At 40.5% G+C, this 43,995-nt stretch carries 37 protein-coding genes; 24 read left to right on the top strand and 13 right to left on the bottom strand.

Annotation, left to right across the window (positions count from 1 at the left end):
• The 3 genes from H6G74_RS26770 to H6G74_RS26760 all read right to left on the bottom strand — a co-directional run.
• A partial coding sequence (locus tag H6G74_RS26770; RefSeq protein ID WP_242051358.1) for a DNA cytosine methyltransferase occupies window positions 1–1,334 on the bottom strand: 1,334 nt, incomplete at its 3' end.
• A 70-nt stretch (window positions 1,335–1,404) separates the two neighbouring features.
• Complete coding sequence (locus H6G74_RS26765) at window positions 1,405–1,992, bottom strand: hypothetical protein (RefSeq protein ID WP_190970531.1); 588 nt, start codon at window positions 1,990–1,992, stop codon at window positions 1,405–1,407.
• 133 nt (window positions 1,993–2,125) lie between these two features.
• Window positions 2,126–3,676 (bottom strand): hypothetical protein, encoded by a 1,551-nt coding sequence (locus H6G74_RS26760; RefSeq protein ID WP_190970530.1) that lies wholly within the window; start codon window positions 3,674–3,676, stop codon window positions 2,126–2,128.
• Between the two features lie 149 nt (window positions 3,677–3,825).
• Here H6G74_RS26760 and H6G74_RS26755 point away from each other — a divergent pair, with 149 nt between their 5' ends.
• Both H6G74_RS26755 and H6G74_RS26750 read left to right on the top strand, forming a co-directional pair.
• Window positions 3,826–4,047 (top strand): helix-turn-helix transcriptional regulator, encoded by a 222-nt coding sequence (locus tag H6G74_RS26755; RefSeq protein WP_224311777.1) that lies wholly within the window; start codon window positions 3,826–3,828, stop codon window positions 4,045–4,047.
• On the top strand, window positions 4,025–4,225 hold the full coding sequence (locus tag H6G74_RS26750) for a hypothetical protein (protein WP_190970529.1): 201 nt from the start codon (window positions 4,025–4,027) through the stop codon (window positions 4,223–4,225). The genes H6G74_RS26755 and H6G74_RS26750 overlap by 23 nt, the downstream gene beginning before the upstream one ends.
• A 211-nt stretch (window positions 4,226–4,436) precedes the next feature.
• Here the strand turns inward: H6G74_RS26750 and H6G74_RS26745 are convergent, their stop codons facing one another.
• Window positions 4,437–7,262 carry a DEAD/DEAH box helicase gene (locus H6G74_RS26745; RefSeq protein ID WP_190970528.1) on the bottom strand — a complete coding sequence of 942 codons (2,826 nt, stop codon included), beginning with the start codon at window positions 7,260–7,262 and terminating at the stop codon, window positions 4,437–4,439.
• Window positions 7,263–7,548: 286 nt separating this feature from the next.
• Here H6G74_RS26745 and H6G74_RS26740 point away from each other — a divergent pair, with 286 nt between their 5' ends.
• Complete coding sequence (locus H6G74_RS26740; protein ID WP_190970527.1) at window positions 7,549–8,151, top strand: BrxA family protein; 603 nt, start codon at window positions 7,549–7,551, stop codon at window positions 8,149–8,151.
• Here H6G74_RS26740 and brxL read toward each other — a convergent pair.
• From brxL to H6G74_RS26710, 6 genes are all read right to left on the bottom strand, one after another.
• Window positions 8,148–10,166 (bottom strand): protease Lon-related BREX system protein BrxL, encoded by a 2,019-nt coding sequence (gene brxL / locus H6G74_RS26735; protein ID WP_190970526.1) that lies wholly within the window; start codon window positions 10,164–10,166, stop codon window positions 8,148–8,150. The genes H6G74_RS26740 and brxL overlap by 4 nt on opposite strands.
• Before the next feature lie 60 nt (window positions 10,167–10,226).
• Window positions 10,227–12,791 (bottom strand): BREX-1 system phosphatase PglZ type A, encoded by a 2,565-nt coding sequence (pglZ, locus tag H6G74_RS26730; RefSeq protein WP_190970525.1) that lies wholly within the window; start codon window positions 12,789–12,791, stop codon window positions 10,227–10,229.
• A 59-nt stretch (window positions 12,792–12,850) separates the two neighbouring features.
• A complete protein-coding gene (locus H6G74_RS26725) occupies window positions 12,851–14,725 on the bottom strand; it encodes an ATP-dependent nuclease (RefSeq protein ID WP_190970524.1) in 1,875 nt (624 codons plus the stop codon).
• 95 nt (window positions 14,726–14,820) lie between these two features.
• Window positions 14,821–18,336 carry a BREX-1 system adenine-specific DNA-methyltransferase PglX gene (gene pglX / locus H6G74_RS26720; RefSeq protein ID WP_190970523.1) on the bottom strand — a complete coding sequence of 1,172 codons (3,516 nt, stop codon included), beginning with the start codon at window positions 18,334–18,336 and terminating at the stop codon, window positions 14,821–14,823.
• A 72-nt stretch (window positions 18,337–18,408) separates the two neighbouring features.
• Complete coding sequence (gene brxC, locus H6G74_RS26715; RefSeq protein ID WP_190970522.1) at window positions 18,409–21,945, bottom strand: BREX system P-loop protein BrxC; 3,537 nt, start codon at window positions 21,943–21,945, stop codon at window positions 18,409–18,411.
• Window positions 21,942–22,535 (bottom strand): DUF1788 domain-containing protein, encoded by a 594-nt coding sequence (locus H6G74_RS26710; protein WP_190970521.1) that lies wholly within the window; start codon window positions 22,533–22,535, stop codon window positions 21,942–21,944. The genes brxC and H6G74_RS26710 overlap by 4 nt, the downstream gene beginning before the upstream one ends.
• A 921-nt stretch (window positions 22,536–23,456) precedes the next feature.
• On the opposite strand from H6G74_RS26710, the gene H6G74_RS26705 reads away from it, so the two are divergent.
• The 15 genes from H6G74_RS26705 to H6G74_RS26635 all read left to right on the top strand — a co-directional run bounded on the left by H6G74_RS26705 (window position 23,457) and on the right by H6G74_RS26635 (window position 34,160).
• Window positions 23,457–23,855: a hypothetical protein gene (locus H6G74_RS26705; protein ID WP_010994008.1), complete on the top strand. Its 399-nt coding sequence runs from the start codon at window positions 23,457–23,459 to the stop codon at window positions 23,853–23,855.
• Window positions 23,809–24,429 carry a hypothetical protein gene (locus H6G74_RS26700; protein WP_242051357.1) on the top strand — a complete coding sequence of 207 codons (621 nt, stop codon included), beginning with the start codon at window positions 23,809–23,811 and terminating at the stop codon, window positions 24,427–24,429. The genes H6G74_RS26705 and H6G74_RS26700 overlap by 47 nt, the downstream gene beginning before the upstream one ends.
• 8 nt (window positions 24,430–24,437) lie before the next feature.
• A complete protein-coding gene (locus H6G74_RS26695) occupies window positions 24,438–24,686 on the top strand; it encodes a hypothetical protein (RefSeq protein ID WP_190970520.1) in 249 nt (82 codons plus the stop codon).
• A 2-nt stretch (window positions 24,687–24,688) separates the two neighbouring features.
• Window positions 24,689–24,907 carry a hypothetical protein gene (locus H6G74_RS26690; RefSeq protein WP_011316696.1) on the top strand — a complete coding sequence of 73 codons (219 nt, stop codon included), beginning with the start codon at window positions 24,689–24,691 and terminating at the stop codon, window positions 24,905–24,907.
• A gap of 10 nt (window positions 24,908–24,917) precedes the next feature.
• Window positions 24,918–25,760, top strand: coding sequence for a phage terminase large subunit family protein (locus tag H6G74_RS26685; RefSeq protein ID WP_190970519.1), 843 nt, complete (start codon window positions 24,918–24,920; stop codon window positions 25,758–25,760).
• Window positions 25,761–25,764: 4 nt separating this feature from the next.
• Window positions 25,765–26,331: a hypothetical protein gene (locus H6G74_RS26680; protein ID WP_190970518.1), complete on the top strand. Its 567-nt coding sequence runs from the start codon at window positions 25,765–25,767 to the stop codon at window positions 26,329–26,331.
• 22 nt (window positions 26,332–26,353) lie between these two features.
• Window positions 26,354–26,842 carry a hypothetical protein gene (locus tag H6G74_RS26675; RefSeq protein ID WP_190970517.1) on the top strand — a complete coding sequence of 163 codons (489 nt, stop codon included), beginning with the start codon at window positions 26,354–26,356 and terminating at the stop codon, window positions 26,840–26,842.
• Window positions 26,842–27,183 (top strand): hypothetical protein, encoded by a 342-nt coding sequence (locus tag H6G74_RS26670; protein ID WP_096585442.1) that lies wholly within the window; start codon window positions 26,842–26,844, stop codon window positions 27,181–27,183. The genes H6G74_RS26675 and H6G74_RS26670 overlap by 1 nt, the downstream gene beginning before the upstream one ends.
• Window positions 27,184–27,187: 4 nt before the next feature.
• On the top strand, window positions 27,188–27,838 hold the full coding sequence (locus tag H6G74_RS26665; protein WP_190970516.1) for a M23 family metallopeptidase: 651 nt from the start codon (window positions 27,188–27,190) through the stop codon (window positions 27,836–27,838).
• A 26-nt stretch (window positions 27,839–27,864) separates the two neighbouring features.
• Entirely contained in the window at window positions 27,865–28,692 is an 828-nt protein-coding gene (locus H6G74_RS26660; RefSeq protein ID WP_096542713.1) for a glycoside hydrolase family 24 protein, read from the top strand.
• 9 nt (window positions 28,693–28,701) lie between these two features.
• Window positions 28,702–30,882, top strand: a complete 2,181-nt coding sequence (locus H6G74_RS26655; RefSeq protein ID WP_190970515.1) for a DNA translocase FtsK — start codon at window positions 28,702–28,704, stop codon at window positions 30,880–30,882.
• A complete protein-coding gene (locus H6G74_RS26650; protein ID WP_190970514.1) occupies window positions 30,872–31,336 on the top strand; it encodes a hypothetical protein in 465 nt (154 codons plus the stop codon). The genes H6G74_RS26655 and H6G74_RS26650 overlap by 11 nt, the downstream gene beginning before the upstream one ends.
• Before the next feature lie 21 nt (window positions 31,337–31,357).
• Window positions 31,358–31,837 carry an ATP-binding protein gene (locus H6G74_RS26645; protein WP_190970513.1) on the top strand — a complete coding sequence of 160 codons (480 nt, stop codon included), beginning with the start codon at window positions 31,358–31,360 and terminating at the stop codon, window positions 31,835–31,837.
• Between the two features lie 271 nt (window positions 31,838–32,108).
• Window positions 32,109–33,374, top strand: a complete 1,266-nt coding sequence (locus H6G74_RS26640; protein ID WP_190970512.1) for a hypothetical protein — start codon at window positions 32,109–32,111, stop codon at window positions 33,372–33,374.
• Window positions 33,375–33,653: 279 nt separating this feature from the next.
• Window positions 33,654–34,160, top strand: a complete 507-nt coding sequence (locus H6G74_RS26635; protein ID WP_190970511.1) for a hypothetical protein — start codon at window positions 33,654–33,656, stop codon at window positions 34,158–34,160.
• Between the two features lie 91 nt (window positions 34,161–34,251).
• On the opposite strand, the gene H6G74_RS26630 is transcribed toward H6G74_RS26635, so the two are convergent.
• Window positions 34,252–34,704, bottom strand: a complete 453-nt coding sequence (locus tag H6G74_RS26630) for a helix-turn-helix domain-containing protein (protein ID WP_190970510.1) — start codon at window positions 34,702–34,704, stop codon at window positions 34,252–34,254.
• A 516-nt stretch (window positions 34,705–35,220) separates the two neighbouring features.
• Here H6G74_RS26630 and H6G74_RS26625 point away from each other — a divergent pair.
• The 3 genes from H6G74_RS26625 (at window position 35,221) to H6G74_RS26615 (ending at window position 39,583) form a co-directional block, all read left to right on the top strand.
• Window positions 35,221–36,405: a hypothetical protein gene (locus H6G74_RS26625; protein ID WP_190970532.1), complete on the top strand. Its 1,185-nt coding sequence runs from the start codon at window positions 35,221–35,223 to the stop codon at window positions 36,403–36,405.
• Between the two features lie 554 nt (window positions 36,406–36,959).
• On the top strand, window positions 36,960–39,179 hold the full coding sequence (locus H6G74_RS26620; RefSeq protein ID WP_190970509.1) for a hypothetical protein: 2,220 nt from the start codon (window positions 36,960–36,962) through the stop codon (window positions 39,177–39,179).
• Window positions 39,180–39,301: 122 nt separating this feature from the next.
• Window positions 39,302–39,583, top strand: coding sequence for a hypothetical protein (locus H6G74_RS26615; RefSeq protein WP_190970508.1), 282 nt, complete (start codon window positions 39,302–39,304; stop codon window positions 39,581–39,583).
• A gap of 68 nt (window positions 39,584–39,651) precedes the next feature.
• Here H6G74_RS26615 and H6G74_RS26610 read toward each other — a convergent pair whose 3' ends face one another.
• The gene (locus H6G74_RS26610; RefSeq protein WP_190970507.1) at window positions 39,652–40,593 is read right to left on the bottom strand and encodes an Rpn family recombination-promoting nuclease/putative transposase; all 942 of its coding nucleotides are present in this window, start codon (window positions 40,591–40,593) and stop codon (window positions 39,652–39,654) included.
• A gap of 315 nt (window positions 40,594–40,908) precedes the next feature.
• On the opposite strand from H6G74_RS26610, the gene H6G74_RS26605 reads away from it, so the two are divergent.
• The 3 genes from H6G74_RS26605 to H6G74_RS26595 are packed head-to-tail and all read left to right on the top strand — an operon-like array spanning window position 40,909 to window position 43,323.
• On the top strand, window positions 40,909–41,817 hold the full coding sequence (locus H6G74_RS26605; protein ID WP_190970506.1) for a chromosome partitioning protein ParA: 909 nt from the start codon (window positions 40,909–40,911) through the stop codon (window positions 41,815–41,817).
• 23 nt (window positions 41,818–41,840) lie between these two features.
• The gene (locus H6G74_RS26600) at window positions 41,841–42,647 is read left to right on the top strand and encodes a hypothetical protein (RefSeq protein WP_190970505.1); all 807 of its coding nucleotides are present in this window, start codon (window positions 41,841–41,843) and stop codon (window positions 42,645–42,647) included.
• 55 nt (window positions 42,648–42,702) lie between these two features.
• On the top strand, window positions 42,703–43,323 hold the full coding sequence (locus H6G74_RS26595; RefSeq protein WP_190970504.1) for a DUF6753 family protein: 621 nt from the start codon (window positions 42,703–42,705) through the stop codon (window positions 43,321–43,323).
• A 4-nt stretch (window positions 43,324–43,327) separates the two neighbouring features.
• Here the strand turns inward: H6G74_RS26595 and H6G74_RS26590 are convergent, their stop codons facing one another.
• Window positions 43,328–43,870 (bottom strand): response regulator transcription factor, encoded by a 543-nt coding sequence (locus tag H6G74_RS26590; RefSeq protein ID WP_242051356.1) that lies wholly within the window; start codon window positions 43,868–43,870, stop codon window positions 43,328–43,330.
• Window positions 43,871–43,995 lie beyond the last annotated feature (125 nt).

Here is a 43,995-nt window from a genome sequence, read left to right as displayed (position 1 = left end):
CAATTTATCTGGAAGCGTTTGGAGAAATTAAACACATCAATCGTTGCTTCTATTACAGGTTGGGATTTTATTCTTGATGCTTTATTTGAATCAGATTTTTCGTGAATTGGTATGAAAGGAGGCGATCGCTCTTTGCTGATTTTTCTTAACCCGCTTAAAGACAGCATTTCATTGGCAAAAACGAATATATTCTTAAAATTCCAAGAAATTGGTAAAAATAGGCAGTTTTGCCAATTTTGGCAATTAATCTGATAACTGGTATTGCATTCTAGATGTTCCCTAACTTGCATTCCCACAGCATATGCAAGCAATGGGGGTACCGAATTTCCGATTTCTCTTTGGGCGTGGAGTATTGCCTCGCTGAAATTAAACCAATCGGGGTAGCTGTGCAAACGAGCAGCTTCTCTTACAGATATAACCCGTGGCTGTTCTGGATGAAGGGGACGTAATGCGGTGCGGTTGCCACTCCCCGCTCTTAAAGTCACGCAGAATCCATCCCATTGCAGCTTCTTTGATTTGGATTTAGCTTCCCTTGCACCTGGGGGAGTGTTGATGAATTGCTGAATTACTTCTGGTGTATGTGTTGTCGCTGCGAATCCCGTTCCAATGTTATTTACTATACCAATATTTGGGAATATTTTTTCAAGATACTTAGCATATTCTCCCTTCACCCAATCTGGATGCCATTCTTGAGTGTTTTGCTTGGGGAGTAGGGGGACTGGCGACAAGTCCGCGATCGCATCTCTAACTGTATGTTGAGGTTGATGCTCCGGCGCTATAATTTCTCCAAACTTAGATGCAATAAAAAACACCCTTTTTCTAGCTTGCGGAACCCCGTAATCTGAAGCGGTGAGGTTCCACTTTGAGAGAAAATAATGTTCTTCTAGCACTGCTTGGAGGTTAGCAGTAATGCAGCCAAACTTCTGATTCTCAATCCCTGGCACATTCTCCATGATTGCCGCAAGAGGATTGAGTTCCAACACCAGGCGAACAAACTCCCCCACCAACGAGTTTCTCTCATCCTCAACATTTTGCAGTCCAGCAACGCTAAATCCTTGGCATGGTGGGCCACCAAAAACGGTATGAATTTCCCCGTCCCAATCTACATACTTCGCCTGAATACAGGCACGTATTTCTTGCGCCGTCACCTCCCGAATGTCTTTGCACAAGACTGTGGCGTGCGGGAAATTATGTTGGTATGTTGCTAGGACGATGGGATTATTATCAATGGCGATCGCGATTTCAAATCCTGCTGCTTCAAATCCCAAATCAAATCCACCCACCCCGGAGAATAGGCTAATAGCTATTTTTTTGTTTGTAGCTGTTGAGTTCATTTTTCTGCGCTAATATAATGCGCGGTTTTATCTTTAAGACCAAGTTTCCTAATTCGACTATTTAAATAAATCAGGCTGCTTTTTCCCAATTTTTTGATGACGATTTGGAGATAGCAGCCAAAGCATAGCTCAAGGTATGCTTGTGAATTTTGGGCATTTTGTGAAACGACATATCTTGACCCCAATCTTGGACTGATTTGGTGCCAATATGTAATACTTGCGTGAGGGTTTTGACACAAGTTGCGCGAAAATTGGCGTGAGAAACGGTTTGCAGTATTTGTTTTTCAGTTAACCCTTCAAGGAGTATTTTTTCAAGAAAGGTTTGAGCGTCTACTTCCGGTGCATTGTATTCTCCTGTCAAGATGCTATTTAGCTGGTTTGGTACGATTTCGGCGGTGTGAATGTAAGCAAGTGTAAATTTACAATAGTTAGGTATTCCATCAAAATTGAGATCGCTTCCCCACTTGCGAACTGTTGGTCTTTGTACACCTAAGATGGCACATAGTACAGTGATGCATTTTTTTCGATATTGCGAATCTGTTTCTTCTTCAAGAAGTTCTCCAGAACTGAGTTCGGCAATACCGAAACAGTGGCGTAGAAATTGTCTGGGTTCTAACCTTTCTTTGGGTAAACTCTTGAGCATTTCATAGTTTTTCATAAATGATCCCTCACCTAAATGCAATTACAGCAACTCAAGGTACAGAGATACATTTTGTGTATTCTCTGCATAGCAATTATGTGAAGCTAGCTGTAATTTGTTAGGTGTAACTCTAAAATGTGATTTGTTGTTATTAATGACGTTGGGAATTAGTCAAATCAAAGACAAAAGCCGCAATAGCATTTATCCCTGTATGTAAAATTCCATTGACTGCTCGATAACCTTGACGACTCCAACCAGCCCAACCAAACTGCTCTCCTATATGCCCAAATTCAGCAATAATTGTTGATTCTTGGGTTTCGATGTTAGGTAAAGGTAATAATTGGCGTAATTGCGTTATTTCTTCCTGTTGTTTGGTATTAACAACTTGAAGTTCGGCTAGTTCTTCTTCTCGTAATAAGAGTACATTATTTAAATGCTCAACTTGCGACATTAAAGGTGTAATAGTTTTCTCCAACTCCGAGTTCACTACTTTAGCAGCTTGGCTATTGAATGTATTGCTCCATCTGTTTTTGTTAGCATCTTCGAGAGCTTTTTCTAATTGGGCTACTCGTTGTTCCAATTGTGCCTTTTCTGTTTGGAGTGACCGCACTTTCCCTAGTTCGCGTTCTGTTTCAATTAGCTTTTTAGCTACTTCTTCCTTGGTTTGGGCCATTTTTTGGGCATATGCTCTTGCTGCTTGGAGTTCCACAGTTGCTGCTTTTAGTGCTGCATCTCGAATTTCAACAAACCGCCCCAGTTCTTCTTCGGCTTTTTCTTTATTTTGTTGTGCTAAGGCTTCTGCTATTTTCTGCTCTAGTTGAGCCGCAGTGTAGAGTTCTTCAGTTCTGTAAAGCTTTGTCTGTTTGGGAGTAATTTCGGCAGTGGACACTTCTACTTGTAACTGTTCTGGTTCAAACAGGCGCTTAGTTTCTAGCCCCATAGAAACTGTATGGTCTAATAATACCCACCACAAATCTGAGTCAGTTTTATCCCATTTAGAAATAATGATGCCCCTACATCCAGTACAACCCATATTGTCCTCGACCACGATAACTCGCACTCCCGGTGCAAACTGTGCCTTAGATAATGCGATAGAATCTGATTTCCTAACAACCAGAACTGACTTAGAGTTATAAAGAGTATTTGCTTTAGGAGTAGGCAGTTCTGAGGTTGCTGCTGCTTTAATTTGTGCTGCTGTCTTTTTCCCAGTACCTACCAGCTCCTTCACTAAGTCAGTTGAGATTTGAGTTAACTGGCGTAGAGCTGCAACGCTCCAATTCTGTACTTTCTCGCGCACAAGGCGTTGCACCCTTTTCGGAAGCTTCTTAAACCAAGCGTATATTTCCATTGAGGCTTTAGCGATGTAGCGTGATGCCCCAAAGTCAGGGCTATCGAGCCATGCTGCAAAAATCTTTTTTCCATCAGTGGCCATAGCGATGCAGTCGTCATAGACATGCTGCAAAGCTCGACCACTTTCTAATAAACCATCAAAGGTTTGGCGAACAAATCCTAAGAAGTTACCCAAAGTCGTTCGGGCTTTGCTTTGTAGTTCAGGTCTTTTAAATTGGTTGTAATCGAAGCTGTAAGTTATTGCAAAAGGAGCAATGGCATCGGCTTGTTCTTTGATATATTGCTCTAATTCTAATTGGGCGATCGCTTGGTTGTCGGCTAAAACTACGACCGCTCCTTGCAGTTGTGTCATGATTATATTGACCTCGCAAGGGGTTGACGTTAGCCGTTGCGTTCTTCCTGGAAGTCGAGTGCAGCGGCTTTCTGTTACTAATTCTAATTGTGTTAACTAAAAGCGTCAACCCGTTGCGGTAAGTAAATGGTAAAGTTACTGTAATGGATATGAAGCAGTTAAGAGAGCGGTTAAATCTCAGAACCGTCGATGTAGCTAGTAAAGTTGGTGTTGGAGAATCTTCTGTACGCAATTGGGAGAAAGGGCGTACTATACCAAAACTAAGAATTGATCAGACAGCAGCATTATGTAAGCTTTATGGATGTTCAATTGAGGAATTAGACCAAGCAGTTAAGGAATCCATAGCTAATGCTTCACAATACCAAGATTGAAAATTTCGGCGTTGCTGAATTATGGGATGATTTCGCCCAATGTGGAATGAATTTTCAATGGTTTCAACCGCCAATTCATCCCGCATTTATGCAACGCCAAAATTTCCTATTGTTTTTAAATATTACAAAGGAAGAGAGAATAGCACTTAACTATTACCAAGCTATTATCAGCCGATGATTTGCTAATTTACTTGTCGAATACCAAAGCACTAACGGACAATAAGAAACAGGAAGGTGAATATGCGATAACACAGGCAGTAGCAATTATAGAATCAAAAATAGATCTGTATGAAATATTCAGGGTGAACAGTATCAAGTAGCATTTGTGGGCTTGGTCAAATCTGATACGGTATAAGATGCAATTATTCAACCCAGTAGGCGCAAATGTTCTACACTGCCTGACTGATTGCATCTAACAAAAACAAACCCAAGTCTTTATGCAGTGCTTCATTATGCTGCGGACAACCAGTTGAATGTAAACACCTTGGACAACCTGCTTCACAATCACATTCAGCTGCTAGCGCATATGCTTTAGCAGCGAAATTGGTCAAGTCAGAAAATATAGCTTCTGCTGCTCCATTACCACCTTCACAAGTGTCAAAAAAGTAGCCAATTGTTCTAGTTTCTTTTTGCGTAACTATTCCATCCACATCTAGGCTAGAGGACAAAACTACCAGGGGTACAGCTTTTACTATCTGGTGTTGGATGCTATGGACTGCTGTAAAATCAGCACTACTAGTCCATAGTGTTTGGTATTGTTCAGGAACTTCACCTCCTGTGGATGTTATAATTTCTTGTTTGTATTTGTTGACTTGTACTTGTATCGCTTTTTGTAGGGGTTCATTTATTTCTACCAGTACGCAGGGCGCTTGGTATTTTGTAACATACGGCTCCTCAAATGCTACTTCTGACTGAAGTTTTGTTACTTCAGCTGCTCCTAGAGGATGCCTACACAAGGAGCAAGTTTTCCCTTCAAGCGGTTTTTTGTAGTTACCACAACGCTGATTTTTACAAGTCATCCCATAAGTGCGTTTCATCAACCGATAACCTGTAACAGAATTAGTAATTTCTCCCCAAACAAGGGTTAAACGCAACCGAGCATCTTTGATTTTGGTGGGGATAATTTTGGACTCTGCCAATGTAGAAAGTGGTTGAATATCTAATTCTGATTCGGCTTCAGTAAATAAATCTGTATCTTTACCTAGATAAGCTAGTAATGCTTCCCCTTTCTCTTCATTAAGGCTTTCGCTGCGGTAGGCTATTAACTCGCTGCTGTCATCTTGTACCATATATACTGCTTGCGGAAATACCTCCCGATGGGCAAGCGAAAGTGACATAATTTCTAAAATTTCGCCTGTGTGCTTCTCAATTAAGGAAATCGAGGTTTGAGGGCTGCTTCTGAGATTGATGTCTTTGTGCGGATAACCTCTTCCCCAAAGTTTTCCATTATTACTCAGAAAAATTTTGTTTTGTTGTAAAAGAGAACCTGCAACTGCGTCGGCGGCTTTTCCGAAACGGCTATTGAGTTCCTTTAAAGCCAGACTACTTTCAATGCAGCCGCATTCTAAATGTTTGCCTAGAATTGTGGGATAGTCTGGGTTAAAAGCAGCAGATTCAACTTCTCCCGATAATAACTGTTCGCTATGCCGAGCGTAGAATATATCAATAGGATTTTGTCCCAAGGGTAGATAAATTACAAGTCCATGCTGCTTGCGTCCGGCTCTTCCTACTCGTTGCCAAAATGACATTAAACTACCCGGAAACCCACGTAGCAAACAGCAGTCTAGCTCAGGTAGATCAATTCCCGCTTCCAAGCTAGAGGTTGAGATAATTACTTTAATTTGTCCAGCTTGCAGTTTTTGAATAATCTCCCGGCGGCGATCGCCTGTCAAAGAACTGTAGAACACCGCCACCTTGCTTGTTAAATAACCTAATCTAAGTCGTTGTGTTTCTCTTTGAATTAAGCCTAGTAAACCTTTGACAGCAGCACGAGAGTTACAGAAGACAATACCACTGAGATTATACTGCAACCAGGAAATCACAATTTTGGAAGCTTCAACATTAGCTGCACTATTTGGAGCAAGGCATAACAGGGTACGTCCAGCATTAGCTGCACCACTACGTTCAATTAAGTATAGTCTTTGGGGTTGATGGGTTCTGCCACTAAAGCGCAATGCCATCTCTTGAGGATTGCCAATTGTGGCACTTGAACAGATAAATTGCAATTTTTGAGAATTACCGCCAACTGCATCAACTGCTAACCTTAGCCGCCGCATTAAATTGGCAAAGTGTGCGCCAAAAGCACCAATATAGGTGTGGCTTTCGTCAATTACACAGTAACGCAACTGTCTTAAAAACTGCCGCCATCCTTCTCCCTGATCTCGACGGCGCACATTATAAAGATAGTGGTGCAACAAGTCGGGACTGACTGCCAAGATGTTTGGTGGATTAGGAATAAACAAGCGCTGCCGTTCGGATGTAGGTGTATCCCCCGTCATTAATGCGAGTTTGAGACGATTGTTGGGCATTGCCTTAACAAGCGATTGCAACTTTCGCATTTGGTCAAGGGCTAATGCCTTAAGTGGAAAAATATATAATGCCGTTGTTTGCGGTTGCTTGATACAGGATTCGAGGATGGCGAGATTATAGCACAGCGTCTTTCCGCTGGCTGTGGGCGTGGTAATACTTAGGTCAAACCCAGCACGTAATTTTGTCAGAGCTTCTAGTTGATGAGAATAAATGTTGGTGATACCGTTATTTTGCAACGCCAAACGTAAAGCAGGCGGTAAATCGCTGGGTACGGGGTGAACGATCCCTTGGTTGGGATTTTTGATATCCACCGCCGTGATGCTTGCAATCAATTCTTGAGCTACAGACTGAAATGCCAGGTGGGGGATTTGGTGAATGCGTTCGGAAATTGTTGTGAGTGCGGCGTTGTTTTGTTCAAGAAATGTTGTAGAGGAAACTAAGTTGGCATTACTTGATTGAATTGATCCAATAGAAATTGCGTGTTCCCAATCTTCAAATTGAGTTGGTTTCACCTCTTCTACAAACTTAACAATCAACCGTCTGCCCAATACTGCCATTACCTCGCCAACTCCATACTCTGGCGAGTAAACCTGTTTACCATTACTTAGCCATGCGGGCAGTTCTGGAACAGTTTGGTTGGCGGCACGGATAATGGCGGCGTAATCAGTTGGTTTACTGTCAGTCACAAAACTAGATTTTTGCTACTGGTGCTTGATTACCTGTCAGTATAAACCTAATGAATTTAGTCTGAACATTGCCATGAGCCAGATTATAAGCAAGCATTAGTATAATATTTTACTATGCTTGACTTTTCAAACATCCTCTTAAACTCCGAAACCTTGACGAAAATGTAATAGGAGATTTACATAGTAGGATGCTAACGAGAATTTCTGAAAAACTATTTAAATCGGTAACTTAACTATTGAGGTTTGAAGGAGGGTCTTGCTTGCTTGCCTCTGTCTTTTTGCAATTATGACTGAAACTGCTTATGCTGCCCGTACTGACAATGCTTTTGTCCTAACTGAAACCATAACAGTTGCTGAACTGATGTACCTTGGTGCAACCCATGAAGATATTCGGCAACGGGTATTGATAGGAGATTTGTTTCAATTGCGTTCTCAAGTTTCCCGTGAGCGAGCGCTACAAACTATACTCAAGCGCCTTCATCAAGTGCCAGAGGCATACATTAAATTAATTGCCACTGGAAATCCTGATATTCGCCGACTTACTATCCTGTTTCTGATTCTGCGAGAACATCGTTTGCTACGCGAACTCATTGCCGAAGTACTGCTGGACAAGATTAAGACTTTTGATTACTTCTTAACTTCTGCTGACTTGCGAACCTTCTTTGAAGGTAAACGAGACCAGAGTTCAACGGTGGGTGCATGGTCTGACTCTACTTATAAAAAGGCTATTAGCAATACCGTATTAGTACTAGTAAATGCTGGTCTGTTGCAGCCCAAGTCACCACGAGGGAATTATCAAATTCGTGCGGTTCCCGTGCCATCACCCCTTCGCCAGCAACTCCTTGCTGATGGGTTAGGTCATTACTTGACTTTGATGTTGGATGTTTAATCGACGGCTAGGGCTTTAAATACTGCGTCTACTGGGTCAGCGTAAAACGATGTTTGAAATTTAGCAAACAACTCTGGCGGGACGCTGGCTAAATCCACGGCGCTGGCCATTGGTAGAAGTATGCGTTTTGCGCCTGCATCAAAGGCTACTTGCAGGCTACCTGCTAGGTTACTGACTGGGGTAATAGTACCTCCCAAAGTCATCTCACCAAATATGGCAAATTGAGTCTGGACGCTCCGTTTCAGGGAGGCAGAGCATAAAGAAACAAATAATGCTAATGCACTCTCTTCTGGTGTTCCAGCCCCTTGTAAATCTATTAACTGTAGCAGGAAATCCCAATTGCCTGGGTGAATACTGCTACTAACTCTTTGAGCGTTAGCTTTGAAGTAATTAGTGGCAATGTTCAAGCTATCCTTCATTTTGCCAGTATTTGCTATACCAGTACGTACTAGCTTGCCACTACCAGGTACTGTTTGCAGTTCGAGTTTGAATGTGCCGATTATGCCGCTATCTCCAATACTGACAAAGTGTAAATGTCCAGGAGTCAGCACATCTTGACTAATCAGGCTTGACCCTCCCTGTTCTGGAACTGAGACAAAATGCTCTTCTAAAGTTTCCAGGTCGATGTAGCTGAAATGTACATCGTAAAATTCCATGCCGCCAATTTTCTTTAGCTGTTCCTTGACTCGCCGTCGCACCCGTAGTGCATAAACTAGAGCTTCACGCACGTCTTCTTTGCTAAATGATCCATCTGGGAAGAGCAGCTTTAGTAGACCAGATACGGTTTTGCGAACCGCTTGCACATCTCTTTGCTTCAGGTTATTACCCAACCGAAAGAAGGAGTCGATCGCATCGGCAAAACTGCGTTTACGCATTTCCCGCAGCCATTCAGCTAAATAATCTACGATAAAACCGTATTGGTCAGTGAAGTTTTTAGGGCTGAATTTGGGGATTTCCCAGCCTGGAATATAGGCATGAAAGCGGTCGAAAAAGGCAGTGTCAATCATGGCTTCGGGGAAAGGTGCAAGCAGGTGAGAAGTTTTCACCAAGGATTCTACGCTTTGATTAATGTTGCCAACAAAAACCATAGAAGCATTGGCGGTAATCTCAGCCTTACCCCGTGCAAAGGAACCCGATGCCATGTAGTCTTTCATGATTTGCACACCGTCATTATCATGAAAGCTGATGCCTGCTACTTCATCAAAGGCAACTACGTCAAATAAACCCACTAGTCCCACACGACGGGTGGACATATTGTAGAATAGGTTGGCTACTGTAGTTTTACCACCAGAAACAAGGATTGAGTTAGGAGAAACTTCTTTGTAAACGTGGGATTTGCCTGTAGAACGGGGGCCAAGTTCGCAGCAGTTGTAGTTATTCTCGCAAAGGGGTACTATACGGGCTAGTAAATGCCATTTCACGTCTTCACTGACGGTAGTCGGTTCCAGTCCTGTTGACCGAATTAACAAGTCAATCCATTCACTACGATCAAAAGCTGGGCGACCTGCAAAAAGTTCTTCCATATCCACGTTAGGCATTTGGATGGGTTTGAGGCTACCCACAAGGAAGGGGCTGGGTTTGGTTCCTGCTTCGTACTCTAGTTGCAGGATGCACCAGATACCACTACCCAAGAGTTTTGGATTTGGTTTGACGATTTCTGGGTCGATGACTATGCCTTTAATACCCAGGTTCATTAAACTACCTTGGTAAATGTCATCTTTTTCGTTGAGGGTTACTGTTACTTGGTCAATGATAGTAAATCGCCCCAATTCCCGAATCTTGGATTTAACCTGTTCTGCCTCATCAGGACGAACATAATTCTGAGCCAGGATATTCTTGACACGAGCAACGCCCTCGTCAATGGTGATTTCGTCGTCGGTCGCGCAGTACATACCCAGCAGATACTCCAGCACATACACTGGTACATTAGCGCCTTCTTTGATACGTTTAGTTAGGTCTTTACGCACTACCTTTCCTGGGTAAATGCTGTTTAGCTTTTGGTTCAGGTCGTCCATACTAGAGGCAAGGGCAAGGGAGCAGGGAGCAAGGGGCAAGATAGTAGTTAAAATGTTGGCTTAGAAATCTCCAAAGTCGTTGGCGATTCCTAAACTAACTGACCAATTTTCGCGTAGCAATTCACTTTCGTCATCTGCATCCTTGACTATGAGAAAGGCGTTACTAGGGGGATTAGCGATCGCCACTGTTAACCTTAAGCTAATTTCTCTTTCGCTAGGATGAGGACTGGTACTGCTTAAGTTGGCTCCTCGGACATCTGTTATGGGCATAAGGGTTTGGGGATCGTATAAGGCAACTGTAACTTGACGTGATCGCCATCTGCCCTCAACTGCTTCAGTTTGTACTAATGTCAAGCTAAAACGATTGTTCGTCACTCTTCTGACTCTGGCACTGACCTGTACACCTACTTTCCGGGCTGGGCCTTCGTCACCTTTTACTGCCCTTTGGTGATGATAGGTAAGAACAGGTACGCACACTTCTTGAAGGGATGCACCACCATGAACAAACTGCGCTCCTGCCCCTTGAACGGCAAAGCGTAAACTGCCACGGGGTACAATGGCGATCGTGTCATTTTCTATATAAGGCAAGCTGAAGTGCAGCAAGGTTGGGTCATTTACCTGTTCCCGTGCCAGCAAATAGCGGCGTTTGTTTTCCAGCACTGCTTCACCACTTGGTAAGGGGCGCTTGTCTGCTTCTTGAATTGGGCGGCGTTGGTATAAAAACCCGTGGTCAGCAGTGATAATGACGTTTGTACCGTTGATAGAATTGCAGATTTTTTTGACCAGCCGTAGCAGTTCACTAATTGCTGTGCTGCAAGCTGATAATACTTGGCGTTCATTGGCGGGTTTATCGCCCGTTGCATCAATGACGTTGTGATAAATGTAAATTAGGCGATAGGGTTGCACAGCTACCCTTCCTTCCTCTGTACTCATCGCCAGTAGGTCTTTAGCATTGAGTACTGTGGTATCAACACGGCTATTTTCGGTTAATACTTTTTGCCTTGCTAGCGTACCCTTGGTACTAAGCCCATCGAGCCGGACATCATCATCGCCTGGTATTAGTTCTAATTTTGAGCCAGGAAGGATTGCTGCCATCCCCAACCGGGTAACGCTGGGTAAAACTCCTAATTGCGCCTCTAGAGTAGTTTCACCCCGGATTTCTTTCTTAATTACCTCTTCGAGTTCGCTGGCAACTTCGTAGCGCAAGGCATCGGAGATAATTACAAAAGCTTTTTCGCGATCGCTCCGTTCTAAAATTGGAAAAACGTGCCTACCAAAAAATCTGGTTTGGGATGCTATGCCTTCCAATTCCCAAGTTTTACCAAGGGCATCTGACCAAGCTTCCCCGAGTTCATCCAAAAACCATTGGGTGTATAAATTTTCTACGTCTTCAATTAAGCCTTTGAGGATGTCTCCGTGAGCATCATCACTATGTACTATAAACTGGCGGTAAGCTTTGTCAAAGGAGTACAGATTACTGGCGTAAGCTTTAAATAAGACTGGGGCTGGCTGGCGGAATCCTGCTATGTATTGCTGCTTGAATTCCAAAAGTGCGATCGCGGCTTCCAAAGCTTGATAAATTTTCTCATATTTAGGGAACCAAATTAGGGTGTGACGAGCTTTTAACCAAGTTCGCCAAGGGGTTAATTCCATTGTTGGTTGCCAAATTTGCGTCCTTAGTGTTTTAACACAGGCGCGAATTAATACTTGGTCTACAACCTCGAAACTGGCTGCTTCAAATAAAACTTCTGGTTCTAAATTCTCTAAAGCATCAAATATATGTAACTGGTCTGCTACTTCATTGCTGAGGGTTTTCCAGCCTGGGGAATCTTGCTGGTCACGCATCCACTGGTCGATGAAGGCGTAAGCCCGTTGTTTAGGCATGATAACTTGGTTTGTTAGCCCAGATGGCATCGCGCCGTGCAGTGATTGAGCAAAATGAGTTATTAGCAACTGCACGAATAATTTATTTAAGCTGGGGTTTTGCTTGGGAAAGTCAGTGTGTTCTTGGACTACTTCCCAAAAGGCTTCTGGAGAAACGAAACGCTCAATATCAGACCAGAGAGCATTATCAGATTCTAATAACCCCCCCAGCAACACCCGCCGAATGAGTGTACCTGCATCGGGTACTTTTAAGCCTGCAAGGACAGAAAGCATAGCCAGGAGTAATCCTTGCTCGTCGCTATCAGGAGAAATGCCCATTGCTTGTAGGGCTTCTTTCCGCTTACGGTTTTTAAAGAATTTTATGTGTTCTTTGATGACTGTTTCTAAGCGGCGTTGTCGCAAACCTAAATCTGCATAGATGAGGGCTGCGGGGTCAGCGGAGAAGGTTAAGCCGCTTTTTTGAATATCTAGAAGCCAGTTTTCTTGAGGTGCAGGTTCTCCAAAGGGAGCGTACAGTAAAAAAGCTTGTGTGGGTTTCTCAACTAAAAGGTGATATTTGGTGGTGAAGGGAGTATCAGCGAGTTGAAGTTTTTCTACGCCTTCGAGTTGAAGTTCATTGAAACTGCTGGCAAATTGTTGGTCAGGGTCGTACCAAAACACCACCCGTCGTCCTGAATGTGGCCAACGGGCAGAATCTTGAAACAGGGTTTGTAGGGTGTTTTGGATACGAGTAGTGTTCATGAAGATAATTGAACCAATAATTAAAAACTTGTGAATGTAAATTAGCTCAAGATTTGCAATTACTCAGGTTCTTCCTCATCGATTTCATCATCTTCAATCTCCTCTACTACTTTAGGTAAACCCATAGGAGAGGATTTCGATTCCTTGGATCTTAATTGCTCTAATATGTTTTTAATTTCTTCGGGTATGTCACTAGGTTCAAGACATTTAAGAATGTCATTTTTGGATAAATTCAATTTTAAATCATCATTTAGCCACGCCATAATTCCTCTTAAAGTTTCCTTGCCCATACCTACAGTCAATAACTCATCTATATTTTCATATGTCTCATATCTTGCTCGTTGTTTTTTAGATTCACTCTCGCAAGCTTGAGGATTACGATATTCTTGTATTTTTAACAACAAAGCTGTTTTGTAAATACTATCTTCTAAATTGTCATCAAAACTATATTTACTCATTCCTATGGTTTGCTGGAGTAGTGTTACTATTTTAGTCTTTATCATCTCCTCACTAGGTATATTTTTATCGGGATGATTATGGGTTAAAGCCTTAAATATTAAACTAGGAGATAATAGATAGTTTTCTATCTCATGCCTTTTTAGTTGATGGAGAATTACATTACGTTTATTAGCATATTCGTTCAGCTTTTCTCTCCATTCTGAACTAATTCCATCTCCATCCCTAACAAAATGAATTTCAACCTCACGTCCAACAAATTCATTTAGAACTTCATTCATTTGAAATGGAACTTTATCATCTTTACTTCTACCTTTTAATACAGGGACTGTATTTGCTCCTGAAAAGCATCCTGTAGATAAAACTTTATCAAAAGCTTCGAGTATAGAAGTATCAGAATCTTCTAGAAAGACTAGCTTACCACTAATGACTGATTTACCTAAATCATATGTATCGATACGAGCAGATATTTGATCTTCTACATCATCTGAACCTACTAAAGGTTTGTTAACTCTTTCTTGTGATGAAATGGGAATAACTTCAGATGGGTCTGCTGCTCTAATAATTGATGTAGAATGAGTAGAAATTATTATTTGAATTCCCAGCTCTTTTTGTATGCCACGCAATGTGTTTGCTAAGGAAGCTTGTAAATTAGGGTGTAAATGTGCATCAGGCTCATCAAGTAATACTACTGAAGCTTGCTCAGGACAAAAACGGTAAATTGGTGCAAGTATTTGTAAAACCTGCATAAAACCGCTACCAGAAGAATTAAAATCTAGTGAGATTTTCTGTGCAGCACATAAATCACTATAATATGCAGATATATTTAAATCTCGGTTTTGATCAAAAGAAATATCATCTAAATAAAAGTTGAAATCTCTTTGCAATCTCTCCTTAAGGCTTGTGAATTTTGTAGGTGATTGTACTTTAGTGTCTAATAATAAATTTCTAATAATTGCACTTACTTGTCCAGAACGAAGCCTATCTTGTATGGCTACAGGAAATGCACGCTCTTCCGATGATAAAAGTCCAACAAAACCAGAAATAAATAATGGTGATTTTAAATGTAATTGTGGATTATTAGCAAGGTCTAATTCTTCCGAGTTACACTTTATATTGAATGCCCCGAAAAAAGACCTAATTTGAAGTTTATAAATATTTTGTGTTGTATCAACAAGTCCAATACTAGCAGAAATTTTTGAACCTGATTTTTTGGAGTAAAAAACTTCTCGATAATCTGAAATGCTTAATCCTGGTAAGGCATTTAAACCTACACCTTTATCCTTTATTTTTAAATTACTATTGTTATCTATATATATAAATTGATGGATAAAAAAGCTACTTAACGCTAAATTTATTGCTTGTAATACTGTTGTTTTGCCCGAACTATTCTCACCCATTAGTACTGTAAAAGGACGAAGATAGACTTCTAAGTCTTGAAATTTTTTAAAGCGTTGTATATAGATTCTATCTAGCATGTTTTATATTTTATTAATTGAATGAGTAAAATTTTATTGATAAAATTCATTTGCAGCAAAATTTAATAATTTCATTTTTCAATAAAAAAACCATGTTACTTAGTCTGTTTCAACAACTCTAGCTTCCACTGTGAGGCTTTCTCTAAATCAGCCATCTTTAAATCAGCACCTTCATACACCAACCCCTTAAAGCGTGTATAATTGTATGCCACGCCATCATCAAGGTCAAGTTTGATTCGTGCATCGGCTTGGGTTTGCAGTTTGGCTTGATAATCTCGCAGTTCTAGCTGTTGGGCTTGTAGGTCTTTGAGGCGGTTGGTAGCGGCTTTTTTAGCGGTGCTGGAACTGGCGTTATCTAGCTGTTGCTGTGCGCGGGCAATTTCACCGTCTAGTTTGACTTGCAATTCTAAAACGTAATCGGTGCGGATACGGGCGAGAGTGTCTTCGTTGTAGCGGTGTAAGTAGACTAATGCGCCAAAGGCTCGTTTTTTACCACTGGTAAACAGCCAGTAAATCGGGCGTTTTTTATAAGTTTGGATGTGGTCGGAAATAAATTCTTGCAGGAAATAGCGGCGGATACGTTCTTGGGCGGTTTCGCCATTTTTTAGGGTAAGAGCGTTGGCGATGAAGTTGAGGTTTTCGGTTAGGGTGTCGGGGCTGTAGGCGACACGCAGAAATTCTATGAAGCGGGTTACGATGTCGTTATCGAAGTATGCTTGGTCTGTGATGGGAATTATTGCATCACTGCTGGCAGGGAATGTTTGATGTAGGGAGGGGCCAAAAGCTTGTCCGGCGTGAATGAGTCCGGGTTTGTCTAGGCTATAGCGTCCCATGATACAGCCGACGGCGTAGGAGATGAGGGAACGGATATCTCTGTTTAAGTCGGCGCGGCGGATGGTGATTTGGTCGTCGGGTACTTCTGGGGTGAGTTCGTCTTGTAAGCCGTATGCTTCTATCCAGTAGCGGTTGTTTTCTTCTTCTAGGCGTTGGAGTTCGCGGAAGGCTGTTTCTGATTGGTTTTGCCAGATGGTGAAAGCTTCGCTGAGGTGTTTAGTGTTGTGGCGCAATAGGGGGTGGGTTTGGAAGTCCCAGGATGTTTCAAAGGTATCCCAATCAGTTTTAGAAATTTGTTCTATTTTGATAATAATAGAAGTTATTTTAGATTGATCAGATCCATTTGTATAAGGTAAGTTTCTTATATCTCTGACTTGAAAGTTAAGCGTAGGATTAAAAACTTCAAGTAATTGAAGAGCTATCTTTGAATTAAGTAAACCAAGAGTAGTTCTTATTTGCTCATTATTATGAAAAAATATTGATGAACCGCCAACATCAAAAGTTGCATATGCAGGTAATATTCTAAAACTAGGAATTGATGATGTTATTAAACCCCAAGTTATACCTTCTCTATACCATAAATACTCAGGTATAACTCTACAAATACGATCTTTACGGTAATGAGATATAGCTTCTTCTGACCAATTTACTACTGATTCTAAATTACCAATCCATCTTCTAAAACCACCACCTTTGGCATAGAATCGCCATTTACTATCTTTGCCAATTTTATTTGAAAATAACTCCCAAAAGTATCGTAAAAATCTATTATTTTCTCCAGTCTTATTTTGTCCATCAGAAATAGTTATATCTTCAATTTTTTCATATTTTCCAAATAAATCTATCATTTTCCCTGACAACCAATAAGCGATCGCACACCCCGGAATCTTTGCAAAATCAGCAGGTTTAGTATAATAATTACTGTGATTAAAATACCTTTGCTCTAGTTCCTCATTACTAGCAACACTACCCTGTTTATCAAATAATCTCTTAAATACTCCTAATCCATTCTGATAAACTTTCTTACGAATAACAAACGAACAACTACCAAAGTCTGAGCCAAAAACTCCTCTACCATTATGTACTAGACTTTCTAAAAATGTTGTTTCTAGAATAAATTTACGTAAATCCTCAAAGCTGGATAAAAACATCCAGTTAGGTATGGTTAGCATTGCCAATGAACCGTTAGCCATGCACAATTCAATATTTTTCAGAGTATAACAAGCATATAAATCACCTTTGCCAGCTTTATAGTTCTTATTTATAAATTTTTTAACCACATCATTAAACGACCCATCGCCCATATAGGGCGGATTCGCAACCACAACCCAATACTGATTCTTCAACAACTCCGCCTGTAATAACAACCCCCGCAAAGCCGGAACAAACTCCCGAAATAGCGAATCACTAGCTTCTAAATTATCTAATTGCCATTTCAACTTCTCACTATCGAAAGCTGGCGGAGTAATTAAACTTCCTAAATTATCTGCATCCTTAAAAGCCTCAATTAACGGTTGCCAATCTTCTGCATTCAATTCTGTAGCAAGTGGTAAAGTCTGACTATGAGTAGGACGCACCGCCATAATATTCAAAGCCAGAGATTTCCGCAAAATACGCGAATTCTTAGCCCGCGCTTTCATCAAAACTGCAAAACTCGCTAACTGTGCTGCACGTTCATCAATATCTAAACCATATAGATTGTGCGTCAAAATCAGCGCCGGAATATCCCGTTCTAAATAACCTTGCTCTTTGTAAATTTCAAACAGCAAATCAAACGCATACACCAAAATGTGACCACTACCACAAGCTGGGTCTATCACAGTTAACTCTTGAGGCGTTAAAGGTTGCGGTTTTTCACCCTCACCATTATCGTTAGGATTTTCCAAATAGTAGGGCATATATTCACGCAAGCGTGATTCCGGGTGAGACTCTAACCACAACCGCCCTAGACTGTTCTCCACCATATACCGAACAATCCAGTGGGGGGTAAACAATTGCGTCGCTGCGGGAATATCTGCTGCTGCAACCTTCGACTTTGCCCCAATTACCTCATCCTTGCGTTCCGAAATATAAAACTGATATAGCCAACCCACTACCTCAATATCTTGCCAGTCCTCCTCTGGAATCTCCTTCACCAGCCTTCGCACAATCGAATCTTGATTTAACAGATTCCCAGGCAAAAACAGTGCTTGGTAGTTCTGGCGCGGGTCAAACAGTGCCGGAATCCCTTCTGCTAAGGCTTTACACTGAGCTAACAGCAGACGACGGTAGAGAAACTCATCTGGATTAGGATCATGATTGGCAAAACTACGCCACTCATTGAGTGTATCCAAATCCAGCCCAGGTAAATCGCCCATTTCGGCAATAGAACTAGCATCCCGTAATAAATCAGGATCTACCAAATTTGGGTCACTACTACTCAACACCCGCCCGATATATCCATTTACCTCCATAAATCGCAACGCCGCCAAGCGGTTAAACCAGGTGTAGGCAATTTCATCTATCAGCGTATCTACCGCCAGGGGTTGGTTGGAAGTTAGCGTTAACCCTTCGGCTGTGCTCAGGGTTAAATCTTGCAAGCGATTCCGCAGTTGATGATACTGGTTTGCTTCGGTGTTATTTAGCGTTTGACCCGCCACTAACAGTCCCCCCGCAACTGTCTGAGGTTCTGTAATGCTTTTGTGAGTAATGCCAAATTGGGCAGCACGGGCTTTAACTTGTTCTCTTAAGTAACGACGCGCCCAAATAGCAAAGTTTTTGATAGCAGTGCGGTTCATAAGCTGATAAGGGAATGGGGTGATGCGATGAAGGTAAGTAGGGAAATAATTGGTAGAACTAATGAAGTGAGATTACTCAAGGCGCACGCGATGATTTTGTTGGATCTCATCCAATAGTGTTTTCCGCAACGCCTCTACATAAACATCAACGTCTTGGGGTGTTTCTAGTAGAGACTTAGTTGCAACTCTCGCTACCTGCACTGATACGATGGGTTTGACACAGGTTGCTTGGCTGTAACTACCGTTTTTGGATTGACGCTGAATTATTTCGTTGGCTTGCCGATCTACTTTTTGCAGCAATTGTGGGAGGATGTGATCTAGTTCACTTTGACGAGCGATCGCAGAATCGATACTGGTGGGTACAAAGGTGACGACTTGCTCGATATCTTGGGTAATACTTGTGAGGTCTAGCTGGGCAGAAACGTCCTGGTGAGCGGAAGTTACATACTCAGCTAATTTCTCCCGCATCGTCTGACTCTTAGTCTGCACTTGGTAGATTTGATTTGTTAGCGTTTCCTGCACCCTCTCCTTAACGGGTTTGAGCAGCATTGCTAATTCTGGAATCTTGGCAGTTGGGTCAGACATTGCCAAAATTTGCTTTACTGAATCCACCCGCTTGAGCAAATCAGGGTCGCTGATATGACGCAGTTCTGGTTCTAAAGCTTTCAAGTCATTCCGGGCTTGCTGGAACAAGTTAACTTGCGTTTTGAAGAACGATCGCAACTTCTGCACATCCTCGATATGTTCTTCTATTTCATCCCGTCGCTGGCGAAATGTGCGGAAAAACTCAGCCGCACCGTCATTTGCTAGCAGTTCACGCAAGATAGCCAAGTTGGTACGTAATAATTCAGCGAAGGGTAGCCCAGTTTCCGCTTGGGTCAACCAGCCTTCCAGTTCTTTGCAACGCTCCCCCAGAGCATTTTTGTAAAATTCAAAAAGTACCTGTGGATCGCTAGACAAATTGCCATTGAGTAGGTCGCTGGCCATATCTTTAGCAATCTTCAAACTTGCGGGGTCAATTACATCAGCAAGTCGCACGGTATATTGATCCATTCCTTTGCGCGATCGCATCTGAGTAACCAGACCCTTTTCGCGTAAATTAACATTAGCTTGGGCGTGTCGCAGTTCTACCACACCTTTATTAGCGAGTTCCGCCATTACGCCCAAAGTATCTAATTCCGACCAACCATAGGGACGACTCGAAAATTTCTCTACTAATGCTCGGATGCTAACTTGGCGGTGAACACGGGCTTCATCCATTAACCAACCACGCATTTCACTGTGAGCAGCAGCATTGGCAGGAAGTCCTGTGATATCCTGTTCTTGGCTGTCGCGAGTTAGGGCATTGCTCACCTGGTCTTCGTTTTCAAAACCGCTAGTCACATAACGGAGCTTTTGGTAAACATTGTCAACCAGATAGGTCAGTCCTTCACTGAGAACATTTTTAGCGTCTCGGTTGCGAATCTCTAGCTTACTCCCATAGGCAAATACATCAGCACGGGTAATCAAATCTTCCAAGATAACTTTCAATTCCTGACGACGCTTGCTATTTTCGTCTCCCCGTGAGATTAAAATTCTTTGGATGCTAGGACTGAGGTTACTGCTATTTTTCAGCCGTAAATACTCATCTGTTTTAACTAGGGTATTGAGGTCATCCAGCAGACGTTGGTTATCAGGCAATCGTACTAATACTTCATAACCAGAACCCGTAATTCCAATGCAGAAAGCATCATCCTGCATGGCAGCATAAGTTTCGGCGTAGGGGGTAACAATATGCAGGGTCAGGTCGTTAGTTTGTTGCCCAAAAGTTTGTTCATCCAGCTTGCGATTAAATGGATACCTATGACGCTGGCTGTATCGCAATTCCTTGTCAGTAAAAATTGAATCCCAAACAAGCTGTTGCAGTTCTTTGAGAACTTTTGCCGAATCAACTTGAGTATTTTTAATTTCCCTGCCAATGTCTTGCTCTTCATGGGTGAGGAAAATATATTCATCACCGTTGCGCTGAATGAGAGTTTGACGTTCCAAGCGCCCTAACGCCGCTTCTACCTGCTGCCGCAATGCCAGCTTATCTTGGTCAATATTACTTAAGCTAAGGGTAGTCAAGTTATCCAAGTTTGCTCGAATTTCCTTCAGGTACTTGACCATGAACAGGGTTTTTAGCAGGTCAATATCAAAAGGCTGTAGTTGCGGATTTTGAGCCGCCTGAATAATTACCTGGCTGATAATCCCGTCCAAAAACCCTTCCACTGCCATGTAAAAAGTGTGGAACGGAACCAGCACGCCAAGGGGTTGTCCTGCTACTGCTTGAGAAGCCACCTGAAACGCATCTAATAGCGATCGCTCTCCTGATGCTAGATGTTTCCCCGCAGAACCCATGATGCGAATTTGAGTAAAAACCTTTTGTAACAGGTTGAACTGGTAAGGGACAAAGGGATAAGCAGCAATAAAATCTTGGGCATTGCTATATCCCGGCATATCGGCGCTGTCCTGAGTAAAAGCAATTTGGTTTTTTAGGATAGCGACTTTCTGGTTATACAAAGCTTCTAACCCAGTTCGTGCAGCATCAGTTTTGCCCAGTAATCGCAACTTAATTACTTCATCGGTATTAGCAGAAGACAGATTCAGTGGACGATAAAAACGACCGATAATTTTGGAAAAGTCTTCACCTTTAATCTTGTTTTTGGTAATCTCATCCATTGCCTCTTGGGAAGTTACCACTACCCAAGCTCGTCCCTGACAGTGAGTACCCAAATCTTCGACAACAGTCTGGAGATTCAGCATCAGTTTGCTGTCTTCACCAATATACTGTCCTACTTCATCCACCATAAACACCAGGTGATGCTTAGTCCCAATGCTTTCGAGATATTGCTTCACCATGCCAGCAAGCTTCTCTGGGCTTAAGGTATAGTTATGCTCACCTAAATCCAGCAATCGGTTAGCCGCCTCTGTACTCATACCTGTGCTGGTTTGTAATGCAAGAGCGATCGCATCTTGATAAAAGCCCCAGGCGTCCCGGTTTTCTTTCCATTCCATTCCCGTCTCTGCCAAAAAAGCTTCTTGAAAAGCTTCGTACTTGCCTTGGCGATCTAGTTGACGTTCAAACTCAGCAATGGCTGGAACTGTTCCAAAATAGCCCAAATGCTCATCAAAGACTTTTTGAAAGACTTTGGTAATGCTTTCTTTATCGTTTTTATTATTAGCGTCAGCTTTTGAGTCAATGTTAAACAGAATTACATCACAAGAACTGCGTGCTGCTTGCTGTATCTTGGCCAGCAACATCGGATCGGGTATGCGCTTCTCATCAAAGTAGTCCAAAGCACAGCTACTGCCCAATTGCCGATTAGCTAATAGGTAGGAAAGTATCTTTAAAAAGTGAGATTTTCCGGAGCCAAAAAACCCTGAGATCCATACCCCCATTTTGTCAGTGGGACTGCCCAAAGCAGTGGTATAGCGTTCAAAGAAAGTACGAAAATGCTTATCCAGTTCCCTAGTAACAACGTACTCTTCCAATTCCTGACGAATATTCTCGCTGTCCTGCTGTCCAACTTTAATTACGCCATTGATGTTGCGGTGAATGTCTTTGTGGAAGAGTTCAGCGATATTCATAGGTGATGTTCTTGGTGGGGAATTAGAGGAAAAGCTCGGTAGTAGTTGTCGTCTTTAAAGGTGTCGAATAAGCGTAGTTCATGCCCATCGTAGGAACCAGGGAAGAACATCACCAACGGAATTTTGTCCAGCACGGGATGTAGGTTGTTGAGAATGCTGTGCGATCGCAAAAGGGGCCAACTAGCACCAACCCCGGTCATAATCACAAGCTGTTCATTCCCCGTAAGTTTCTGTTGGATGTAGGCAATAACCTGGTCAGGTCGCACAAGGGGGGCAATGGTTTTTGCTAGAGCAGCGTTTCCCTTAGCTGCTTCCAACTCAAAAGCCCTTGTTAGTACCCGCCGTTCTTCCAGAATGTCGAGGATAGTCTTATAAAGGTCGATTTCTAGCAAAATAATTTCACTGGGCGGACTCATTAATTGCGACTTCAGGCGCTCAATGTATCGCTGTACCAGTGGTTCATATTCAGCATCATAATCAAAAATATAAAAGCCAATTTCGTTACCAATGCCACGGTTACTCAGTAGGCGTGAATCTTGCAACTTTGGCAGTAGTGCATCAAGGCGTTGGTTAATCGTCAATGTGGGCATTAGTTACGCCACTATATTTTCCAGTAACAGTTAGTAATTAAATATTTTTTATAAATAAAAATATCAAGATGACTTCATAGGTGTTTTCTAGGCTTGAAAAATTTATTTACACACATGGCAATATAGCCCTTTACTCTAAATAGTTCCTATCAAAGATAATCGAAAAAATAGTACTAGTAGTTCAGTAGATTTACGCAATTAATAACCAAACATCCCAACACTCGCTGTGACCAAGTAGACGCAATAGCGGCACTATTTACCATTTTCGCTAAATTGTCCTTCACTACGTAGTAATTTTTGTGTTAGCAATTGTTTTCATATACTTATTTTAAAAGGTATAAATAGAAACAGAGTATTGTTTGCAATTGAACTATAATTGATACACAAAAATAGAATAATAATTCAGTATTCGTAATCATGACAAAAAACTAGGTTTCGTTGGGTTGCAACAAGGAATTTTCGTTGTAAAAGACTTTAAAAGAGGATTTTTCAGTCTTTTTTTTGTATTTATGGATTGGTGTTCTAGCCAAAAATTTCAAAACAGATTAATTTCTAACACGCTGACTATTCTTTATAAGCACATCATTTAACATTTAATTGTTATTTTTTAAACATCAACTTTCAGTAATTTTATTTTTGTCTATACATTTCTGTAAAAGCAGTTTCTTACCTAAACATTCACTTTCGACCTTTCTTCACTCATATATACAAACGTGCTTGCATTATCAACAGGCAGTATGTAACTTGGCTAGTGTGTAGTTTATTTGGAGCTAGGTTGAAATATAGATGTATTTGAGTTGAGCTATACCTGTACTAAACTGGCATATTTGGTAAATTATTTTTTAATCTACAAACAATTTAGTAATGTGCTAGTTTAATTCGCTTCTCATTGATGTTGTCTTTCACTTGGACTTGAGTTTGATGATATGTGAAAACGTTATCTACACCCAAAAAACACTTGCCGAAAGATACGGGATTTCAATCTCTGCTTTACAAAAGTGGTATCCCTATGCCGGTATAGTAAAACCGCGAAAGCGGGGAGGATATTTTGATGCGGCAACAGTTGAGATTGCTGATGTTTTTTACGTTGCTACCAAAATTCGGCGGTTGACGTATAAGGAATATTTACAGCAAGTAATTCCTGCTGGTGGCTTAGATGCTTATTTACAAAAAGTTAATGGCCTAACCCTTTATAACTTTTTGACCAAGCATATATCTGATGAAGAAAAAAACAACCCAATTGTGCAATCAGTAATTAGGAGAATTGAGCGCAATGAAGCATATCAACAAAGTGGCAGAGACTTTGCAGGTGTCGCCTGATGTAGTACGTACCTGCTGTAGGTTATTAGATTTAGCTTTGCAGCCAAATGATACGCTTGACGAAACAATCGAACAGCAATTAGTTCAACTTAAAGAGATAGCTTCTCGTGAAGGTATGTCCCTGGAAGAAGCTGCCCAGCACTTGATTGCAATGCGCGATCGCAAATCAGAAGTAGGCGAACATAAATTCGACAAGCGCGAGTATATTAAACAGCGATTTGGCGTAGATCCAGAACAGGCTTCTCCCGATAGTTTTGTAGGAATACTTTATCGGGATGCAGACAGGGGTATTCAGTTAGGAGAATTACGCCATAAAGTGGTGCTTGAATCTTCCACACTTGCTCTAGAAGAATTTGTTTTTCATGGCAGTAGTTCGCTGGCTGAAGGTAATACTTCCGTTGCGGCTGGTTACGACCAGGCGCAAGAGCGAATCAATTCGCGCATCGATAACGATTTTTTCGGCAAGGTGAACTGGGGGGAAGAGACTCATCCTCTGTTGGTCGGTACATCGACACCACAGCCCAGACAGTTGAAGTCCTCGCAGCTGAAAACCGGGCAATCTCCGAAGAAATAGTTAGCCAGATGCTACCCATCTGCTATCGAATACGGGATGAGAGTTTACTTAATTTGAGAAAAACATCTACCCAAGCAGTTGGTATAAATTTACTTTCAGTAGTAGCTGGTACTGTAGTTGGGACATGGGTAGCGATTCCCCCAACGCAGGATAAACAGGAGATTTACAGCATCCAGCCAATTTTGGTAGGTGTATGCATAGGTGAATTAGTTGGTTTGATTCTGGCACTAGTAGTTATTTGGTTTACCAGGGAGTAAGCATGAGTGCAGCATTTGACTTTTTGGTTAACACTGCGGGTGGTTTGTTGATGAACCTGGGTGTTTCTGGGATGGTAGGACAGCTATTAGGAGTGGGGGCCACGCTTGCCTTGCACCCTCTGTTACTACTAACCGGGATAGTTGTGGGTGGTGCAGGAATTGCGATCGCACGCGAGTTAAACAAGCGCCCTCAGTTGCAGTTGGTTGTTGATAATACGTGAGGGGTAAATTATGTTTACTCCTACACCTGTCCGAAATAAACAACCAAGTCGAAGAAGACAAAAGGTAAATGTCACCCTGTGGACGGTTTGTTCGACGGTTAGTGCGTTGTCTGTGATTGGGGCGGTTGCATTAATGGTTGGATGGAAGCAACAAATTCCAGGTAATCAAATATCGGAGGTACAGCAAGTAAAGGCGCAAGTTGCCCAAATTCGAGAAGTGTACTTAGAAAAGCTTTCCCGTACTGACTACAATATAGACCATCTATCCAGTTACTCCTCTGTAGAAGGTGCGCCTACTCTTACAGGCTGGCGACAGTTAGCGGCGGCATTGTGGGGACAGCAATTGCGGGGTGAAATATCCATAATGCAAGCTAACGAAAAATCTGGGTTTTACCGCCTTCACTATATGCCAGCACTGGAGATAGTTAAATTCAACTCGCTGGATGTTTTACTAGAAGCGGCTTCTGGAAATAATAGTTTTTACTGGGGATACCACAAAACCGATGGTACGAAAGTTGAGGAGAAGATACCAACCGGTGCTGCTGCTGTGTTGATCTTGGGTAAATTAGAGGCGATTGATTACGCCCAGAATTTGGAATCTCAACCATCGGTCGATCTGAATCAAATGCTAATTCAGATTAGGAATGCTCAAGAGCCATACTCGCTTGCACAGGCGCAGCTATTACGGGCGCGGGGGTATTTAGATCCAGTAGAGCAGATGGCACAGGTGGCAGATATCCGCGAGAAAATACGCCAGAAGGAGGAGGAAAGGCGAATATATCTCCAACAAATGAAGAAGCAATTACCTAATCCAATTTTTAATAGAAAGCCTGTTAATAAATCAGGGGAGTGATGTCATGTATGTCAAGTTTGCTGCTGCGATAATTTGCATAGCTTTGTGTTCGCTCAATGTTGTAGCGGCAGTCAAACGTACCCCTATTCGTACTACCCTGGAAGGTTCAACTCGGACAACGGTTGAGATGATGCCATCTCCCAATTCAGGAGTGCATTGGATGAGTGCAGTTATATTTTTGGCTGGGTTTGCTTGTTTCTTGAGTTGGGGCATTTCTGACTATAACAATGCAGTTGAAGAAACAGATGCAGTGTCTGATCACTTGGGAAATTCTGGCAATCAACAACTTCATGCTGGTGTTCCTAATACTGATATTCAGCCTTCTTTAATCCCCCCAGTTTCGCCTCCTGGGATGAGATTTAATAACGAGTTTTCTGCTAAAAATGTTGTTCAATTTTCTCCTCGTTCTGCTGTTTCTGGATTAGGGCGAGTAGATAGTAGTGAGTTTGTGGAAGATGGAGTGCAAAATCAACCTGTAATGTTATCTCCAGAAGAGTTTTACGCTCAACTTCAAGATGAAGATTTTTGGGAAGATACTAACTCCCAAATAAATAATAAACCCGCCAGCTAGTTAGTTAATTTGAGGTAATACTATGAGTAGAAATCAACGCCGTAATTTTGATGTTGATTATTCTGAAGGTGGAGCAATTGTGCCTGCCAATCGATTGCAAAATATGTTGCAGCAGGTACAGCAAGGAGGAATGATAAATCAGCAACCTAGCGTTTCTCCTATGACCACTTATGATACTCAACCCGTAGAAGTTAGGTATATTAATGCACCTACTGCTTATAAGCCGAGAGTTCCTCAGATAGAAATTCCCTATATTGAGACTTGGAAAGCACATAGGTTGCATCCACAGAATCCCTGGAGATTTGGCTGGTATCCAGTATATTTTTTATCTGATGTAATTAAATCTCCTGTGGGTGTTGCTGCTGTAGGAGTGTGGTTATTAATAATGCTGTTGAATTTTCTCCTTAATGGCAGTTACACCGGGCCAGGATATGCAGCTGGGAAGAAGATTGAAGTTGTACCCAAGGAAGTTCCTTCTTTTGCCCTGCCTGTGGTTAAGCAATTGGAATAATGTGGGTAAAGGCAATTTTTTGGTTCGTACTGCTGGTATGGATTGCAGATATCTTGCAACCGGGATATTTGCAGTTTTATAACTGGCGTAATGCTGTGGCATTGGCACAAAAGCTTCAATTTTTATCGCCAACAGTTGTTTCTACTGCTGCACCTGGCGTAAATATGTCTTCTAATCCTGTCTCTACTCGCTATTCCCCTAAAGTTAAGGAATCTGCCACATCCGGAGATGGCCTAAATTCTCCTGATTGCCGTGTAGCTCAGAATGATTTTGAGGAAGTATTGAGTACTGCAAAGATTGGTTGTTGGCAGGTTTCTCCTGCTAATGCAAAAAGGCGTTGAGACAATGCGAATAATCTTTGAAACTGACGGTAAAAAGGAGGTTAGTAATTCGACTGTAACTAGTTTGGATGAGACAGCCGATACTAATTCGAGTGAAAGTTGGAGATATGCGATCGCAACCTCAGTTGTCATTGCAGCTATGGTCATTCCCCAGGTTTCTGGATGGATTGAATCTCAACTGTTAGTTAAATCTCTCCAGAATCTAATACTACCTAGAACTGTTGTTGGCAATAGGGTTTCAAATAACGGTCGAATTGCCTTTCCAATTGCTGCTGGTACTCCTGTAACTAGTGAATTTGGTTGGCGGACACACCCCATTACAGGCGATCGCAAGTTTCACAGGGGAATTGATTTTGGTGCAGCAAAGGGTACGCCAATTTATGCGGTTGATGCTGGCCGAGTAGTTTTTGCGGGTGACAAGGATGGTTACGGCAAAGCAGTTATTATTCAGCATCAGGGAAGTTTATCTACTCTCTACGGTCATGCCAGTCAGCTGTATGTACAGCAGAGACAACAAGTTGTCCGTGGGCAGATGATTGCAGCAGTAGGTAGTACGGGGTTTTCGACGGGGCCGCATTTACATTTTGAGGTTCAAGTTAATGGTGTACCGCAGAATCCCCGTCCTTATTTACAAGAATATTTAGCTAATCGTTGAAAGTTATTTAGCTATTGGCAAGAGCAATGCAAATTGTACCGATTTTTATATCAGGTGTGGTTGGTGCAGCCTGCTCTGTTGCATTTTCTTTCGGAGTAGCTTCACTGCCATGTGGATTGGTATCCAAGGGTGCGGATAGTGTTTGCCAAGTGCGTAGTTTCGGTAAGGCAGTTGATAGTTGGAAATTTGGGTTTATTGTTGGTGGTTTAGTAGGATTGATTTTCAGTCCTCGTCATCAATTTATATCCCGTTTTCAACCCATTCATTTGTCAACTGCTTCCTTAATTACTTTGGGAATTTATTTTTCAATTTCTCAAAGTACTGGTGTTTCTTCATTGTCGTCAAATAGTTTAAAAGGAAGAGTTAGTACCAGAGATTACTTACCACATCCTTATTCACCACGTTTGAGTGCTTTTTTAGCAACAATTCGTTGGGCAGAAACAGGAACCAGTGAGCCAGAAAGTTATCGCAAGTTAGTGTTTAACGGAACTTTTAATGATTTTTCTACGCACCCGTTAAAGAAACAGTGCGCTCCTATTAATGGTAAAAATGTTTGTTCGACTGCGGCTGGTGCTTATCAAATGTTGGATATAAGTTGGTATGATCTTCAGCCAAAGTTAAACTTAAAAGATTTTAGTCCAGCTTCTCAGGACAAGATGGCAATTGAATATATTCGTCGTAATAATGCTTTAAGTGACATTGAAGCAGGAAGGTTTGATACTGCTGTATGCAAAGTAGGTAGAATTTGGGCTTCGTTTCCTTGTAATAATTACAATCAAAATGCTAAATCAATTGCTCAACTAAGAACTTATTATCAGCAACATTTACAAAAGTTTGAAATTTCTAGAAAGTGAAACTTAGTAATGTTACTACCATACAATGACAATAATACTAATCCTGAATTTCAAAAACAACAGCTTTGGACTGCAATTGTACAGGCTAAACAGGATGGTTTGAGCAATGAAGTGATTGTAGAGAATGTACGGAAAGCTTTACCGGACGCAATGGTTTTTTATGCTGAAACTGTTTTAAAGCAGATTGACTTTAGAGCAAAATTATCACGTCCAGTTGTTGAATTTAACTTAGAATTTTTATTTCAGGTAATATATGAATCAGTAATTGCAGGTACAAACGATGATGAAATATTATCAATATGTGCAGAACATTGTACTTTAAATCAGTACGAGTTTGTACGTTATGCACTTGAATATATCCATCTCAATCGAATGCCCTCACAGTGGGAGCTAAATAACGTGTATCAAAAAATGATTGAGATAGTTAGCATCTCGCCAATAGAATCTTTATTTGAATATATAGAATCCATCAAAAATATTTATCTCAAGCAGATTGGTTATAAAGTAGTTCAGGAGAATCTTTATAATTTATTTTTGAGCAATAAAGGAACTGGTTATTTTACTGATTTAGCAAATAAATCGAGAGATAACTTTATTAAAAACTATTGCTGTCGAACGGCAGTGCTTGTTGCGCGTGCCACAGGTAAACCATTAGATTTAAAAGTGACAGGTAATGGCTCAATTCTTTTAAAAGAACCTAAATATTTAAATAGTGAAATTGCTAATAATGAGACTGTTAATTCAAATATTTTAACTATGGGACAAGCAGGAAAACTATTAGTTGATACTTTAGAAGATTTTAATATTAATGCTAAGTATATTGATGCCAAAAATGGCCCTACTTTTAACCGTATTAGGGTAAAACTCGGACGGGGTGTTAGTTATAAAAAAGTAGAAGACATAGGTAATGACTTAGTACAGCAGCTTGGTGAAGAATTAGGCTTAAAAGTTGCGCCAATGGTCAGTGTAGTGCCTGGGGGAGTTGTATTTGACATACCCCGGTTAGATAGACAATTTGCTTATTTTCGTGATTATTTTACTTTTGAGGGCGAACCTGATATTTATTCGGTGTCTATCCCTGGTGGTGTTGATGTTGATGGCACTTATGTCGAAATCCCCCTTTATAGCGATAACGTGACCCATATCCTTGGTGGTGGGCGGACGCGGGGTGGAAAGTCACAGTTTGAGAAAGCAGCAATCTTATACTTAGTGCGACGATATCCCCCTTCTGTTGTGCGATTGGCACTTTCAGATGTTAAACGTGTGACCTTTGGTAAATTTGATGGGCTTCCCCATCTTGTAGCCCCAGTTGCGCGTGATGCAGAGTCTACCGCTAACTTGCTTGATTACTTAGTCGAAGAAATGGAATTGCGCTACCAGGAATTTGAGCGCCACAGCAGCATTGAAACGATCGCACAGTACAACTCACGGTTCGCACCTAATTGTGTTATGCCACGAGTAATTTGTCTAATTGACGAGTGTTTTGACCTACTTTCCGATGATAACTACTGCGATCGCATTGAGACTGCGCTGATGAAGTTGCTTGCAAAAGCAGGTGGTGCGGGGATTCATGTATTGTTATATACCCAGCGACCTGACAAAAACGTGATAGACCCGTTGATTCGCTCAAACTTTCCAGCGAAGACAGCCTTTGTTACAACCCGCCCTGAAGATAGTTGTATTATCCTGGGGGACGATAAAGACAAGCGTGCAGTTTATTTGCTGGGATACGGTGATTTTTTGTACAAGACGACTGAAGTTTTACGACTCCAAGCTTTATATGTTGCTGACGATGAAGACCCTGAATACTTCCAGCAATTACTCTTGGAAGCAAAAAACCATAACGATCCTTATACAGCATGGAAATCTGGATTAGATTTTGATGAATTTGTCGCTAGTCTGTATGGCGAGAGTCGTAGTAATGATAATGGTAAATTTAAAGCCACTACTGCTACTAAAACTAAGCAGTCTAAGACTGATTTTGAGGGCAGTTTTAGTTTTAAGGTGCAGCTTGACGAAGAAGCAAGAAACTCAATTATGAATTTGCATCAAAAGGGCTATCAACTTGATGAAATTGTCAAAGCAGTATTCAATTTATCCCGTCAAGATGGTAGGTCATACAAGAAATTTAGAAACGTTGTCGAAGAATTTTTAAATAACTTTAAAGGTGGCGGTGAAGATGATATTTGAACTAACCATGCCTTTACCCCCTTGTATGAACGAAATTATTAACCAGGCACGGTCAAGTTGGCAAGCTAGTGCTGAACTTAAGAAGTATTGGACAAACTTAATTGGTGAATTTGTTAGAGAATGTGAATTTTGTTTTGATAGTACAGTGTGGATTGAGTTTCATTGGTATCTCAAAAATTTTGCACGAGATAGTGATAATGTAGCTGCTGCCGCTAAATTTATTATGGATGGGCTAGTTACAGGGCGAGCAATTCGTAACGATAATCTGACAGTTATCCAATCACCTGTTGTACATTACTATCATCGCAGTAGTGGTGATGATGGTGTGCTATTAAGACTTTCACAATCACCTGATTTTTTATTAGATAATTTTATTGTATCTAACAAATTTTCTAGAAAAAGTTTAGAAAGACACAAGCAAAAAATCACACATTTAATCTCAAGCCAATTGTAGTTTCTCTAAAGGAGAATAGTAATGTTACGTTATAAAGAATATACTTGGTTGATTGGTGAACTAAATGCAGGCAAGAATGTTAATTTATGGGGTAAACAGGATATTGGTAAGACTTTTACTGTTAAAAACTGTTTACTTAAAGATATTACTTTAAAGTCTGTTTATCTTAATCTTGAATATCCTTTTAGTGTGGTTCATCTATTTGATGTTATTCCTATGAGTTTTGATTTGTACTACCAGCAGGATTGGCAAAATATAATAAGCGAATTATCTGATGGATTAAATAGATTACTTGTAATTGATAATTTTGATAGGTTGCACTTTGTGAGCGATAGTTTTAGCAATGATTTATTGAGATTACAACAGTTGGCTCAACTAGAAAATTTTTCTTTACTATTAATATCTCGGCTGCCGCTAAGATGTTTTCATTTTACGGGTTTTGCTAACTGTTTTGAAGAATTGGAATTAAACGAAACTAATACTTGGACTTTTGGAAAGTAGATATGTTATTTCTATATATTGTGATTTGGTGATATTTCAGTTCGGGTAGATTGTTGTTTTAAGCAACAAAGCAAGTTCGACTCTTGCTATCACCATTGGGAATGAAACTACTACTGAGACTGAAAATTAACTATTACGAATCTATTAAATAGTTTTGGAATTGTTAATAGAGTAAGGGGTAGGTTAGTAGTGTAGTTCTCAGCAAATCCCAATTTGTGCCGGGGCGAGAGTAATTAAAAACCTTGTGACCTGCATTTTGGAGGGATGAATTATGTTCAAGAAGTTTGCGTTTAATTGCTTGAGGAACTTTAATGCTGCTTTTGGAATGGTGTCTTTGACTGCTATTGCTTTAGGCACTGTAGCAACTTTTTCTGGTTTGGGCTTATTGTACTTAGCTAGGGGCGGATTCCCAATAGTTGAGGAAGAACGCTCTGAACAAATTGCCTATATTGGCACTGGTGCTATTGTATTGGGCTTTACTGGAATTATTTTTGCTTCCTTGGGCGGTGCTTTCTTCAGCATTGTTGAAGAATCGGAGGAAACTAATTCGAGTAGAGAAACTGCAAAAATAGCTGACATAAAACCGCTTGTAATAACAAAAACTGAGAGCTTTGAAAATTTTGATTGTCTGCCTTCAATTTACACTTACACGGTGATGAATTTTGAAAGACATTCTGATTCAAAGTGCTTGGTTATTTGTAGATTTGAGGAAGAAACATATCGGAAATTCGTACTTTACGAAGAACTACGTTCTCACCAAATTGACGACTTGGCAGTAATCTATGATGAAACAGATCCAGACAGATTAATTGGACAAACATTCTCCTCATATAAACCTTTACCTTATGAAGCTTTAGAGGAGCATTTAGATATACACCGACGCTATATTAATGCAGTTAATAGCGAAGAATTTAGTTCTTGCTATTTACAAGTATGTGCTGGGTGTAAGTTACTGCATGGTGCCAATAATATTGTTTGTGGGATTCATCCATATGGATGTTTAGAACATAGTTGCTGTCCAGATAAACAATGGGATGAACGTAAGGCGTTGTTTCCATTTGAAGATGATGCTGTTGTCGAAAATTTAAATAGAGAAATATCGTCCAATCAAGCGAATATTTACAAATTTTACGGCAATCTTATCTTGTGGGATGAATACGCTAACCGTAGGTTTTCTTTTTCCTATTCCGGTATCTTGCTTAAACATTCTGACAGACTGCTTGAGCTTGGTATGGAAGCAACACTTCTTTCTTACATCCAGTATTTCCGTACTCGAAATGTAGTGGTCTTTGACTACGTAGCAACAGGACGAGTTTTAGAGTTTGCAAAGGAACTCAAGGGCATAGCTCAAATCGAAGTTGATGGTGATGAAATATCTATCTTTTTTGATATATATGCGCCCTGTCATTGCTTTCGTCGTGATGGTGTATCGCTGCATCCTTACTCAACTTTCGTTCCTCAAGAACTCAGATATAACTACAACTTGGTTAGCTACGTTAACTACCTTAAGAGTAAAAAATCTGGAGTATTGAGATAAATAAGGAAGTTTCTAAAAGCTGCGAGTACAAGCCGGAAAAATCGCATTTCGCATTTTTGCAATTTCTGTATCTTGAACTGGTAATTTTTCCAATTTAACAGGTGCAAATTTTGGAAAACTTAGTTCATCTAATTGCTTAAAAAGGCACTTTATCCTCCTTCCTCCTGCTATTGGTTGGGATACGTATACAAGCTTTCACTCAGTACGGGGGTTTCCCCCGCTACTGGGTGGTAAGCCGCCATAACGCCGCCCATCAGTAATTCATGGAGGAATCACATTATGTCTGCTTTTGCAATATCGCCTTTTGTGCAATCTGTTAACGATGTTTTGTTTCCAATCGAGTTGTTTTTGATGGTCTTCCCAATCTTCTATGTGATATTTGTCCCTGCTCAATCAGTATCACTTCAAGTTAGTAATAGCGTTGGGGTGATTTCTGAAGAGTTCCTAGTTTTGGAAACTCATGGGGATTTGACTGGTGTTGGCGCTGTTTCTGTTCGGGAAGAATTTTCTAAACCAGAATCTTCGATTATTGAAACTGCACCGCCAGTTGCTGAAACTGGGGTTGCGGATGAAGCTAGACAGCTTGTGCTGGTAGATGTTAAGGAAGAAAGGAAGAAGCTTTTGGATTTAGGTGCGCGGAAACTGCGACAGTTCTGCAAAGAACGCCGAATTCAAGGCTATTCTACCGTCTACAACCGTAAAAAACTCGATGGACTCGTTGACTTTCTGATCGCGCAACAAGTGACCTCTGCTCAAGTGGTCGAGTGTGTGGAAATGCTTGCTTAGAATTAGAATTTGGTGAAAAGCCTCGGTAAAAACTGGGATTGCAAAACTACTCCCTTGGGCTAGGATAATACTTGCTTGATGACTCTTTCTATTAAGGTTGAGCTTCTAAAATGCGTCCTATACTTCTTGGCGATAGTGTTGGTAAACCTCTCCTAGCGGCTTCTTCTGCTACCTGCATATGGTAGTGGTGCTTGGAACGACTAGGTTTTCGGTTCTTGCTCCATTCGCTAATTTCGACAATTTTGCTTGCCTCTGTACTTTTGCACTTCTTAGGTCTGCCTACGTTGACACCCAATACTTCATTAGCTTTTGCGATCGCCGACTCCTGGGTTTCTGACAAGATGGTACTTGATGTCCATCTTTTCTTCCACTTTGCTATTGAGTTTTCGGTTACACCAATCTCTTGGGCTAAAGCTACATATTTTTTGCCTTCGTTTAGCCCTAGCAGAATTTTCGCTCTTTTGCTAACTTCATCGCTGCTCGTTGCCGCTATGTGTTCTAGTGCTTGTTTTTCAAGAGAATTTAATATATGAAGATGAGGCATCTAAAAATTTACCCCTCTTTACTGTACAATTTTGCCAAATGGAATGAAGCCTGATATACTCTTTTTGTAGCGTTCATTTTTTCTAAAAACCCACCCAAAGCCCTGTTTGCACCAGGGCTTTGAGGAGAAAACAAGCCCACCTGTTAGTAAAACAAGGCGGAACATTGTTTTGTCAATTTAATTAACTAGAGACATCATATCATGAGTTTAGCCAGTTTTACAAATCTTTCTTTCGGTAGATGTATTTTTCCCAAAAATAACACCAAAAAATATCTCTTCAATGAAATTGGTTTTAAATGGGTTAATAATAATAGTTTTCTACTGCAAAAATTCTCTTCGGGAGATTGTTTGATAATTAATTGTTCATTATTTACAAAAATTAATTATTTTCTAATAATATCACTTTCACTGTAGAAAGTGCCATCAGTCCTGCTGCTTGAGTTTTCCTGCTTTCTGCTCAGGCTTTTCAAAATTGAACTTATCTTTTTTAGGCAATTTGTGACCCGGAGTATCAATATGTCTGAGGTGCATAGTCCGGCAATTGTATATATTTCTCCTGCGGAGTTAGTTGTTCATCCGAAGCTGATAGAAATATACGGTGAAAATGAGGTTCGTCCCGCTTTAGAAAAAAGTATCTCGGAAAAAGGGATTCTGGAATCTTTAAAGGTATCTGCACGCACTGGTGTAAATGTAGTCTTAGCAGGTAAGTGTCGTTTGCAGATAGCCCGCCAGTTGGGAATTTCTGCTGTGAAAGTAGAATTTGTCGAGTCTAGTTCGCCTGAAGAAGATTTGAAATTAGTGCTTGATTTTAATCTCCACCGCGAAGGCGGAAAGACTCATTACCAAAAATTTCACGAAGGGCAGTACTGGGAGAGCGTACTTCGTCCCCAAGCGAAAGAAAGACAGAGGGAAAGCGCTCGTCGTTTGAATGAATCGAAGTATTCAAATTTGAACACTTCGATAGATGAGAGTAACTCTCAATTAAATAAGGGCAAACCTGTAATTCGGGAGGTATCAGAGAATCTAAGGATAAGTGTTGGCAGTTATCACAAGGGTAAAAAAGTTTTTGAATATATTTCTCAATTACGGGATTTGCAAAAATTTAAGGCAGTTGTTGCACTGGAGGCGGAATTTAACCGGAGTATTGATGCAGCTTACAAGTTTGTTTGCAATCAAGATATCTGTAACCAGGTTATAGACCTGATTGAAGCAGACGAGATAGGTAGTATAAGTGATGGTATCGCTTGGATGCGGAATGGCGATCGCAATCCGTTTCGGCGTTTCCAAATTGGTCAAGTATATCAATTTAAGGAAAGACTGCGGACAGAGTTGGAAATCGTGGGGCGTGTTATTGGTATAACTAATGAATTTGTTGTGTTTGGATTGAGGAATTTAGTAAATATGAACCTGGAAATTGTGAATCTACGTCCGCGACAGATTGATGCGGAGTTGCAAGATGAACCATCTGCGGAACAGAGAGCAAGAATTCTTCACTTAATGGAAAAGTTTAGGGATGTTTTTCCAGTTCAGGTATCTTTAGCTGAGTTGTTAAAACTACCAAATTTAACTGATAAAGAGGAGGTTTTATTGCGGATGTATGAATCTGACGTATTTGAAAAAACTTGGGAGGATTATAAGAGCCAAATGCAAGCAATGGAAATGTCTACAAATAGAAAAAAGGATAATATTCGTGCTGCATAGGTAGCTGTGAGCCGTTAATCTAGCAGAGAATTTATCCCACAATTTAACGTTACCTAATAGATTAGCATCTCAATACTAATTGCAGTACGAGTTCATATTTTGGGTGCCGAACTCGTATGGATATATTTGACTGTTTTTTGTTTTTAAATTCGTTGGTGGAGTGTAATTTCATCTTCACCCATTGTACTAACCTCTGTCAGTTTTTGGTGACACTTTTAGGTGTTACTAGCTTTGCATTCTTATTCCAAAACTATTTTCTAGATTTAGTCACAACTTCGCTAGAACTGACCTATTTAAATAGCTCTCAAAAAAAAGTTGGGTAGCCGCATTGTTGTTGGTGAAGCGTGTTGGACTAAATCTTAGCCTAAGCCTACATATGTCTAAGCCTAAACAAGTGTAACCTCTGTTTGCTTTCAGCCATGAGACGATTACCAGTCGTCTCCAACAAGCGGATAACCAACCGCTTAATAAAACAAAAATTTCAAATTTAGGCTAACACATTTTGACCAACAGCGAGGCTACCTGATGCACTAAAACCATCAGGACAGTCACTCATGTTCCAAGAAGATTTCGGGGCAGATGTTGATAACAGGCCCCAATTAAGTCTTTCACAGCCTGTAAAAAAGAAAATCAAACCCCACCTGCCCGCAGAATCTGTGGGTAAACGCTACGTAGAGCGTTTTTGGCATCCATTTGGGGCGATAGTTGCCCCTTCTTTAGTAGAAGGTGCAAAACCAGCATGGCGTACCATCGATTACTACCTGCAACCCTCGCAACTGTGGAAGTTGCACCAAGATAAGTCAAAATTAGTAGGGCTGCGTTTTGACAACACAACCCGTTACGCCACGATCGATTTAGACTTTTGTGGCGACTACCATAACATTGAATCTATAAATCGCATCAAAGCCGCACTAGAGGACATTGGCATAGTCGATATCGTCATTCTCCAGTCCAGCTTTAGTGGTGGTTATCACTTGATTTTAAACTTTGCATCTCCCCTGCCCACCTTTGCCGTAGCTTGCGCCTTAGAAATTACTTTGAGAAATGCAGGCTTTATTCTGCGCCAAGGACACCTAGAAATCTTCCCCAACACTAAACCATATAGTGCCAAACAAATAACCAACTACAAAGCCATCCGTTGTCCCATGCAACCGGGTAGCGGGTCATTTTTACTTGATGATGACTTACAACCAATTAGCGATTCCGTTTCTATCTTCCTCGATTATTGCGATCGCGCCGCCAGTCGGCAAGATTTAACCAAATTAAAACGGGTAGCGAACAAAGCCAAAAAACAAATTGCACGGGAGAGATATCGTAAGCAAGAGTCTGCTGATGCTGCACAGTGGCGTGCCAACTGGGAAGAAATAATTGCGATCGGTTGGACAGGACAAGGACAAACAAACACCCTCCTACAAATCTTTGCAGGCTACGGAATCGTCTTTCTAGACTTAAGAGGCGATAAATTAGTCGAATTTTGTCTTTCCACTGCAATTAACGCCCCTGGCTATAAGCAATATTGCCGACACCAACATGAAATCGAAGCTAGAGTACGGCATTGGGTAGGATGCACAATTCGTAACAAATGGTACAGTGCCTACGTTAGTTATCCCGAACGGCTGTTGGGTACATTCGCCAATACATTTGCAGAAGCAATAGCAGGTGTTAGCAGGATTGATCAACCCAAAGATAACGTAATTTCATTTGACCGTCGCCACCAGCAGAATTGGGAACGCAGCCAACAAGCCCAAAGACGCATCCAGATAGTAGTAACAGCAATAGAGTGGGACAGTGGATTACCAGGAGGGGCTACTGAACGGGCAAAAGCTATACGTGCTGAGTATAAACGCCGCTTTAACAAAACTATCTCTCAAGAGACACTACAAAAGCACTTACATTTGTGGCATCCCACACGCTACATTTTAGACCCTTGGGCAGAAAATAGCTTAAACCCTTATCAATCAAGCGAGAACGGGCAATTTTACGAATTTCAAAGCTCATTTGTAAAACACGATACTCAAAATCCTTGTGGAATAAGTAATTACGTTCATTCTTTCTATATGAAGGTTTTTTGCTTACCTCCTGCTGCTACAGCCCCCCAAGGGCTGGAGTCAGCAGAGGAAGTTGCACAACCTGATGTTTCTCAGTCAGACTCAGCTCTAATCCAGTCGGTGGAAAATCTTGAATTCATAAATTCTTTTAATACTGCTGAAATTAATTCAAATCAAACCAGCAATCAATTAGAGAATTCAGTTTATACAAACATTTTACAATTAAATGGACTCAGTTCTCATCAGGATTTTATATACCCCTGTAGCTCCGGCACGTCGTCAAAAGTTGATAATCAAAACTTATCTAACACGGGGAATAATGGGCTGGGTGTAGTTTCGATACCTGCTGCGGTTGCACCAGAATCACCACAGGAAGTTCCACCAGAGCTACCACTCCAAAACGCCAACAACGGCTTGCAGGGTGCATCTGTTGGTGACGAGACTGCTGATGTTTCCTACCGCATCGAGGAACTCAAGCGAGTAACAAAACTGCGGCTAATGGCTCTCAACCAAGCTAGGGCTAAGGTACACCAATACCGCCTAATCACGGGACGTATTCTCAGCACTCAAGAACGCGATCGCTTAGAGCAACGTGCCAAAATGCAATTCTACCTCGATTCGGGTAACGAAACTCTAATTGCAGAAGCTAAGGAGTGGGCGACTGCCAATCCTGGATGTTTACCATTTTCCTTGGAGTTAGAGAGCGAAAAATTTTGGGAAAGATGAGGGACATCAGGCGGTAAGATGTTCGTTATTTTGGATTTTAACTGCACAAAAAGAGGTGATTCAGCTTTACAGAAGTTATTATACTTGTGAGTAAAATTTAGTACAAAAATATAGAAGAAAATATGAAAGATATCTTAATGGAAAAACTGTTTAATCAAGCAGTTGAACCAATTTTCCAAGCCAACAATTTAACTAAATATTCAGCACTCAAACAAAGAGAGGATGAATTTAAATCGTTATTTAATATTGAATTAGCAGAATATGTGGACTCGAAAAGAGGATTTAATTTTTCTCTATTTATCCGCGACTTTTTAAGTGAAGATTGCTTGCCGTACAAGGACGCTATTCAACAAAAACATGGAGAACGAGCAGCAGATTTGATTGGAGAATTAATTTGTATTTGAAAGCAAACAAAGTTAGCTGGTAGTTAGAATTTATGACTATACGGCTAGCGTTCCGTGTAACTTTAAAACTATGTATTTGTATTTTCTTGACTTAATTGTTGCCCAAACTCAGATATTGAACTTGTAGTTACGGCTTTTTCTAACAATTGATTCAATAACTCAATGTCATATAATTCATTTAGTTTTTCTACTAATTCAGTAGGAACATCTTTAAATCGAATTGTTAGGATTTGAGCAATATATTTCTGGGTAGCTTTTGCTATACCTATGCGTTCTATGCTTGTCATGTATGTCATTTGCTGTTCAGCCTCAAAACGCTCTAATTCGGCTTGAAAATTTAAGTCTAACTCCGGTGGTAGAGTCATTAATCTATCTAGCAACCGGAAGATTTGCTGGATTTTATCTCTACTATAGCCTAACTCATACATTCGTTTAATTAAGCTCAACTTCCATTGCAATCGGCCTGCTAAATCTTGAGTTGTGGCTTGTGTCCGCAGGTGCGCCATCACCAGTACAGCAAAAGGACTATCACTTTGTTCTAATTCTGACCAACGAGATTCATAGTCCAGTAGCTTGACAATGGGAAACTGAAGACTCAATCGACATCCCCAACGACCATAACTATATTCTTGTGGTCGCCAATTGGCTTGATTATCCCCCAGAATTGCCAAGCTAACAACTTCTTGGTTATAACGGTCAAAGATTCTGTAGTGGTAAGAAAACATCCGTTTAGGGAAGTTTGTATCTACTTGACTTTGGATTTCCAGGTGAATCAGCAACCAAGTTTCCTTTCCATCTTTTAGCCAAACTTTGATTAGCTTATCGACAAATTGTTTACCAATTTCAGATTCTCTCATCAACTGCTGAAGTTCTTTCTCAAGGAATTCATAGCCTCTCTCCCAGTCAATTTTTGCTTGAATCTCTGGAAAAAAGAATGCAAGAAACGCTTCAAAATATTGTTCTACACCTTCCTTCCAAGCACCATCATAATCAGCTCGTACTTCACTCATAGATTATTTCCGATCAAAATATCATAATGCCCTTTTTGAAAGTCAAGTTACTTTAAACGACATAAAATTTATGACTAATTTACATATCAACAAATGTTGATTTAATGTGGAATTTTGTTGCTAGGCTTTTTGAGCGAGAGGTTACATAATCAAAGTAGTTTATTCAAAATAAATTAGGAAAATTTTATTGAGCGATATAGTTGCTGATTTCTTTATTTCATTAATTTAATTTATTGACTTTGTGTTTACAAATTTAAAAATTTAGATTGGCATCAATCTAATCCAACAAAGTTTATTTACTTTGTAAATAATATTATGACGCGAAAAAATAAAGAACAACCAGCCATGTCAAATAATACTTCCTCCAATACTAATGGCAAGCCTCAAAAGCGGCTGATAATTATAACAGGTGATAAAGGTGGCGTGGGTAAAAGTACCTTTGCACGAGCAATATTTCAACTTTACATTAATAAAAATCTACCATGTGTTGCTTATGAAGCTGACTTAAGGAATCCTCAGATAGAAAGATATTTTCAAAAAGACTACCGCCCTATAATACGTTATATTGATATCTTTCATAGAGGTGGTGCTGATGATCTATTAATTAATCTAGATGAGAGTGATTGTCCGATCACATTATTAGACTTACCTGCACAATCTGGAGGTTTTTTTGAAAGTTATGTCAAAGAGCTTGCATTTTTTGAAGTTTTAAAAACTGAAATTAATTGTCGAGTGACAATGGTTTCAGTCATTAGTAGAGTTCTTGACTCTATAAATGTTTTAGAAAAACTTCGTGAACTTTGTAAAGACCAAGTAGATTATATTGTTGTCAAAAATCTATTTCATGGTGAAGAAGAAAAGTTTGAGCGATATAATGACTCTTCCCTACGTCAGAATATGCTTGCAGAAGGTCTGATAGAACTTGTAATGCCAGATTTATTCTACAAATCTTATGACTTTCTTGACCGTCATGCTTTAACCTTTAATGAAGGTCAGACTCATAAAGAAACAAATATTGTAATTAAGTCAAGAATTAAATCTTGGGTTGCTGAGTTTGAAACGCAAATTAAGCCAGCATTTAATTTATTGGGTTTTGATATACAACCAGATGACTGTTACTACCCAGCAGTTGTGGAAAAATCTAAAGAGCTTAGAGAAAACGAAGAAAAAGAAAAAGCTAAAAACCAAGATGCAAATTTATCATCTCAAGATATAGCTGCTTAATTGAATAGTTTGCTTGGTTGATTATGTTTAAAAAGCGTTTTGTAATTACATCGGGTGATGCTCGTGTGGGTAAGTCCACAGCTTCTAGGCTCTTGCTGGAATTGTACTTGAAAAGTAAATGCAATGCGCGTATTTTCTACCACGGTTATCGTAACAAACTGTCGATGTATAAATCAAAAGGTTTTGAAATAAACCATTTGGGATTGTCTAGGGGCGATTCAGATAGATTATTACTTGACTTAGAAATGTTTCCAAATATTGATGTAGTTTTGACAGATATGCCAGGTCAAAACCATCAAGAGTTTAAGTTTTTTGATAAAGATGTTTCACTGATAGAAAATCTTAACCATTTCGGATATCGTGTTACTTTCTTGCACCCGATATCACATCGTAAAGACTGTGTTGAAGATTATCTTGAGGATTTATACCAGCATTTTGGTAGTCAAGTTGACTATGTTGTTATCAAAAATTATTACTTTGGCAAGCAATTTCGATACTATGAAGGTAGTCAATTCCAAGCTGATATTAAAAAATTAAATGGCTTGGAGCTAGTTTTGGGGGGATTGCATAACGAATTTTACGAGTTGCTTGAGGATACTGGTTTACCCTATGCTCAACTTATTGAAACTAACTCGCCTCTTAATACTATTCAGCGTTCAATAGTATTCAACTGGATAGAGAATTTTAATAATTCTATTGTTTCTAATGAGATTGCTTTGAATTATTTAGGATTAGGTAATCACTGTACAGAACTAGCTTCTGTAGGTACAAATCAACAACATCCTTCCAATTTTGATGTAAATGAAGATATTGAATCTGAAGAATGGTAAGTATGAGCTTTACCAAATTGACAGTGAGGTTTTAAATTAACTGTTTAAACAACCTATGACTAATATTGCAAAAGTTGTTGAAAAAGTTATTGCAGAATATTCTGAAGAAAAGAAAGCAGAGGTTACTGATTGGATACTTAAATTAGGTGTTCGACCTGATGACCCCTTGTTTAATCTATACGCGGAACTAGGTACAACCCAATTTGCGTTGCAGCAGCTACCAGGTAGGCTTGACTCGCTTGTGGTGGGTTGGACTGACATGGTAGACGATAAGTTAAATAGTGCTTCTAAGGTGGCAATACAACAACAAAAAAGTGCGATCGCCCAAGCCGCTAAGGATTTAATTAAGATGACTAAGCAAGCTGGCGGGGCGTTGCCTTTCTTGGGTGTAAGTAATTGGCGATTGGCACAAGTAGCGGGAGTGTTGGGTTTTGTACTGGCTTTGGGAGCTACAATTGGTGTTTTTACATACAAAACTATTGCTGAAAGTGTAACTTTTCAGCAGGCGGTTTCTGGAACTGCTATTTTACAACCCGAAGATAAAAAGCTTCTGGATTGGGCTAAATCTAATGAAGGTAAGGTAGCACGTAGTATTTATGTTAGAAACGCTGCCATCATTAAAACTTGCCGTCAGCAGAAGAAGTATTCAGGTGGCTGCATAATTGCAGTTGATTAATTTTTTAGGCAACCCAGCCTTTGTATCCCTTATTACTTGTTTTAACTGTATCTTTTTGACTATTTTGGTTGGTTTTGACTTTGGTGTGGGTTGCTTGAGTAACTTCTTCTTCGATTTTCATGTCTGCAAAGCTGAGGATTCCCAGGCGGATAGCTTCCCGGATAGCGTTTAATCTATCTTTGACTCCTAACTTGATAAATGAATTATGTAAATATGACCTGACTGTACCTTCGGAAACATACATGACATTAGCAATTTCATTATTTTTCATGCCACCAGCCGCTAATTTGAGAACTGTAATTTCTTTATTAGAGAAATCACTTAACAAATCTAGTGAATCTCTATCGGCTGTGTCATTTGACCTAAGATTATCAATCAAAATGCGATTAATAGTTGGGTCAATCCATGATTCATTATTGTATGCAGCCATTACTGCTTCAATGAATCTTTCTCCTACTTCTTCCCTGGCATTATTTTTACAGTAGTAGCAGTCTGCGCCATTACTAATTGCTGCGTTAATGGTATCTCGGCTGCTATTTGCAGTCATAACCACTATTTTGGGGTAAATATAGCGAAGCTGTCACCAGGGGCAAGATAGCCTGAAAGTACTGCGGTGAATGACTTTCAGGCTATAAAATTAAGAGACATAAGAACACTGATATTTTTAGACAC

This window comes from Nostoc spongiaeforme FACHB-130 (genome assembly GCF_014698475.1).
GTDB classification, from domain to species: Bacteria; Cyanobacteriota; Cyanobacteriia; order Cyanobacteriales; family Nostocaceae; genus Nostoc_B; species Nostoc_B spongiaeforme.
The sequence above is the reverse complement of the archived record's forward strand: the minus strand, read 5'-3'. Positions and strand labels throughout refer to the sequence as shown.

Excerpts from the sequence above, each read along its gene's own strand:
- H6G74_RS26765 (WP_190970531.1), bottom strand. The coding sequence starts at position 1,992 with ATGAAAAACTATGAAATGCTCAAGAGTTTACCCAAAGAAAGGTTAGAA.
- H6G74_RS26760 (WP_190970530.1), bottom strand. The coding sequence starts at position 3,676 with ATGACACAACTGCAAGGAGCGGTCGTAGTTTTAGCCGACAACCAAGCG.
- H6G74_RS26755 (WP_224311777.1), top strand. The coding sequence starts at position 3,826 with ATGAAGCAGTTAAGAGAGCGGTTAAATCTCAGAACCGTCGATGTAGCT.
- H6G74_RS26750 (WP_190970529.1), top strand. The coding sequence starts at position 4,025 with ATGCTTCACAATACCAAGATTGAAAATTTCGGCGTTGCTGAATTATGG.
- H6G74_RS26740 (WP_190970527.1), top strand. The coding sequence starts at position 7,549 with ATGACTGAAACTGCTTATGCTGCCCGTACTGACAATGCTTTTGTCCTA.
- brxL (WP_190970526.1), bottom strand. The coding sequence starts at position 10,166 with ATGGACGACCTGAACCAAAAGCTAAACAGCATTTACCCAGGAAAGGTA.
- pglZ (WP_190970525.1), bottom strand. The coding sequence starts at position 12,791 with ATGAACACTACTCGTATCCAAAACACCCTACAAACCCTGTTTCAAGAT.
- H6G74_RS26725 (WP_190970524.1), bottom strand. The coding sequence starts at position 14,725 with ATGCTAGATAGAATCTATATACAACGCTTTAAAAAATTTCAAGACTTA.
- pglX (WP_190970523.1), bottom strand. The coding sequence starts at position 18,336 with ATGAACCGCACTGCTATCAAAAACTTTGCTATTTGGGCGCGTCGTTAC.
- brxC (WP_190970522.1), bottom strand. The coding sequence starts at position 21,945 with ATGAATATCGCTGAACTCTTCCACAAAGACATTCACCGCAACATCAAT.
- H6G74_RS26710 (WP_190970521.1), bottom strand. The coding sequence starts at position 22,535 with ATGCCCACATTGACGATTAACCAACGCCTTGATGCACTACTGCCAAAG.
- H6G74_RS26705 (WP_010994008.1), top strand. The coding sequence starts at position 23,457 with ATGATATGTGAAAACGTTATCTACACCCAAAAAACACTTGCCGAAAGA.
- H6G74_RS26700 (WP_242051357.1), top strand. The coding sequence starts at position 23,809 with ATGAAGCATATCAACAAAGTGGCAGAGACTTTGCAGGTGTCGCCTGAT.
- H6G74_RS26695 (WP_190970520.1), top strand. The coding sequence starts at position 24,438 with ATGCTACCCATCTGCTATCGAATACGGGATGAGAGTTTACTTAATTTG.
- H6G74_RS26690 (WP_011316696.1), top strand. The coding sequence starts at position 24,689 with ATGAGTGCAGCATTTGACTTTTTGGTTAACACTGCGGGTGGTTTGTTG.
- H6G74_RS26685 (WP_190970519.1), top strand. The coding sequence starts at position 24,918 with ATGTTTACTCCTACACCTGTCCGAAATAAACAACCAAGTCGAAGAAGA.
- H6G74_RS26680 (WP_190970518.1), top strand. The coding sequence starts at position 25,765 with ATGTATGTCAAGTTTGCTGCTGCGATAATTTGCATAGCTTTGTGTTCG.
- H6G74_RS26675 (WP_190970517.1), top strand. The coding sequence starts at position 26,354 with ATGAGTAGAAATCAACGCCGTAATTTTGATGTTGATTATTCTGAAGGT.
- H6G74_RS26670 (WP_096585442.1), top strand. The coding sequence starts at position 26,842 with ATGTGGGTAAAGGCAATTTTTTGGTTCGTACTGCTGGTATGGATTGCA.
- H6G74_RS26665 (WP_190970516.1), top strand. The coding sequence starts at position 27,188 with ATGCGAATAATCTTTGAAACTGACGGTAAAAAGGAGGTTAGTAATTCG.
- H6G74_RS26660 (WP_096542713.1), top strand. The coding sequence starts at position 27,865 with ATGCAAATTGTACCGATTTTTATATCAGGTGTGGTTGGTGCAGCCTGC.
- H6G74_RS26655 (WP_190970515.1), top strand. The coding sequence starts at position 28,702 with ATGTTACTACCATACAATGACAATAATACTAATCCTGAATTTCAAAAA.
- H6G74_RS26650 (WP_190970514.1), top strand. The coding sequence starts at position 30,872 with ATGATATTTGAACTAACCATGCCTTTACCCCCTTGTATGAACGAAATT.
- H6G74_RS26645 (WP_190970513.1), top strand. The coding sequence starts at position 31,358 with ATGTTACGTTATAAAGAATATACTTGGTTGATTGGTGAACTAAATGCA.
- H6G74_RS26640 (WP_190970512.1), top strand. The coding sequence starts at position 32,109 with ATGTTCAAGAAGTTTGCGTTTAATTGCTTGAGGAACTTTAATGCTGCT.
- H6G74_RS26635 (WP_190970511.1), top strand. The coding sequence starts at position 33,654 with ATGTCTGCTTTTGCAATATCGCCTTTTGTGCAATCTGTTAACGATGTT.
- H6G74_RS26630 (WP_190970510.1), bottom strand. The coding sequence starts at position 34,704 with ATGCCTCATCTTCATATATTAAATTCTCTTGAAAAACAAGCACTAGAA.
- H6G74_RS26625 (WP_190970532.1), top strand. The coding sequence starts at position 35,221 with ATGTCTGAGGTGCATAGTCCGGCAATTGTATATATTTCTCCTGCGGAG.
- H6G74_RS26620 (WP_190970509.1), top strand. The coding sequence starts at position 36,960 with ATGTTCCAAGAAGATTTCGGGGCAGATGTTGATAACAGGCCCCAATTA.
- H6G74_RS26615 (WP_190970508.1), top strand. The coding sequence starts at position 39,302 with ATGAAAGATATCTTAATGGAAAAACTGTTTAATCAAGCAGTTGAACCA.
- H6G74_RS26610 (WP_190970507.1), bottom strand. The coding sequence starts at position 40,593 with ATGAGTGAAGTACGAGCTGATTATGATGGTGCTTGGAAGGAAGGTGTA.
- H6G74_RS26605 (WP_190970506.1), top strand. The coding sequence starts at position 40,909 with ATGACGCGAAAAAATAAAGAACAACCAGCCATGTCAAATAATACTTCC.
- H6G74_RS26600 (WP_190970505.1), top strand. The coding sequence starts at position 41,841 with ATGTTTAAAAAGCGTTTTGTAATTACATCGGGTGATGCTCGTGTGGGT.
- H6G74_RS26595 (WP_190970504.1), top strand. The coding sequence starts at position 42,703 with ATGACTAATATTGCAAAAGTTGTTGAAAAAGTTATTGCAGAATATTCT.
- H6G74_RS26590 (WP_242051356.1), bottom strand. The coding sequence starts at position 43,870 with ATGACTGCAAATAGCAGCCGAGATACCATTAACGCAGCAATTAGTAAT.